The following is a 56471-nucleotide window of genomic DNA, read 5'->3' as shown; positions in this document are numbered from 1 at the left end:
TGATTTAGATATCTTTTTAGGTGCCTGTGCCCCGGAAACTGGTCGATTAACAGACAATTTACGGCCTTTCTTCAAGCCAACTTCGTAATCAGCGGTGAGATTTTTCATCGCCTCTTTAAGTTGTTGTTTGAAGGTTTCGCGGTCGATATTTTTGAACTCTTTATCGATGTAGTTATTGATTTTGTTGTTCGACTCGTCGTCTGGTGTGATCGTCGGTAGTTTTTCAAGCGCACCTTCAACCCAACCTGATACAAAGGAATTCACGCGACGGGTTACTTCTAATGTACCCGTACCAGACCCCGCAAAGCTGTTGCGGAATTGGCCAGTATGTTCATTCAGTTCACGATAGATGATATCGAAAGCAAAGGCTGCAAAGATGGCACGATCGGCTTCACCGATGAACTCTACACGCTTGAGACCTTTATGGTTCAGCAGTACAGCTTCTACGCCAAACTTAGTGTTGATACCACGAATAACACGCAGCAGTGTTGAGCTGATATTTGCAGGTAATAGGTGCGTGGATTGAGTCTTGCCCATCTTGATAAATTCAATATCGTCTTTTTCGAGACCATATTTCAGCATCAAGTTATGCGCCATTTTGATTGCATTGGCTGCTTCATTGACGTTAGCAGAATTACCAAGCTCAAGACACTTAGCTATTTTTTTTAGGGCTTTTTTCTTATCCATCGACTACTTAATCATTACCGCAAATTTTGAAAAGTCCGACATTTTACATGTTTTGGTGGGTAACAGAAAGCAAAACTCACTCAGTGGGCGAGTTGGGTTCGTAACAATTAATTAAGCAAAACGGACTTTGGAGCATAAACAAAAACGCCATCAAGAAGATAGATGGCGTTAGTGACAGGGTTTTTGATAATGACTAGAGCATTCGCAAACTAGATACCCAGTTCATCAAGCAGATCGGCTGCTGAATCATTGCCTGAGCTTTGTGTTGGCTTATTGCCTTCCTGCATCTTTTTCTGAGTTGCTTCAAGAATGCTGTCTGGACACTCGTCTTCTGCAATCTCAAATTCTTCTAGTTGGATGAACTCTGTTTTGTCCATAGCCAGCTCAAGGTAGAAGATATTATTGTTTTCAGTTGAGAAGGTCACACGACGAGCCTGTGGGCGATCAAGGTTAGTATCAACAGAAAGGTTTACTTGCTTGTTCAGTGCCAGCATCTTCGGTTGGTTTTGAGTGATGTTGGTTTGCAGCTCTTTGCGGATCTTATTAGTGAAGTCACCAACTAGCTGGTTCATTAATTCACCTAGTACGTCACCCACTTCATCAGATGTATGCAGCACAGCCAGTTCATTTTCCGGCATGCCCATGTTACGCATGTAATTGGTGTAGATCTCTAATGCGGCTTTCGACGTAAAATTGATAACAACAAGACCAGAAAAGCCTCCGTCAAATAGAACGAAGCAACCAAAATCTGGCTTTAGGCTTGTCTTATTGATCTTTTGAACCATGGCTGAATAGGACACCTGAGAAGCCGTTGCTGATGTAAGTACGCTAGAGACTGATTGGCATAGCTTAAGAAGAATATCTTCAGTGGTGACTGTTTTATTTTTTTTCATTTTGATGTGCTCGTGGAGATGTCTTAAACAAAATGTTATTCAATATTTTGTTACTGAATTAAGACGAAAGTGACTATTTCTCCATTCTTGCACTGAGATTCTGATTTGATCACCTTTTTATATGATCTTAATAGTAGTAAAGTGACGAAATTCAAAGAAAATTATTAAAAATCTCAGATAACCCAATGCTGATAGGATCAGCGAAGTAGGGGCAGGAAGCAAATGTTACCAAGACTTCAACTCAATGCTGATGTCGATCCAGTTGTTGTACGCTTTTTAGATGAACTAAAAACAGCGGGCTTTACTGGCGACATTGAATCTCAATATTCTAGCCGTTTGGCGGTCGCGACTGATAACAGTGTCTATCAGCAATTGCCCCAAGCTGTCATTCTTCCCAAAACAACACACGACGTTGTGCTTATCGGTAAAGTGGGTTCTAAATCTGCTTATGAACGCGTAACTTTTTCTCCTCGTGGTGGCGGTACTGGAACCAATGGACAATCCCTAACTAAAGGGGTTGTGGTTGATTTATCACGCTACATGAATCAGGTTCTTGAGATTAATGAGAAGGAAGGCTGGGTACGAGTTCAGTCGGGTATCGTTAAAGATCAATTGAACGACGCGGTTCGCCCTTACGGTTACTTCTTCTCTCCAGACCTTTCGACCAGTAACCGAGCGACACTGGGTGGCATGATCAACACGGATGCATCAGGCCAAGGGTCATTGAAGTACGGTAAAACGTCTGATCACGTGTTGTCTTTGCAAGCGGTATTCGCCGATGGTTCGTGTCTAGAGTCTGATTTATCACATGGCTTACCGGAAGAGGGCGAGTTTGCGCATCATGCGCTTGCGGTAACCGAAGCGGTATGTCGTGAAAAACGCGCTCAAATCCTCAATAAATTCCCACCATTGAACCGCTTCTTGACGGGCTACGATCTCAAGAATGCTATCAATGATGACGATGACAGCTTTGACCTTACTCGCGTGTTATGTGGCGCAGAGGGATCTTTAGCCTTCATTACTGAAGCAAAGCTAAATCTAACCAAAATCCCGAAAGCGCGAACTCTGGTTAACGTGAAATACAACACGTTTGATTCTGCACTGCGTAATGCACCCTTCATGGTTGAAGCGAAGGCTCTCTCTGTAGAGACGGTCGATTCACGAGTATTGAATCTAGCGAAGCAAGACATTGTTTGGCATACCGTGAGCGACCTGCTGACGGACGTTCCTAACAAAGAGATGCTTGGCATCAACATGGTTGAGTTTGCGGGCCAAGATGAAGCGGAAGTTGAACAACAAGTTCAAGCGCTGACAGCCAAACTTGAAACCATGGTTGAGAGCGAAGAAGCGGGCGTGATTGGCTTCCAAGTGTGCAGTGATTTGGCGAGTATTGGTCGAATCTACAACATGCGTAAGAAAGCGGTAGGTCTATTAGGTGCGGCGAAAGGCCGAGCTAAGCCGGTCGCTTTTGCTGAAGATACCTGTGTACCACCTGAAAACTTGGCGGATTTCATCTCTGAATTCCGAGTCCTGCTTGATTCAAAAGAGTTGAACTACGGCATGTTTGGTCACGTTGATGCGGGCGTTCTACACGTTCGTCCGGCACTCGACCTATGTGACCCTATGCAAGAAGCCTTGATGCACGAAGTTTCTGATGAAGTGGTTAAGCTGGTGGCGAAATACGGCGGCTTAATGTGGGGTGAGCACGGTAAAGGTTTCCGTTCTGAGTACGGTCCTGACTTCTTCGGTGAAGAACTGTTTACCGAGCTTCGACGTGTTAAAGCGGCATTCGACCCACATAACAAGATGAATCCAGGCAAGATCTGTACGCCTTTAGAAAGTGACGCTGAGTTGGTGAAAGTGACCGACACTAAACGTGGCTTTTATGATCGCCAGATAGATGTTCAAGTGCGCGACAGCTTTAAGCAAGCGATGGAGTGTAACGGCAACGGCTTATGCTTTAACTACGACACGAGCTCGCCAATGTGCCCTTCTATGAAAGTCACTGCTGACCGTCGACATTCACCAAAAGGTCGTGCTGGTTTAGTCAGAGAGTGGTTGCGTCAGCTAACTGAGCAAGGCGTGGATATTCTCGATTTAGAGCAAGAAGCGCTAAAAGACGATACTCCGGTCAAAACTATGGTTGAGCGCGTTCGTAACACCATGAACAAACGCCACGAGTACGATTTCTCGCACGAAGTACATGAAGCGATGAATGGTTGTCTTGCATGTAAAGCGTGTGCGAGCCAATGTCCAATCAAAGTTGATGTACCAAGTTTCCGTTCACGATTCTTAAACATCTATTACTCACGCTACCAACGCCCTGCCAAAGATTACTTGGTCGCAAACATTGAAACCATGCTGCCACTAATGGCGAAAGCGCCAAAGGTCGTTAATGCTGCATTAGGTCAAAAGTGGGTTCAATCTGCAACAGCGAAAACAGTCGGTTATGTTGATGCGCCGCTGATGTCGGTGCCTACGCTCAAAAATCGTCTGGCAAGCAAAGAGCTGCAACTTTTTGATATTCAATATCTAGAAGGGCTCTCTTCGGAAGAGAAGAAACAGCATGTTTTGATTGTCCAAGACCCGTTTACCAGTTTCTATGATGCAGAAGTGGTTGAAGACTTTGTCACTCTGGCTCAAAAGCTTGGCAAGACACCTGTGCTACTGCCGTTTAAACCAAATGGTAAGGCGTTGCACATCAAGGGCTTCTTAAGTCGTTTTGCGCGCGAGGCGAAATCTACTTCTGATTTCTTGTCGATGGTCGCAGATATTGGTATTCCACTCGTGGGTGTGGATCCAGCTTTGGTACTTTGCTATCGCGACGAATATGTCGAGATCTTAGCGGATAAGCGTGGTGACTTTGATGTGCTCACTGTTCATGAATGGTTATTACCATCGCTCGGTGACTATGAAGCGCGCTCTGCAAGTGAAGAGATGTGGTATTTATTCTCTCACTGTACCGAGAAAACCAAGATGCCAAATGCTGAAAAAGAGTGGGGCGCTATCTTCCAACACTTTGGAGCAGCCCTTACTAGCGTACCTGTAGGCTGTTGTGGCATGGCGGGGACGTTCGGACATGAAGTCGATAAGTTACAAATGTCGAAAGACATCTACGGTTTAAGTTGGAAGCCAAGGATGCAAGACTTACCAAAAGAGCGCTGTTTAGCAACCGGGTACTCTTGCCGTAGCCAAGTTAAGCGTTTTGAAGGTGAGAAGCTCGCCCACCCATTACAGGCACTCGCACAAATTCTTTAAACCATTTAGCCCAGCAGTTGCTGGGCTTTTTTCTAAACTAACAATGGAATTGTTAATAAGGAAAGCTATGAAATTTCTTGAGTTGAAAGTCCCACCAGTTGCTCTGTTTATATTGGTTTTAGTCGCCTCTTATTTCAGTGCGCAACAGTTGAGTACAGGCGCGATAGGGATGCCGTTTAAGTTCATCATTCTTGGTGTCGGAATCGTTTTTAGCGGCGTTATTGGATTATCTGGCATTTGGGAGTTTCGAAAACAGAAAACTACCGTTAATCCAATTAAAGTCGAAACCGCTTCTACCGTCGTTGATAGCGGGATTTTTGGATACACGCGAAACCCAATGTATCTAGGCCTTTTCATCTTACTGTTCTGCTTTGGCTATTTCTTCCAAAATATTTTCAGCGTCTTGTTGAGTTTTGCCTTTGTCATCTACATGAATCAGTTCCAAATCAAACCAGAAGAGCGAGCACTAGAGCAATTATTCGGTGCTGAATATGTTGATTACAAACAAAAGGTTAGACGTTGGGTTTAACAAACCTCGTTAAAACAAACCTACAGGATAAGAATTGTTATCATTTAATCGATACCTATCACACTTCATTATGATTTTGGTTTTATATCTATCTTTTATAAAATAGCCTGTCCGCATTATTAATATAAATAAAAGGCTAGGTAATGAAAATTGTTCAGACTAAATGGTTGTCATTAGGCTTCTGTGTAGTGGGTCTGTCCTCAACATCGGCGTTGGCAGATGTTTCAGCTCGAATTATAAACGGTAAAGAAGCAACACAAGGGAATTGGCCATTTATGGCTGCACTAGTCTCAAGAAACGTGAACGCTTATGACGGTCAGTTTTGTGGTGCGAGCTTCATTGGCGAGAGATATGTCCTCACGGCTGCTCACTGTGTAGACGGTAATGGTCGTGAAGATCTCGATGTGGTAATTGGCGTATCCAACCTCTCTGCCTCTCAAGCTACACAACATAGATACGCGGTTGAGAATATTTATGTACATCAGTATTACATTCCTAATCCTATTAGTAACGATATAGCCATTATCGAGCTCGTCGATAAGCCATCAGAGTCTGTGGTTAATCTCGTTGATGGTTATGTTCGAGGTAACCTGAATGATGGTCAGATGCTAACGGTGATGGGATGGGGGGATCAGGACGCATCAGATGGATATGCATCTAAGAGTGAACTGTACCAAGTCAACGTTCCTTTAGTTAACCAGTACCAATGTAATAGTGTTCCTCACAGTGGCTATGCCTTTATTGGCAGTGATGCATTCTGTGCTGGGTACAGTGATGGTGGTTATGACTCTTGTCAGGGTGATAGTGGTGGCCCAATCGTTGTTTCGACAAATGGATCATATGAGCAACTGGGCATTGTAAGCTGGGGCAAAGGCTGTGCACAGGCCAACGCCTACGGAGTCTATACCAATATTAGCTATTTTGATGATTGGATTAATGAGCAGAAAGCAGGGTTTAGTTATCGTCAAATAGAAATGCTAGGTGCAAGATTATTGGCGCCTATCTCACATACCTTTGAATTCATAAATAAGTCCGATCAAAACATCGAAGTAAACCATGTTTATCCAATTTCTAGTAATGATACCGTTATAACGGACAACGGATGTAGCACTTTAACAGCAGGACAAAGCTGTGAAGTAGTGGTGAGTTATAACCTAAACTCAATTGGTAAACATGAATTTGGTATTAATGTTGACACTGATTCCTTATTGGGCACGGTTACATCAAAGGCTTCTGTGATAGGAGCGAGATCTGTAACGAATACTGTGGACTCTCATGTGAGTGTTCCAAACAGTGGTGTTTACAGCACACAAGCGTGGGGTACCGAAGGATCAACAATCGTCTCTCCGTCAATAGGTAGCAGCGAATCGACCATGTTGGTTGTAGAGGGGATACCTACCGGTACAGTCTCTTTCGATGTGACGGTATCTTCTCAATTGGATCATGATTACCTTGAGCTCTATATTAACGGTCAAGAGTTCGACAAAGAATCAGGTCAGCTTTCTGGCTCAGTGAACTTGCCGATGGTGAGGGATTCCAACAACAGCCTTATGATTAAATATGTGAAAGATGGCTCTATTTCTTACGGGGATGACAGAGTTACGATTAAAAACTTTGCTTATACCGATGAAATAAAGATATCTAAATCAGAAGGCACGCAGAATGCGAAAAGCTCTGGTAGCAGTGGCGGTTCTCTGGCTTGGCATTGGTTATTTGTGCTTTTAGGCGGTGCGATCGTACGTAAGTCATTTTCACCACTGAAGATGAAAGGTGATCAGTAAACTATACTACTGACGTTAACTTAAGACTGATAGCCAACCTATCACCTTTAGTTAAACGCGAAAGCCCAGCATGATGAAATCAGCTGGGCTTTATTGAACTGAATTCACGGTTATAGCTACCATCAATTTCCGTTTCTAACGTGGTATCTATCAGTTCCAAATCAAACCAGAAGAGCGAGCACTAGAGCAATTATTCGGTGCAGAATATGTTGATTACAAACAAAAAGTTAGGCGTTGGGTTTGATTTACTCTGTGGGATAATGAGTTAACCAACCACTAATATCAGTTCCGTTTTCAAGGTAAGCCATATTTTGGCGCTCTCACCATTTATATTTATTTTTTATCAAATAACCTGCCCGCCATTATTAAAACAAATGAAAGGTTAGGTAATGAAAGTTATCCAGACAAAATGGCTGCCATTAAGTATTTATGCGGTTGGCCTCTCTTCAATGCCGGTATTGGCAGATATCTCCCCTCAAATTATCAACGGTAACGAAGCGACAAAAGGTAGTTGGCCATTCATGGTCGCACTTGTTTCAAAAAACATGGACGCCTACGAAGGGCAGTTCTGCGGTGCAAGTTTTATTGGTGAGCGATATGTACTCACAGCAGCGCACTGTATCGAAGCAAGCAGTAGCCAAGATTTTGAGGTTGTCATTGGTCTCTCTGATCTTTCTTCGCCTGACGTAGAGAAGCACCGCTATTCCGTCGAGCAAGTTTATGCTCATGAAAGCTATACTCAAGAGCCTGCGAGTCATGATATTGCCATTATTGAGCTTAGTGATAAGCCCATGGAATCTGCGGTTGACCTAGTCGATGGTTATGTCCGTGATAACTTGAGTGCAGGTCAGATGTTAACCGTCATAGGTTGGGGCGACCAGAATTCGTCGCAAGAGCAATACTCATCCACGAGCCAGTTGCAGCAAGTGAATGTTCCGTTAGTTAGTCAGCGAGATTGTAACCTTGGTCAAGGAGATGGATATTCAGATATCGGTGCTGATGCTTTTTGTGCTGGTTACAAAGAAGGCGGCCGCGATTCATGTAGTGGGGATAGCGGTGGCCCAATCATGTTGTCCACCAACAATGGTCACTACGAACAGCTAGGTCTTGTGAGTTGGGGAGAAGGTTGCGCACAGCCAGAGGCATACGGTGTCTACACCAACATAAGCCACTTTGCTGACTGGATAGGTAAGAAGACGGCAGGCTTTAGCTACCAAACTAAGGTGATGTTAGGCGCTCGACCTTTGGGGCCGATTGAACACAAGTTTGAATTTACGAACAAATCTGATCAAGAGGTTAACGTAACCAACGTATCTTTGGCTACCGGTACAAACGATCCTATAACCTACAATGGTAGTGCGATTATAAAGAGCAATAGTTGTGCGACGTTATCGCCGAATGAAGGGTGTGATGTGGTTGTAAGCTACAACATAGACTCAGTGGGTAACCATGATTTTGGTATCAAGGTGTCAACCGACTCACTAGCGGGTGTAGTGACGTCAAAGGCATATGTTATTGGCGCGAATGAGGTTTCTAATACGGTGAATTCACTCGTCACGATACCTAAGAATGCAGTCTACAGCACAGAAGCTTGGGATGTTGAAGGGGATACGATAGCGTCACCGGATATTGGTAATAGCCAGTCCACCGCATTCATTGTCGACGGGATCCCAGCTGGTACCGTATCTTTGGATCTCACCGTCTTTTCTGAAGAAGATCGTGACTACATGGAGATCTACATTAACGGCTTTGAAGTTGGCGCGTTTGCAGGCCTATTATCTGGCACTGTTGAACTGCCAATGGCGAGAGCTAAAGACAATAGTTTCATGATTGCGTACAGCAAAGATGAGGTGGGTTCTGCAGGGCATGACAGAGTGACCATTAAGAACTTTGCTTATAGTAATGAGATTAAAGAGCTAAGCTTGGTGGAAGATCCAACTACCAAAGAGACAGGTGGTTCAATGGGTTGGTATTGGCTAGCGATGCTGTTGGGTGGCACGATGATGCGTAAGTCACTTTCGTTATCGAAGAGGAAAGGTACTCAGTAAATAGCTGTGACTTAAACCAATATCTATTGTTTAGAATGAAAAAAGCCCAGCTTGAGGATATCAAGCTGGGCTTTTTAATTCTGTGTTGGCTTACTTAAGCGGCAGCCGCGAACTGAGCTAGAAACATCTCTTTGCGCTCGTTGAAGCGGTTTACTAGGTCGTCTACAGAAGCTTGGTCGTATGGCTTAAGGCCACTTGCTACCATGCGCTTCACGCCTTTACCGACTACTTCGCCATCTTCTTTGAAATCGAAGTTCAGGGTCACGATGCCGCGCTTGCCTTCAACGTCAAAAGTCGCACCAGAGAATTCAACTTCTGGGTGAGAAAGGTCTAGGCGAGTAAACTCAACTTCCATGCTCTCGTAAATAACAAGAGGACGTTGGCAGTTGATCATCATTTGTTGCTCTTCCATAAGAGGAACCATGATGTGAGGGAAGTTCATACCTGAGAACTTAACGTAGTTCGTTACTACGTGCTCGATGAATGCTTGATCGTGGCTCTTCTCACCTTCACAAGACATGTGTAGGTACTCTTTACCATTTGCATCGATAAGTGAGCTCTCTTTTTCACACTTGTTATCAACGCTTAACGCAATACCGTTACCAACCATACCTGAAAAATCAAAACGCATTTTTTGGCTGATGCCTTCTTTTTGCAGAAGAACCGCAAATAAAAGATCGCCAGGAACACAGAAGCGCTTGTTGTCTTCATCGTGAATTGGGTTGAAATCGCCAGCTACTTTTTTAGCAAAGTGGCTTGCTTGTTCACGAGTGAATTGAAATTGATTGTCTTCAGTAGAAAAGTAAGGTGTCAGAAACATAGTATCGCTATTAGTCATCAAATCTGGGGTGGATTATAGCTAACTAACTTCGATCTAATGGTCTATCCAGTTAACTTTGCTTATATATCAGTCAATTAGATAGATACGTTGGATGGTATGTGGCAGTTTTACAGGGGATATGGTGACTGGCTCAATGCAACAAGGGCTAATCGATAGCCCTTGTTTATATGACGTGTTATTTCACGACTTAAAAGCTACACAAAATACCTTCAGGCATTAAGTGGTTGTGCACAGACAATTTGAGCAATAAGTTAGCTTGCTCGATGTCCGGTGCGAAGTAGCGGTCTTTGTCGTAGAAGCTGACTTTTTCACGCAGGATCTGTTTCGCTTCTTCTACTCGAGGTGAAGAGAGGTTTGGTGCTCTAAAATCCAAGCCTTGCGCTGCCGCTAAATACTCAACTGCCAAGATTCCACGAGTGTTCTCTGCCATGTCACGGAGACGACGACCAGCAAAGGTTGCCATAGACACATGATCTTCTTGGTTAGCGGACGTTGGCAAGCTGTCTACAGAAGCTGGATGAGCCAGTGTTTTGTTCTCACTAGCTAGTGCTGCTGAGGTAACCTGAGCAATCATAAAGCCAGAGTTAACGCCGCCATTGTCGACTAAGAACGGTGGAAGTTTACTTAGCGCGCTATCAATCAGTAGTGCCATTCGACGTTCTGACAAACTACCGATTTCAGCAATGGCTAAGGCTAAGTTATCTGCGGCCATAGCAACGGGTTCTGCGTGGAAGTTACCACCCGAAATGATGTCACCATCGTCCGCAAAGACCAGTGGGTTGTCCGATACGGAATTCGCTTCAACCATCAGTGTTTCTGCTGAGTTGCGGATCTGCTGTAGACACGCGCCCATCACTTGAGGCTGACAACGCAGTGAGTAAGGGTCTTGAACCTTTTCACAACACGTGTGTGACTCACCAATTTCACTCTTTTGGTCAAGCAGATGACGGTAAGCAAGCGCAGCGTCCATTTGTCCACGGTGACCACGAACGCGGTGAATACGAGGATCAAATGGGCGGCGGCTACCTAGCGCAGCTTCAACTGACATAGCGCCACATACTGTCGCAGACGCGAACAAGTCTTCTGCTGCGAATAGGCCTTCTAAGGCGAATGCGGTGGATGCTTGCGTACCGTTGAGTAGCGCTAAACCTTCTTTAGGAGCGAGTGTGATTGGCTCTAGCCCCGCGATCTTCATTGCTTCCAAACCAGTAATGATTTTACCGTTGTGACGAGCTTGGCCTTCACCAAGTAGAACGGTACTCATGTGGGCTAGGGGAGCGAGGTCGCCAGATGCACCTACTGAGCCTTTTTGTGGCACACAAGGGTAAACCTGCGCGTTCACTAGATCGATCAGGGCATTGATCACCTTGAGTCGGATACCTGAGTAGCCACGAGACAAGCTGTTAATCTTGAGCACCATCATCAAGCGCACGGTTTCGTCAGACATGAATTTGCCGATGCCTGCTGCGTGAGACAGCACGATACTTTTCTGCAGAACTTCGAGATCTTCTGGGGCGATCTTGGTGTTCGCCAGTAAGCCAAAGCCCGTGTTGATACCATAAACAGTGCGGTCTTCAGCAATCACTTGTTCGACAACCTGCATGCTCGCTTCAATATCTGGGATTGCAGCAGGGTCGAGTGACAGATTCACAGGGCTACGACTAATCTTGCGAAGTTCAGATAGGCCTAGAAGTCCTGGTTTCAGTAATAAATTCAACATGTTTTCTCCAGACATTAAAGGCGACGAAGTTCTTCGTTTAGCATAGGTAAATCAAGTTTCTGTTCTTTCGCACACTGCTTAGCAATGTCGTAACCCGCATCAGCATGACGCATAACGCCTGTCGCTGGATCATTGTGAAGTACGCGAGCAATACGTTGCGATGCATCTTCAGAACCGTCACAACAAATCACCATACCTGAGTGTTGCGAGAAGCCCATACCAACGCCGCCACCATGGTGTAAAGAAACCCAAGTTGCGCCGCCTGCAGTGTTTAGCAGTGCATTCAATAGAGGCCAATCTGATACCGCATCTGAACCATCCATCATACCTTCTGTTTCACGGTTCGGGCTGGCAACCGAACCTGAATCTAGATGGTCACGACCGATAACTACTGGTGCTTTCAGCTCGCCATTTTTCACCATTTCATTGAATGCTTGGCCTAAACGTTCACGATCTTTCAAGCCGACCCAACAAATACGAGCTGGTAAGCCTTGGAACTGAATGCGTTCACGCGCCATGTCTAGCCAGTTATGCAGGTGAGGGTTGTCTGGAATCAGTTCTTTTACTTTTTGGTCTGTTTTGTAGATGTCTTCTGGGTCGCCAGAAAGGGCTGCCCAACGGAATGGACCGATGCCTTCGCAGAACAGTGGACGAATATAAGCAGGAACGAAACCCGGGAAATCAAACGCGTTTTCTACGCCTTCTTCCAGTGCCATTTGGCGAATGTTGTTACCGTAATCTACGGTCGCAGCGCCGCGATATTGTAGGTCTAGCATAGCTTGAACTTGAATCGCCATAGACTGCTTAGCTGCCTTAACGACCTTAGCTTCATCAATAGTGCGCTCTTGTGCGGCTTTCTCCATCGTCCAACCTTGTGGCAAATAGCCGTTCAGAGGGTCATGGGCAGAGGTTTGGTCAGTAACGACATCTGGTGTGATGTTTCGCTCTACTAACTCAGGGAAAACATCCGCAGCGTTACCTAGCAGGCCAACAGAAATAGGTGTGTCAGACTCTTTAATAATAGCCATCGCTTCATCTAGGCTGGTGGCTTTCTTGTCTACATAACCAGTACGCAGGCGGTAATCAATTCGTGATTCATCGCATTCAACCGCAATCATTGAGAAGCCAGCCATGGTAGCTGCAAGAGGTTGAGCGCCACCCATGCCGCCAAGGCCACCTGTGAGTACCCATTTGCCTTTTGCTTCGCCTTGGAAGTGTTTCTTCGCGATAGCGACAAAGGTTTCGTAAGTACCTTGAACGATGCCTTGTGATCCGATGTAGATCCAGCTACCTGCGGTCATTTGGCCGTACATCATCAAGCCTTCTTTATCGAGCTCGTTGAAATGTTCCCAGTTTGCCCAGTGTGGAACAAGGTTCGAGTTAGCGATTAACACGCGAGGTGCGTTTTTATGAGTCGGGAACACGCCTACAGGTTTACCAGACTGAACAAGTAATGTTTGGTCGTCTTCTAAACGCTCTAATACTTCAACAATCTTGTCGTAACATTTCCAATCACGTGCTGCACGACCAATACCACCATACACAACCAGTGCATGCGGGTGTTCTGCCACATCAGGATCTAGGTTGTTCATGAGCATACGTAGTGGTGCTTCTGTTAACCAAGATTTTGCGCGCAAAGTGGTGCCATGAGGTGCGCGAATTTCGCGAGTCGTGTCGAGACGAGGGTCACTGTTGTGGTGTTCCGTCATTTTGAAATTCCTTCTGTTTCACGTTATATCGTTGTAGTTGTATTTATCTATATAGCTGGCTTATTCACTGGTCATTGCACGGGCAATATCCCAACACAAACGTGCCGCCAATCGAGCCGTTTGACCGTCGACGTCGTAGTCTGGGTTATATTCCGCAATGTCCGCGATAATGAGTTTCTCACTGTGTTTAAAAATCTGTTCTAGGAAAGGCGCAAGCGCTTCATAGCTAACGCCTCTTGCCGCAGGGGCGCTGACACCCGGTGCAGTTGCCGCTGGGAAGACATCGAGATCAATAGTGAGATAGAGGTAATCACACTCAGCCATGAATTTTTGCAACTTAACCAGTTGGGCAACTTGGTTTACTTGGGTGATATCGCGATCATGTTCGTACCACACACCAAGTTGGTCGGCTTTGTTGAAAAGCGCTTTGGTATTGCTGGCGGCACTTACACCGAGACACGCGTAATGAAATGGCCACTGATGTGTGTGGCAGTATTCGCTAATCTGATTAAAGGGTGTGCCTGAGCTTGGTTTGACGTCAGCGATGTCGCTTTCAAATTCACGAAGGTCAAAGTGAGCATCAAAGTTAACGATGCCTATCTTAGGTTTGTGATCTGATTGAGTTCTGTGAAGATGCTCAGCTAGGCCTTGGAAAGAAGCCCAAGCGACTTCGTGACCGCCGCCAAGGGTAATCACTTTGCTGGTGGATAGCGCATTGGCAATCACAGTAGCGCACTGCTTCTGGCTCACTTCTAATTGATCATCGTTACATTCGATATCGCCAAGATCAGCAATGCGTGTATCACAGTGCCAAGCCATATTAGCTAACGCTTGGCGAATCAAATTAGGTGCTTGTTTTGCGCCAACACGTCCTTTATTTCTTGCCACTCCGGCATCGCTAGCAAAGCCAACCAAGGCAACAGCGTTGTCAGTAAGCCCTTCATTTAAAACATTACTTTGTACTTGCGTGGTAATGTGATGAACACGAGTACCGAGCTCACCATCTTCAAGGTCATTACGCCCCGTCCACACAAAGTTGTGAGTGGTGGATACTGTATTAGTGCAGCTGGATTTAGATTGAGTCATGACAGACCTCGCCATTAACAATGCGCTTATGCAGGTGAGGAACACCAACTTGATAGCTTAAGTCGGCAGGGTGCTCGATATTCCAGATAGCCAAATCAGCAGAGTAACCCACTTCAATTTTGCCTCTGTTTTGCGACTCGCCAATGGCAGCGGCGGCATGGCAAGTTACCCCACGTAATGCTTCTTCTGGGGTTGTACCAAATAGGGTGCAGCTCATGTTCATCATCAGCGTTAAGTCCGCAAAGGGGGAAGTGCCGGGGTTTAAGTCGGTCGCGATTGCCATTGGGATGTTGTGCTCGCGAAGTAGGGCAATAGGTGGCTGTTGAGTCTCTTTCAAAAAGTAGAAAGCGCCCGGTAATAAGGTAGCGACAGTACCTGATTCCGCCAGTGCTTTTACTCCGGTTTCATCTAGGTACTCAACATGATCAACAGACAGAGCACCGTATTTCGCGGCAAGCGCACTGCCGCCCATGTTAGAAAGCTGCTCTGTGTGGCCTTTGATCGCTAGCCCATGTTCTTTAGCAGCCGCAAATACACGCTCAGTTTGTTCTAGGTTGAAGCCGATCGATTCACAGAATACGTCGACTGCGTCGGCTAGCCCTTGCTCTGCGGCTTTAGGGATGATCTCTTGGCATACCAGATCAACGTAACGATCGGGCTGTTCTTTATATTCTGGTGGTACAGCATGTGCTGCAAGGAGTGTGGTGGTGATTTTAATACGACGGTGGTTTTCTAAGGCTTTAGCAGCACGTAACATCTTGAGTTCATCATCAAGCGTTAAACCATAGCCAGACTTTACTTCAACGCTGGTGACACCACTTCTTAGCAGGCCGTCTAATCTAGGCAGCGCCTTCTCAACCAGTTCGGCTTCTTGTGCGGCTCGTGTCGCCGTTACCGTCGCTAAAATACCACCGCCTTGTTTTGCGATGTCGGTGTAGGAGACACCATTTAACCGTTGTTCAAATTCATTGGCACGATTACCAGCAAACACCAGATGAGTGTGGCAATCAATCAGCCCAGGGGTAACGAGCTTGTTTTTGCAGTCGTAGATGATGTGATCAACAGAGCGGCTAGCACTCGCCGTTTCACAATGAAGTGACTCATCGCTTGAGTGTGACAGGGATACGATCTTACCGTTCTCGATAACGATATCTTGCGGGGAAGAAGGTTGATAACCGTCAGCTCCCGAGCTCATCGAGACCACTCGTGCATTTTTGAGGATCAAATTCATAATCACCTAGATCTTTGCTAAACAATAAATGTATATACAAATAAATAGGCTAAATACTGACCCGAATCAAGTTGATGTTGCAAAAATGTGATCGGCGATCAGGATGATATTCTTTAATCTAAAACGATCTTAGAGCTTAATTTGTACTTAGAGCCAGGGTGGTAGAGTAATGCAAAGCTGATAAGGCGTTCCTTGCTCCATGTTCTTCTATTAAGAAGCAAGCAAGGTTCTGATTCCGTTAGCTTTAGTGCTTGGCGGATGTTGGAGTCTGGAATGATGGCTTCGACCGTGTGTTCAATCGCACTCAACGGGCAACTTTTGGAAAGGTATTCATTCGGTGTTGAGGTTGAAAAATCTTGTTTTAAGTATTGGGGAGCCGCTTGTGAGTTTACCCAGCGAGCTTCTAGCTGTATCGGTGTGTTGTCGGCGAAGTGGATGATTTCACTATAGAAGGCTTCTGCATTGATCATCACACCTAACCGTGTAGCGGTGCTTTCATCAGCCTTGATACTATCGTGTTTGATCACTTGGCTTGTGTAAGTTTGGCCACGGTCTTTGATCTCTTGTGCGATGTTGTTGATATCAAGTAGGGGAGATTGCGCTTTTTCCTCTGGCTCACACACAAAAGTGCCCAGTCTTGGTTTCCGAATTAGCTTGCCTTCAGACACAAGATCTCGAATGGCTTTATTCACCGTCATTCTACTAACGTTGAACTGCTCTGTGAGTTCGAGTTCGGTGGTGATTTGATAGCCAACCGGCCAATGACCATTGCTGATCTTATCGTCTATGAACTGTTTTATTTGCAGGTAGAGCGGCGCTTTCGACATAATGAAACCTTATTTGACTATACAAATAGAGTAACGGATTTTTTCACGATTTCAACATTTCCTCAGAGGATGTGAGCTTGTTCAACATAGATAGCGCAAATGTCTTGATTCTGTGGGGCAAGTGTCGCAAATTGTCAGCACGCCCTAGTTAATCAAATAATTACAAAGAGAAAGGAAATGTTTAAGAAATTAAAGGCCTCGCTAGGCATTGGTGCGGCAAAGGTCGATACCGTCTTAGATAATATTGACGTTTTCCAAGGTGGCGAGTTGTCTGGCAACGTTCACATCATTGGTGGCGACGTAGAGCAACAAATCGACATGATTAACTTGGTACTCAACACAGAAGTGAAAGTCGAAACAGAAGACAGCACCAGTTACGAAACCTTTTCACTCGGTCGTATTCAAGCCGTAGAGCCGTTTGTGATTCAACCCGGCGAAACTAAGTTGGTGCCATTCCGTCTTAAGCTTAATGATGAAACGCCAGTGACTGCGTTGAACGCAAAAATGAACCAGTGCCACGTGTGGGTAGAAACTAACTTAGATATCGGCTTCGCGATTGACCCTAAAGACCGTGATTTTATCTCTGTTCACCCATTACCAACAGTCGCGAAAATCATTCAAGGTGTTGAAGCATCGGGCATGGCAATGGTGAAAGCAGACGTAGAGAAGGGCTACTTGAAAGGGAACACCTTCGCTTCACGTTCGGGTTGTTACCAAGAGATTGAATTTCGTAGCGGTGGCTTCATGAATAACAAAGAAATCGAGCTGTCATTCATCGTAGATGGTTCTATGGTTCACTGCTTAGCTGAAATTGACCGTTCACTGAGCTTCCGCGGTGACCAATACATCTCATTCACTCTACCCGCTAACGCGGCTGACTCTGACATTCGCAATGCCGTTTCAAGAATCATGAGTGCGTAGTTGCCTCTCCGTTAGTCGTCGCTCTCTCTATTAATAGTGACAGTACAACTTTAAAGCCGAACTTAACTGTTCGGCTTTTTTGATTCCATCACCTTCAATTGAATAAGATTCACCACTGATGCCGATAAGCCAATTGAAAGGCCACATCGGTCGAGTTGTCCATATTGAAGATGTTCTCGATGATGGAGACCTCGAGTGCCGAGCGTTGCATCACATAGCGGTAGCCAAACATCATTTCATTGGCAGCTTCTGATAACTCGGTTTCCCCATAATCAGCGCCTTCATACCACCGGTATTCTATGTGCAATTCGTGGTTTTCAATGAGCGTCAGCTGATAGCCTCCCAGCCAAGACCATGTAACCTTTTTATGTACAAAGCTGTTCTCTGATTCTCGATTAGACTGATTCGCAAAGCCCAAGCTCGAATAGAAGGTATTGATATCGAGTTGGTATGCATAGTTGAGTTGAGCGCTTTGTTCTGTGCTGCTTCCTTTAAATGCTCCGTGACTGACGTTGTTGTGATAAAGCGAGACACCAACAGATAATCCATGGTTCTCTTTCTCTATGATTTGGTATTGGGTGTAGAGCGTCAAAGCGCTGGTCAGTGTATCGCCAGAAAAGTCTCGGATGCTGATATCGTGCTCTGGAGCATAGATGTCGAACTGATGTCTGGCTTTTCGATCTCGTCCGGCTTGGTCGATGCTAAAAAGTTCATGGAAGTTAATGGTGATTTTGTCGAGGTGGTTGTTGGCGGCGAAAAGCCAGCGGTAATTCAGTTCTACTTGCCATTCAGGTGTTAATTGCCATCGTAGTCCTGTTTGAAGTTGGTTTTGATAATAGTCTAAATGATAGTCGCGGGAGTTAGCCCAGATACTGGCGGCTGTTAAAGAGGTAAACAGCTCGAGCTTATCCTCTTCTAATGGGAAACCAGAGCGAAGCATCGGTGTAAGGCGAACGGATTGCAGTGGCGCTTGGGTATAACTGATTAAGGGCCCGTAATCCTTATTGGCCCAAGCGCTCGGTGCGTAAGCCACTGTGAGCATTATGAAGGGCAGGGGCGATGTGAGCGATAGAAAAGCCCTTCGTTTCCCCATACACACCTCATCCTTATTTCGGCACACCTATATAGCTTAGTTCGAAATGAACAAACCGAAATAGCTAAGCTGATTAGGCTCATTGTGAAAGGCCCTTTAAAAAGGCGCTTCAAATTGTGGAGGCATAAAAGAAGTGATTCGAGTCTGCATAAGCTGGGCGGCAAAGGGCGACAGAAGTGTCGGGAGAGCCCCTCCGTCATTGTTATTTCATATTTTTTCGTTACAATGCTCTGATACCCACGAGCGAGGCATCTGTATTTGCTTCTCCGTGGGTATATTTATTATGCATATATCCCCAATCAGCGTACTAGTTGATTGAAAGACATATATTAAACATTTTCATGTGTTGCTTGGTGTGCCTCAAGACGTGAATTTCCCTTCTTATTGCAATTCCTATTTATCATTCATAATCTTTAATATAACCCTTTAAATACAACAGCTTAATAAAAATAACGTCATTCAAATTCTTTGCTGGATGCTAGCTCATAATGATTAGAAGACACTTGCATTCATATGAGATTTGTACCAAATTTGTACCAAATATTTTTGGTACAAACGAATGGCAATCACAGATGCTTGGCTAAGAGCCACACAAGGTAAGCCTTACAAAGGGCACCCCGAAGTCACCCATAGAGATGGCTTAGGCGTGCGTGTGAGTCCTAAAGGTAAAGTGACCTGGGTTTACCGCGTTACCTACCTAGGTAAAGCCATAAAAATGAAACTTGGCGAATACCCAGCTATGAAGATGCGAGATGCATTGCGCGAGCGTGAAAAGAAAGCTGAGTTAGTTATCTTAGGCATCGACCCAAGAACAGGCATCAACCCTTCAGACAAAGCCTTACCAAGCACTGTAGATGACTTAATCGACTATTGGGTTGAACACCACGGCAAAGACAACGTAAAGCAGTGGCAAGCACTTGAGAAGATGTTTAGAACAGACATCAGCCCATATTTAGGTCAGCGCCAAGCCAAACACCTAGAACTGACCGACTACATGCCAGTATTTCAAAAGGCTAAGAATCGTGTGAGTGCAAAACATTCAGCAAACCTTATGTCACGCTTTAAACAAGTGCTGTCTTATGCCGTTCGTCACGGTTTACTCAAATACAACATGCTTGCAGAAGTAAAGAAAGCCGATGTAGGTGCACCAACAGACACCAAAAAGAGTAAGCAGACAGAAGCTGGCGTTAAAGCACTATGGAAAGCCATTGACGACATAGGTGTGCATGAGAGCAACAAAAACTTCTTACGCCTTATGATGATATTCGCGAACCGCAGTAATGAGCTGCGTTTAGCGAGGAAGCAAGATTTCGATTTAGAAGCACTAGTGTGGACAGTACCAGCAGAGAACAACAAGATCAGGAAAAAGCAGGGCGGGGCAATTCGACGCGCGATTCCGCCATTGGCAGAAGAAGTGATTCGAAACCAGTTTGCCATTTATCCCGATCTTGAAATCATGTTCCCACCAGTTAAAGTGGAAGCCGATAGGCCAATGGCCGAGAACGTGCCTGTAGAGTTTGGCCGTAAACTGGCTGATGCGATCGAGGCGGCGGGTTTCCCTAGAACGACCAATCATGACATGCGAAGAACGGCTCGTAATATGTGGGAAGCGATGGGTGTTCCATTTCATGTGGCAGAAACTATGCTAGGTCACAAAGTGCACCGTGGCGTACAGAGCCACTATTTGGATTACGATTATTTAGATGAGCAGAGAGAATCTTATAGTTTATGGGCTGCTTTTATTAAGTGTGAAAATGAATAGTTTTAGTTGTAGTAACTCACAACTGGACAATTCCGTGTTAGTAACTTTATTAAATTAGCATATCAGAAATAACTACAGGTATGGGAAAGTCGTTTAGCTTGGCACCTTGTATTGATGGTGCAGGTCACTGAATAACTGGTGCTACAACTTTTATGTAAATGCATGAGTTTAGGACTACATCCACTTCACCTACTAACAAGCATTGTTAAATATAAAGGGTTGGAGTAACATTAAAGAGCTCTTTAGCTTAAGACGAATTACGTCTAGTCGGGTGATTAGCCAGACTCTAACTTATTGAACGGGATTGGTTGCGAAATGTACTTACTTCTTCGCGGTCCAAACTCGTTCCTCCTTTAGGCCGCGAAGAAGTAAGTACATTTCGCTGTCTCTAGTAAAGAGCTAAGCCCAAGAGTATTAGTACTTTTGGGCTTTTTTTGTTGAGAGGTTTATGAACTTAGTAAAGCAACTAGCAAGGCACCTAAGAAAAAGTGAGTCTGAAGTCATACGTTTTTTGGTGGATGCCCCAAGTAAATATCGTGTATACAAGATCCCAAAAAGGTCACACGGACATAGAGTTATAGCCCAGCCATCTAAAGAACTCAAAGAGTACCAGAGGGCCTTTCTGGCTATATATACATTCCCTGTGCACCCTGCAGCTATGGCATACTGTAAAGGAAAGAGCATCAGAGAAAACGCTCTTGCTCATGTTCAGAACAATTATCTACTGAAAATGGACTTTGAAAATTTTTTCAACTCTATAACCCCTGCCATCTTTTGGCAAAGTGTAGATAGTTGCACAGTTGACACACCAATGTTTACCACTCAGGAAAAGAGGCTTGTTGAAAAGCTTATCTTTTGGTGTCCAAGTAAAACAGAATACGGTAAGCTTGTGTTGAGTGTCGGCGCTCCTACCTCACCAAGCATATCTAACTTCTGTCTCTATGAATTTGACCGTTTTATGACTAATGTCTGCAACGATCAAAAAATCACTTATACAAGATATGCTGATGATTTGACATTCTCAACCAACGAAAAGAATACTCTCCACACTATAGTTCCTTCTATCCAACAACTATTAGTTGAGTTCTTCTCGTACAACCTTAAGCTCAACCACAGTAAAACAGCTTTTTCATCGCGTGCGCACAACCGACATGTTACAGGCATTACACTTAGCAATGAAAGTAAACTCTCTTTAGGAAGGGAACGTAAGCGATACATCAAACATCTAATAAATCAATTTAAGTACAATCTATTAGATGGCTCGGATATCCGACACTTACAAGGACTATTAGCCTTCGCTCAACATATTGAGCCAGCTTTCATAAGCCGATTAAAAACTAAATATACTAGTGAGTTAATTCAACGTATCTACGAGGCAAGTCATGACTAGCAAAACAAAAAATATCAAAGAGCTAGAGCGAAGAGCTAGGAAAAATGAGCTACTCCCAGCCTTTCAGCTTTATCAGAATTATGCTCATGGTCTAGATGGTCTTGCTATAGATGAGGAGCTAGCTAATCATTACCTATTACAATGTGCTAGGTACATTGAGAGCAATAGTTCAGATCTTCCTGACACCTTTGTACCCAAAAACAAGCTACATTTAGCAAACCTTGAACTATTCGATTTTCGTCGATTTAAAAACTTACGTATGTCCTTCGAACCGGATCTAACTGTGATAATCGGGAATAATGGCCAAGGTAAAACCACAATCCTTAACGCCATATCCAAAACGTTAAGTTGGATTAATGCCAATATTCTTAAAGAAGAAGGTGCTGGTCAGCGATTGAGTGAACTATATGATATTAGAAGAGGCTCCGATAACTCTTACAGTGATGTATTAACAGAATTTGAATATGGCTCTGGGTTAAAGCGACTACCTGCACGCCTATCAAGAGCAAGTCTTGGAGCTTCCGAAAGGCGAGATAGCGATGTAAAGAACCTTCGAGAGCTTTCTAATGTATTCCGCGTTGCAAATAAAAATAATGCAGTAAACCTCCCTTTGTGCGCCTTTTATTCCGTAGAACGCTCTCACCCATTATCTCGCTTAAGTAAGGATAATGTGTCACTTAGAGAGGAACGTTTTGACGCGTACAATTCTGCTCTTACTGGTTCAGGCAAGTTCGAGCATTTTGTAGAATGGTTTGTAGCTCTACATAAAAAGTCAGTAAATGATAAATCTAACGAAATTGAAGCACTAAAGCAGCAAGTCAAGGATCTAGAGTCCTCTGTCGACAGTGGAATCATGTCGTTAGAACCTATTCTTAAACAAACAAGGGGTCAACTGAATGATGCCTTAGCTACACTGAAGTCCGCTAGAACTAATCAGGTACTAACAGATGCACAAACAAAAAAAATCGTCGTCCAAGCTATCTGTAGTGTCATTCCAAGCGTTAGTGATATGTGGGTTGAGACAAGTACTGGCTCTGATGTCGTTTTAGTAAAAAATGACTCTATCGACATCACTATTGAACAACTTTCAGATGGTCAGCGCACTTTCTTAGGGCTGGTATCCGACCTAGTTCGTCGCTTAGTAATGTTAAACCCTAAACTCAATAACCCTCTTGAAGGGCAAGGGATTGTCTTAATCGATGAAGTCGAGCTGCATTTGCACCCTAAATGGCAACAGGACGTTTTATTAGACCTTCAAACCTGTTTTCCTAACGTTCAATTCATTGTTACAACACATAGTCCATTAGTGCTATCTACCGTAGATAAAGATAACATCAGAGTTTTTGAAGGCACAGACGCAAAGGGTAGAACTCTCATAGATGCTCCCGATTTCCAAACTAAGGGAATCCTCAACTCCGACGTTTTGGAGCAGCTAATGGATACTTTTGCTGCTCCTCAACGTATAGAAGAAACTCATTGGCTAGCTAAATTTGAAGCTCTCTTAATCGGTGAACATTACGATGATAATTCCGAAGCGCAAGCCTTGTATGAATGCATACGGAAACACTTCGGTGAGAAGAGCTCTGAGATAAAAAAATGCGATAGCTTAGTCAGAATTCAGAAAATGAAACTCAAGGCTAAAAACGCCATTGAGAAGAAGAGAGTTGGTGAATGAAAAAATTGAATCGCCATCCTTCAAATTGTTTAGTTGGTCTAGTCGCAGGACAAAACGACTGGATGAAAGAAGCCCCTAAAGATGAAATCTGGATTGAGTTAGACAAAATGCAAAGTGGGTATTGCGCATATTGTGAGTGCCACTTAAAACGAAAACACATTGAGCATTTTAAAACCAGAGCAGCCCACCCTAGAGAGACATTTAGTTGGGGCAATGTATTTGGCTCTTGCGGCGATAGTGCAAAGGCTGGGGGATGGGGGCGCTGTGGGATCTATAAAGATGCAGATGCAGGTAAATACAATATTGCAGAACTAGTCAAACCAGACGTAGATGATCCTAATGATTATTTTCTCTTTCTAATTTCGGGCATAGTGATTGCTCGCCCTAGTCTAACAGGGCCTGCGTTGCGCAAAGCCGAGGAAACAATTAGGGTTCTCAATCTAAATGAAGATAGTGTTCTTTTCAACAGCAGACGAAAAGCGATACTAGCCATACAACAAGAAATAGATGAGTTATATCAGATGCAGGAAGAGTTAGGTGATCTCTGGCAATCTTTTCTGGACGAAGCATTAACAGATGTTTGTGGACAGGAGTTTCAAACGGCTTTGGAACACTCTTGGCGTTACAACCTCTCATACTAAGAAACTGAATCCATATTTATTAATCCATCAACTGATTTGGCATATGTTAGTTATGCCCTGACCTTTGATAGGTAATGACGTGAAACCCATCTCAAAAAACAGTCGCGTCTACCTTTCTCGCTAAATAGTCGTTGATTTATTGAGTTAACAAACAATGGGCCAAAAATTTGTTAGCTGAGATTATGCTAGCAACAACCTGTCAGATCTAGTCAGCTCGAGGTGACGAAACTGACAGATTGCATTCAGATTAATTCATTTTAGTCATGCGGGCTACAGATTGGATTTTGAACTAAGATTAACCATCACTTTTTCAATTTCTTACACAAAACTAGAGAGCAAAGCTAATTTATCATCGTTGAGAATATTTATATCTCAGCTCTTCTCAAAGGTTCTATTGGTATTGATACATCCTATGGAAAGAATGTATTACCAGAGCAATGCATCAGTTTGCTCTAGTCAAAAAAGGGAAGCGCTTGCTTCCCTTTCTAAATGCTCAAACCATCCCGCGCTCTTTCGCCCATTCAATGAACTCTTTGTAAGGACGTTTTCCTCTCATACCTTTCACCGCTTTTGGGAAGCCAAGCTCTTGAGTCCAACGCCACAAAGTAGGCTGGCTAATCCCAAGAGTTTCACGAACCTCTTTATCACTGATGAAAAAGCGTTGTGTTGCTAGGTTTATCGTTGAATTAACCATTTTGATTTCCTCTATTAGCTGAACTTTTCATATAACAAACATAAAACACCGCACAAATAACGGCATAGACGGCGAAACTGATCATTGGGCAACTCCTTTTGCTGGTGGCATAATTCGTACTCGGTTCGTGGTGTGCCAACACATAGCATCACCATTAAACAAGCCGCCTTCGCGTAACTTAGCGCAGCCTTGTGGTAGCTGTTCACCACATTTACCGCAACAACCCAAATCGCTTTTTATCTTGGGTATCTCGGTATGAACACGATGAATAATTGACTGCAGAGCTTCAACTTGGGTGTAAGGTTCCCTTGGGTAAGCGAAGAACTGGCATATATCATTAAGCTTTGTGATTTCATTGGGTGATAACGTCACTCGGATATCGTTATTGCCACTGGTTTTACGCTTATCCCTTAGGCGCTTGGCGCGAACTGCTGCTTGTTTGCGTTTACGTTCCTTAGTCATTTTGCAGCTTTTCGCTTTCGAGCGGTGGCCTTCTTTTTTACTGGGGCAAGCAACTGGCGAGCTTTTGCTAAACAAAAGTCGAAACACTTGCCGCCACGGCCTCCGAACGAAGCGGTTGTTCGGTAGATTTTAATCGCGAAGTTACAAGCCCGAGTTGCTTCGTCACGCTTGTAACCTTCACCAAGTAAGATTTGATGAATCTTTTTATGGATAAACTCTTCCTGAGAGTTTCGAAGTAGGGGAGTCGTCATTACACAAAGTTCCTTTGGTTTCTGGGTGAAACCTGGCAATCAGTCTACGTACTTGAAATTGGTGGTCAGCCAGTTATATACTGATTGCGAGGTTTAGGTTTGGTTATCTAAGTCTCATTGCACAAAGTAAGCCCTTATTGGTTTGGTCACCGATAGGGGTTTTCTCTTTTTCAGCCTTTCAAAATCTCATTTCATTCAATTTAGTGCTCAATTGGTCAGAAAGAGCGTTGAACTGATGGATAGTTTGGGTGTCTTCTTTTCCTACGCTTACTTCTAAATTTTCACACTTATCGCTTAGCTTAATGAGCTGCTCTAGCTCGTCATAAAACGGATCGCTTTTTGGTATCTTCGCTAGGTAATGCTTAAAACTCACTTTATGAAGTTGGATAGCTTTAGCGCCTTCTAGAGTTTTGTTGATGTCTGTAAGAGATAAATACGTCATAGGTTTTCCTTTTTACTTTAGGTACATTGTTATTTGCTATAATGTACCTACAAGGTACTAACAATATTTGACCTTGTAAAGTACATTTTTTGGGATTTATTTGAATTTCACGAATTTAAGGTACAAAAAAAGCCGCTATTGTGAGCGGCTTTCCTTGAGTGATTTTTTGCTACAAGTTCATAATGACTTGTTTTACATAGCCTACTATTCGGCAATTCCCACTGATTGGGATAGGGTCATATTTGGGGTTCAGCGGGACCAAAAACTTATGTGGACCGTCAATCTCTAGCTTTTTAATCGTTGCCTCTGGAGCATCATTAAGTGTAGCTACGACAATCTTTCCATTATCAGGGCAGTTGCATGGTTCAACTACTACAATGGAACCTGCTGGTATAGACGGGGAACCGTGTGGATTGGTCATAGAGTTGCCCGTAACACGCATGGCAAAGGCTTCCTCACTGATATTGCTTGAGGTGGTTTGCCAGTCTAGCTCCTCGTAAATAATATCTTTAGAGTCGATTTTACCCCAAGAACCTGCTTGCACATGACTAAGAATAGGTACTCGTCTAGTTTGTGTCGAAGTGAATAGCGTCGAAGCTTCTTTTAGATCCTCTTCAGTATGATCTGTATCTAACCAACCTTCTGGCATGTTGAAAGATTTCTCTATGTGTCGAGCAATTTTTGGCCCAATAGCGCGTGTGGCGCCTTTTCCCATAAATCGACTGGCTTGAGTTGTAGAACGGTCAATTTTGTCTGCAAATGCCGTAGTACCACCAACTTTTTGAGCGAGAGATCGTGCATTGTCTCTTCTAATATCTTCTGCAGTTTTCATTACATCTACCTGAGCATTTTTAACTACTTAGAACATATTGTTACTTTAAGATTTTGTTCCTAAAAGGTACATGCCCTTGAAGGTACGTTTTGTTTGTGTATTATGTACCTAAGAGGTGCTTAATATGTATAAAAAATACTGGTGTCAGCTATCTGATACGCAAAGAAAATCTATGGCTAAGAAGCTAAAAACAACTACAGGGTACTTACGTTTGGTGATTACTGGACACAAAATCCCAGGGGCTGCACTAGCAAAAAACTTACATGACATAACTAATGGAGAGGTCGATAAACATCAACTGAGGCCAGATATTTTCTAACATCATATTAAATTTTTTAGGTCAAGGCTGACGATCAATATTCTGGATAAACAACCAGTAAGGAAGAACCATGCAACCCAGTTTAAAAAGCGTTATGCATAACGCGGTAGTCGCTTGGCGAAGTGACGCGACGAAAGAACAAATTGCGGAATACATTTCTCGTTTCTATCACAAGATGAAAATCTACGAGGAGGAAGACTGCCAAAGGGAACATCTTCTCAAAGTGCCGTCGGCTTTCAACAATCCAAACAACACTCAAAATTTATTTCGTTATGTCAGTAGAACAAGCACAGAGGCCAAAGCTAACGTGATGGATTTGTTGCCTGCAATTATTGCAGCTATGCCTAAAGCTAGGGCAACGGCTGCACTGAATCAGTTCTTAAACCCGCTTGGGTATTCAGTTGCGGCTATTGGCTCCAGTCAAACCATGGTGAACCGTGACCAACTACTCGCCGATTTTAGCAAAGAGTCATCTGAAGCACTCCGCTCGATACTCTTACTTGGTGAACATGCCACGTCTGACCAACTTCGTGATGCTTACCGAGAGCTACAAGAGAGCGCCGGCTCTCACGATCCGTTACTTAAATACTTAGAAACATTGATGGCGCAAAAAGGCTGACCACCTGAATGCATTTAATAACCACGCGAATTAACAAAACAAGAGAACTTTGTGCAATGAGTCTTTCTTATCAAAATTACCATGGCCAAATGCTGTGGATAGCAAACAACGGCAATTGTCGTTATGTGGTGTCGCGCAATAAAGCGAAGCAAATCCTACAAACCATGAAGGCGAGGGCGGTTAAATGATCGAATTTCTAGATAGGCCCATCGCTTTTCATCGGCCATTCGTCAAGTTGGGTATCGGCATTACGGGCGCATTAATGCTAAGCCAAGCGATTTATTGGAGCCGAAGAACCAATGCCTCCGGTTACTTCTATAAAACTCAGGCCGAGTGGGAAGATGAAACTGGAATGACACGGCGCGAGCTAGACACTGCACGAAAAAAACTGCGTGATTTAGGCATTCTTGAAGAGAAAAAACAGGGTGTTCCGTGCCGTATTTTTTACAAAATCAATGAGCCAAACTTGATTGCACAATTGCGCCATTCTAGTTTGGCGGAATGCGCCAAGCAGTGTAGTACAAATGCGCCAACCTGTGTTGCACAAAAGCGCCAAACTAAAACAGAGACTACACAGAGACTACCAGATACTACTAACAATAAAGATCATGTGTCGGTGGTTGAATCTTGCTTTGATCGGCTTTGGGCCGCATACCCAACCAAGAAATCGAAGAAGAATTCGTTAGCAAAATTCAAAAGTATCGTGACAGCGCAAAGTGAACCTCCGGAAGTGTTCACCGAGATGCTCTGTCGAGATGTAGAAACTCGTGTGGCCAATCGACAGTTTGGTTTCGATAAGCTGCACCTAACGACTTACTTGAATCAAGAACGATGGAACGACGACCATGAAAAGACTCGAACAAGCCAGGCTGCACCAAAAAATCGAGTCGAGCAATACAACGCAGAGTTGCTCGAACGATACGGACACACTGCCACATCGATTGGGCGACAAGGTAATTCTTTTGAACCTGGAAGATTGGATCCAAGTCAAATTTGTGGAGGCTTACGGGACGAAATGGCCGTATCAGGCACTACCATCGACTTGGACTCAAGCGATTACAACGATGTCGGTCAGTGAGATTCGTCGTGCAGTCAATCAGGCTTTGTTGGAAGGGGGGGTATGGCCACCAAGCTTGCCAGAGTTTGTGTCTATGGGACGTGAAGAGTTGGTTGATATTGACGAGGCATTTACTCGAATGCTGCGTTGTGAACCCAAGGGGGATATCGAGTACTGGACATCGCAAGAGGTGGGTTTTGTTTGTCGAGGCCTGCTAAGCGAACGTGAGGCTAGAGTGAAGTTCCGAAAAACGTTGAAGAAGTACGCAGATAAAGCCAAGGATGGCTCGCTCCCCTCAAGAAACGCGATGCGTTTGACCGATAAATCTAAGGTCAAACCACTTAATGAGATTGAGCGCCCTAATCCTAAGAAGTTTCGAAAGAACTCGGTATTTGCAAGGGTCGCAGCTCTAGGAGCGAGGGCATAATGCAAATTGAAAAGCTCTTGGCAAAGTTCAATGTAAAAGGGATCACCTACGACCTCTGTTCTGGCGGTAAGGGGGGACTTTCTCAGGATGAGCAGCTGGCAATCGTTGGTCTAGCCTGGAAGGAAGCACCAGTAGGTTTTTTGGTGTTATTCGTTGAATATTTGCAAGATAGACCTGCACTTAAAAAGCTTTACCAAACCACCTTACAGGAAGCCAACACGCTGATGGATGAATGGCGCGGTCCATATCCCGATAGAGCATTGGAAGCGTTAGTCAGGACAGCTATTGCAGAAGCGACCCAGCAGTTTGGCCAAGTCTGCCCTGAATGTAATGGTAGCGGTAAGTACATTGCGAAGAATCGAGCAAGAAGAACTTGCCCATGCTGTGATGGTGGCCGCATAGGCTGGACGCAAGAAACCCGCTTCGCTTACTTCTGCCAAACTTTACCAGTTACCTTCTCACGATTTAAGAAGTACGAGTCGATTCTAGGAAAATTGGTTAAATGCCTGGTAGATAAGCGCAGTGCAGCCGTTTTAGCATTGCAGGGGAGGTATGAGCAAGAGGAATGTGTGGCGAGAGTCGGGGGGATGGAGTGATGTAGGTTTGACCTACATCTACATCTTTAACTGGGAAAAAGGTTTGTTCTTACGGTAACTTTAAGGATTTCCCAGTGAAATAGTTAATTACATCGATCTTAAATTTTTGGGCGTATACACGACATGCTTTGTCATTTAAATCAACATAGACTGCGTTTTTTGCTTTTTTTAGCTCCCTCTCGATTTCGTTACCAAAACCTTTAAAAAAACGCTTATTAGAGTCTATAGCAACAACCCAGTTTCGTAAAAGCATACTTTGGTTATAGGCCGATAGAATCTCAAAAGTCACAAAGTTATAGTCTATATTGTTGTTCTGTTTAACTAACTCAATGTTAAAGTTATCTTTTCGATAAACAGTTCCATTAAATACAGGGGTTATTTTGAAAACTTCTTGATTTCCAACCCCATTAATATAAGGGTGAGCATGTTGAAACATTAATTTGTCAGATTTAAAACTACTGTTGCAAGCGTGCCCACTAGGGATCAAGTTTGATAAAGTAACAGCAAGGAACGGGAATTTTGATTGAGGATGAAAGTGGTCTAGTTGAGCTCTATGTCTACCATTTCTCCCTATGATAGTGTTGATCTCCTCTTTGTTGCAATAAAGGCAAATATCAATATTTAAATCTATTACAAGTTCATACCCGATATTATTTCTTAAGTTTTTGTAAGAAAAAATCTTTTCAAAGTTTTTTATCCAATCGGGAATGTTCACTTTCTCATCTTCTTGTAGGCGACTGGTTTCACTTTGTATATTGATTATTTTTTTTAATGTGTTTTTTATATGAGATACCTTCTCTGCATACCAAAGGTCAGAAGATAATTTTCTTGCCACTTCTGAGTTTGGTAATGTAGATGTTAGCTTGTATGCCCATTTTAATCTTAGTTTCTCATAGTGTTTTGAGTTTGCATGTGTCGCATCCGGCTCGACGTCCTCTTTAGATAAATTAATTTTATTAAAATGAAAGTAAGGGTAGTAATAATCTGCAATTTCGGGGAGTTTGAGATAAAAGTCATTTATTACATTTATTAGTTCATTAGCCGGGCAGTCTAAGAGGTAGTTAACATAGCTAGGGGTCAGAATTTTTAATAATTTCGACTTAACAGCAATAGGCATGCAGGCAAGTTCGGATGATAAAGTGCTATGAACTTTTTTCCTAACTATATGATCATATCTAGCCTGCATTACTTCACTAATTTTGAAGGGATATTTTATCATGATGAAAGATACTTCTTTATGTGTTCATTACCAATCTGAGATATCAGATATTTATCAAAGTCGTTTAAATTTCCTAACTCGTACTTTTTGAAAATTTTCTCAAGTGCTTCCTTAGAGTGTTGACCAAAAGTTGAATTTATGTGCATGCCATCAATAAAAAGCTCTGCTATATTGGTTCCAAAGCCTAAGGATCTTTTTATGACGGTTTTATATCTTTCTTCACCTAATTCATCAACTGATCTATCTAGATGTAAAGTGGTGATGTCATCGGGTAAAAAATCACTTATTATTATTGGTGAGTGAGAACTTAATATGATTTGAATGTTAGTGCTTAATTTGTGTTTATTAATGACTTCTATTAGCTCATATAAAAATTTTCGCTGCCATTCTGGATGTAAGTAAAGGTCAGCTTCATCTATTACAAGTATGGTGTTAGTTTCATTGTTTTCATTGTTTTCATTGTTTTCATTGTTTTCATTTTTGTTATTGCTATTTTTTATATAGTCATGCAGCTCAGCAAAGATGTTTGTTTTAGCTAGCTCTCCTGAGCTTATGCCATCTAATCCGATTTTAATAAATGAAGAAACCTGTTCTGGAATTTTTTTAACAGCAGAATTGAGTTCTTTGAAAGAAGAATAGTTAGATATTGATATTGAATTTTTTTTATCTGAATCATTAATTTTTATATAATTCGTTTTTTCTACTAGCTTCGCAAGTTCGTTACATATCTCACTTATAGATACATCTACTTTTTTTAAATCTATCGGTTCAGGTAAGGATATTCTCCTATCTATTTTTTGAAAGCTATTAAACAAGACCTTATGAAAAACAATTTTATCATAGTTTAATTCTTGATTGGTTTCACGTAAGTATTCTTCAATTACGATACAAAAATAACTTATGTGTGAACTGATTTTTAGATTGGTATTCTTGATTACATAATGGGTGATGGGTATTAAGAGATAGTTAAATAGAAAGTTGCAGTTTTTTAATACGTTAGGGCTTGATAGTGTTGTGTTCGCTTTCCATTGCTCTATTATTTTCATATCATAGGCGTTGCGTGGAAAATCGACTTTATTAGTCATGGGTTCAAAAGATACTTCAGAACCGTGTTCTATGAATTGAATTTCTTCAGTAGGTTTCTTTAAAATACCAAAAATTGGCGGAAAGTTGGCAGTCATCGTGTAGCCAGCATTGCTGTTTATCATGTTGCTTTCTTTACTGAAACTAATAATTTTGTCAAAGTGTTCTGATTTTTTATTACCAGTATTGAATCGAGATATGGAGTGATTGTGAATATGGGGAGATCTTGTCTTCTCCTTCACTTTAAGTAAGTTATCAATCCCTGATAAATTGTTTATTTTCAATAGGCTAACGTTATGATCTTTTACTAATTTTTTTGCTGTTACTTCTGTATCAACGCCTTCTGACTGGCATTTTTCTATGATTTTATAAGGATCTGAAACCTTAAATTTTTTCTCATTTTCATCATAAAAAACAACAAAGCCTAGAGGCTCTTTTAAGGCCACAAACGATTCAAGGAAGTCTAGTATTGTCGTTTTTCCCACTCCATTTGCTCCGATAATCGCGGAGCAGAATATGTCGCGATAGTATTTAGATGTGTCTTCACGTTTGGAAAGAGTAAGGATTTTATCTTCGTTAAACTGACAATTAAAGCTTCCGTTCAAAGGTACTAAAAGGTCTGACAGGTCTTTAAAATAAGATATATATATACAAGCTAGTTTCATATTGATACGTTATTAATGCTAGATACGTAAATGATATCATATGAAAGCTTCAATGTTATAAGGTGGATTATGATTATTTTTTATTGCAATTCACATAATGAAGTGGCAATATTTCCATATTAGAAAACCTCGCCCACTCGGCGGGGTTTTTTCGTTTCTACCGTTTATAACTGACAAAGCACCCCTTTCCATTGTGAAAGCCGGGTGCTTTTTTGTGAGCGCAATATGCAAGAGAAAATCAGTTCTTTCGTTTCATACGTGAGTGCTCTGGCCTATGCAGGCTTTGGTGCATTGACTTTGCAAGATTGGGTCAGCGTAATTGGTTTGGTTTTTGTGATAGTGACTTATTTTACTAACCGGTATTACAAAAAAAAGATCGTAGAGATAATCAAAGCGAATCCAGAAAAAGCGGTGAAAGTTTATGCGAAGCGCGATCTCTAAGGGGGTGTGTTCAGTCGCTGTCGTGCTCGCGCTTGCTTTTAACTTAATTTCGGACTTGCGAACTAGCCAACAAGGCTTAAGCCATATTGCCAATTTCGAAGGGTGTCGAACTCAAGCTTACCGATGCAGCGCTAAAGTTTGGACTCATGGCCTCGGCCATACCCAAGGTGTCAAGCAAGGCGATACTGTGACCCAAGAGCAAATTGCCCGTAATTTCATCGCTGATGTGAAAATTGCCGAAAATTCAGTAAACAAGTATCTAACAGGCGACGTGACACAAGCTCAATTTGATGTCCTGGTGAGCTTTGTGTTCAACCTTGGCGTTGGCAACTTTAAACGTTCCACCGTGCTTAAGTTATTTAACCAAAACCAACCCTTAAAAGCGTGCCTCGAGTTTTCACGTTGGGTCTATGTTAACGGCAAAAACTGCAGGGACCCTGATAGTCAATGTTCAGGGATCGTGAAACGTCGCGAATTAGAACAACAAGCTTGTTTGAACGGCTGGTAATAAGGGAGGCTTTATGAACTTCTCTATCAAAAATGCTTTGTTGATAGGTTTGGTTATTTTGTTGCTTGGTAGCTTCGTTTTCTCTGCGTACCTACTTGATTTAACCAAAGTGCAGGCAAAGCGCTACGGTGAGCTTCAGGGGCAGTTTCAAGACTCATTGAACAAAAATAAATCACTTTCTATCACCGTTGAAACCTTAAGCGATGAAGTTCGGCAAGCGCAACGGGCCGCTGATGTTTTGCTGCTAGCTAAGGCCGAACGGAATGCTGAAACGATTCGCACAGTGACCCAAATAAAAGAGGTACTTGTTCATGAAAAATGTGCAGATGTGCCTATTCCTGATGCTTCTGAGTGGTTGTACTACGACTGAGGTCATCACTGAATACCAAGACCGGTTGGTTCTTCCTCCGGCGGTGTATCTGACTTCTTGCACACAGCCTTTTACTTCTCCGCCTAAAACCTACGGTGAAGCGGTAGAGCGCGACCCGGTGTGGTTAGAAGCTTGGCGCAATTGCGCTGACCAAATCGAGCATTTACGTGGTTTTTATGGCTACGAGAGTGCGATAACAAATATGGGCGAATAACACTGACTACTTGGGTGGTCGTCATCCGTTATTGTCCGTAATTCATTTCTTACGAGAGCGTGACACACGGAGAGGCGAGACTCATTCAGAGGGCTTTCAATGAACAATGAAAAACGACTTTGGAATTTGACCGAGTTGGAAGCGTTCGATTATCACCGCTCTACGATCCGAAAAAAGCTTAAGTCTGCAGGCATTGAGCCAATCGCCTACAAAGGCAATATCCCTCTTTACGATGTGGTTCAAGTGGCCCCGTATTTATGTAAAGCAATGATTAAAGAAAGTGATGCTCCGGATTTAATGGGTTTTAAAACGGCCGCAGAGCTCAGGGCTTATATCCAGTCGGAACGTGAAAAATTGGCGCTTTTGAACGAGACCGGTGAATGTGTGGATAAAGCTGACTATGAGCTTGAAATCGGCACTTGCCTTGCCAGTGTGAAGAGTTTTAAAGAGAAAGTGATCACTCGTGTTGAGTCTGCGATAACCAGTGCCACCCCGCAAGAGCTTGAATATTTGGACAAATTATTGAATTTCGATTTGAAGGCAATTGCAGATGAGCTTGAAAACGTTTGATCCCCGTTTAGGTGTTCAGTTTGCGGATGCCGCAGAAATAAGAAGAAAGTTGGCTTATTTGTGTCGACCTGTCGATAAAAGTCCTGTTCTTGCCGCTGATGAGGGTTTGTGGATTTCCGATGGGACGGATGTGACGAAGTTCTTATCGAGTCAAGTTCCTTACATTCGAGAACCGATGGAGTGTTTATCGCGCCGTATTTACGAAGCGGTGATTTTAATGGGACCAGCACGGTCAGGTAAAACTAAAGGGTTGGTTGAAGGGTGGATTAATTACACAGTAACGCAAGCCCCTGGCGATATGTTGTTGATCTACTCAACAAAAAAGAAAGCAGAGAGTATGTCTAAAAAGGATCTTGCTCGTTGTTTTGCTGCGACGGAAGAGATTAACAAGCTACGAACAGGGCGGAAATCCGACGATACGCTAACGTTTAAGCACTTTCTTAATGGGATGAATTTGAGTTTGGACTCTGCGACCGAAAGCAGTTTATCTGCCGAAACGTTTCGTTACGCCGGTTGTTCGGATTACGATCGGGCCGATGATGGAGTAGGGCAAGAAGGGAGCAAATTTCAGCTGATGCTTAAGCGGATTCAGAATGCGAAGTCTTCTGGGATGGCGATGGCAGAAAGTTCACCAGGGCGTCTCGTTCGCCAACCTAAGTCACCGGCAGAGCTCGGCCCTCATGAAGCCCAGCCGTGTGGGGGAATCGCTCAGCTCTACAATCAAGGTGATCGTCGGCGTTTCTATTGGCAGTGTGATGATTGTGGTTTTTGGTTCCTTCCTGATTTTGAAACTTTGCATTGGGAAGAAAAGTATTCAGATCCTCAAGATGTGGCCAAGTCTACTTATTGTCAATGTCCACGTTGTTTGCACCGTATTGATGAACACCAAAAACAAGAAAAAAGTTTAGCGGCCCGTTGGTTTCGTGAAGGGGCGATTGACTCGTTTGGTGAAGAGGTCACGGATGAAGACAAAATACGCCAGTCTAAATGGGCGTCGTTTGGGTTTGAAGGTGTCGTAGCGGCCTACCAGAGTTGGGAGAACTTAGTTTATCGTTATCTCACGGCTCAAACCCTGTATGAAGATTGCGGTGATGAAGATTCTTTGATGTCTTTTTATAACATTGATGTTGGCCGTCCTTATATCTTACAAACCGAAGGAAAAGACATTGGTGCTCATGAGCTGATGGAAAAAGCCAAAGGTAATCCTTATTTGCGTGGTGTGGTGCCTGTTGGTGGTCGCTTCTTGATCATGAGTATTGATGTTCAAGGTGGTAAATCCAATGCTCGGTTTGTGGTTCAAGCTCAAGTGTTTGGCGAAGGTCTGCAGCGTTGGGTGATCGACCGCTTTGAAATTTTAACGACACCACATCGAAATGGTGATCGTATTAACCCTGCCATTTACGCGGAAGATTGGGATCTACTCATCGATCAGGTGATCAAGAAAACATACCCCGTTGCCGATGGCAGTGGACGAGTCATGAAACCGATATTAACACTGTGTGATTCTGGTGGTTCGGCTTCTGAAAAAGACGGTAAGAAAACCTCAGTGACCGATTTTGCTTACCAGTTTTATAACCGCCTTAAAACGAAAGGGTTGTCCCACTTGTTTCGACTTGTGAAAGGGGGCAGCAACAAAGACATGGATTCACTGATTAAAGAATCTTACCCAGATAAGCGCAGCAAACTGGCGCATGGTGAGATCCCTTTATTACTGCTGCACACCAATCGACTAAAAAACCGTGTGGTGGCCAGCTATTCCCGTGAAGAATTTGGCTCTCGGTATTTCCATTTGCCCGCATGGGCGGAAAGAGAGTGGTTTGATGAACTGACGGCGGAATTCATCGATGAAAAAGGCCAATGGATTTGCCCTGATAAGACGCGTAACGAAAGTTTTGATTTATGTGCATATGCCGAAGCGGGGATGCACTTTCTTGGTGGTGATGACATCCATTGGGAAAGCGCACCACCTTGGGCGTCTGAATGGCAGATTAACCCGAATGTGATTGATGCTGACTTACAGCCTGTTTTCGAGCGCAAGCCTAAGAAACGTTATAACCACTCAAGAGGTATTTTCGGATGAGTTCAGTGATACCAATCAATCAAGAGCGTTTGCAGTGGTACCTCGAAGCCGAACAGAAAATATTACAGCAACAGTCTGTTAAGACGGCAGAAGATGAAGAGTTAACCTTGGCGAGTTTAGCGACGGTGCGTAAAGAGATAGAGCGTTTGCAGCGCATTATCGCTCTGCAAGCTCAAGGGGGACGACGCTCTATGATACGGAGAAATTATCTTGAGTAGCCAAAACTTGCTCGACAAACTCGTGGCCGTATTCAGTCCTCGGAAAGGCTTGGAACGTGCTTACGACAGACGGCTTTTGAATAAATACAACGCAGCGCTCCCTCGAAATCCGCACACCAAAAAGACAAATAAACAATCGAAAGGTGATTCAAATTCGTTGAACAAAGGCGCGAAAGCGGTGTATCAACGTGCAAGGCACATGGATGAAAACAACCCGTTTGTCACGGCCATTTTGGATGAGCTTTGCGCCAATGTGATTGGTCCGAACGGCATCATGGTCGAGCCTCAGCCACTGAACCATAACGGTGAGGTTCATATTGAATGTGCTCAGGCGATCATGATCTGGTGGGAGAACTTTTCTTTAAATCAAAACATCGATGCTGAACATTCTCGCGCGGAAACTGAGTGGCTTGCGGGTCGAACATGGTTTCGTGATGGCGAAGTGTTTTGCCGAATGTTCATGGGTAAGCACAGTGATTTGAGCTACCCAACAGAGACGCCCTTTGCGGTGCAGCCCTTTGAGCCTGATTTTATTCCTTCGCATATAACGGAAGCTGAAGGGGGACTGTTTGAAGGGATCAAGCGAAATAAGCTCGGCCAAGCGATCAGCTATTTGATTCAGAGAGACTCAAGAGGGTTTGAGTTTGTTGATGTCGATGCGCAGTTTGTCTGTCATTTAAAGTTCACACGGCGCTTTCATCAAAACCGTGGTATTTCCCTTTTGCATTCCATTTTGGATTTAGTCGATGACATCGAAGATTACGACCAATCTGAGCGTATTAGCGCCCAGATAGCGAGTCGTTTTGCCTATTACATAAAACGAGATCCGACATTGAATTCAAATACATCGGACGCGTTCGATCGCGGTGGTGATTTGTTTTTAGGTATGGGGAATTCGTTTGAACTGGCACCCGGTGAAGATGCAGGGGTGGTGGAGAACAATCGAAAAGAAACCATGAGCAGTCCTTTTCGAAATGCTCAGCTGCGACTGGCTAGTGGGGGCGCAGGAGTGAATAACTCTAGTGTTACCCGAGACTACAGTAACGGCAGTTATTCCGCTCAGCGCCAAGAGTTAATTGATTCGTTCAGTCGCTATCGAGTGCTGCAGCGAAAGTTTGTTTTAGGTTGGACTCGTCCACAGTATCGACATGCTTTGCAAATGGCGATGCTTGCCGGTGAAGTCAAAATCCCTGCCGACGTTGACCGAAAGTCCATTTTGAATGCCATTTATCAAGCGCCAGTGATGCCATGGATTGATCCTAGCAAAGAAATGGTAGGCGTAGAGAAAGGGACGCGTTTGGGGCTGTATTCGTTAAGTCATGCACAGCGTGAACGTAACATTAACCCTTTATCTACTCGCCGTGAAATTCAGTCGGAGCGACAACAAATGAATGATATGCACATCGTGAGTACGTCGGACCCTGCTCATGCGGTGAAGCTCAACAATCAAAAAGAAGAGGCACAGAATGCCAAAGTCAAAGAATAGCTGGTACACGCTTAAGAACGAAGCCGATGTGATTAAGATTTGGGTGCATGGAGACATCAGTGCTTGGGATATTGATGCAATGGAAATCATTGCGGCGTTGCAAGTGGCCAACAATAAAGAGGTTGAATTGCGAATGCTCAGTGGTGGGGGCAGCGTTTACCAAGGCCTAGCAATGTATAACGCGATTAAGGCTCATAAAGGGAAGGTGGTCGGTATTGTTGATGGGATGGCCGCGAGTATTGCCACTTATGTCCTACTCGCGTGTGACACCATTCGGATGCCTGAAAACGCCATGTTAATGATTCATGACCCGGCGATTGGGGCGTGGGGCGGTGAGAAGGAAATCAACTCAGCACTTCAACAGTTGCAAGCGGCGACCAAGACCATTTCCGAAGCGTACGCTGAAAAAGCGGGTCAACCTCTTGAAGAGGTACTGACCGCCATGGAGAAAGAAACGTGGTTCACAGCGCAAGCCGCTAAAGATTGGGGGCTTGTCGATGAGGTGGTTGAAGCGGTCGACCTCAGTAACGCATTACAGAGCTTCGATGAATCTGATTTTAAGAATTTCAAACAAGCGCCAAGTGAGCTGATGAATTCGCTAACGCGACAACCCAATGAACCGACACCTTTGGCAGCGTCTGCTCAGCCAAATGAACCTCAAATAAACAAACCCAAGCAGGTAAGCGACATGCCGACACCAAATGAAGAATTACAAAACGCTGTAAAAGCAGAGAACCAACGCCAAGCAGATATTCGTGCGTTGTGCGCTCAACATAAAGTCAGCGAGGCATTAACCAATGAAATGCTGACTGACTTATCGTGCTCAGTGGGACAGGCATCCACTAAGATTTTAGACCGTATTGGTAGCCACTCAGCGGCAGGTCAACAAGAGCCTGAAGCGAATTTGACGGCTACGCACATGAGACTTGGCAACGGTAACCATGTCAAAGACGAACTGCAAAATGCGTTGAATGCACGTTGTGGTGTTGCGGATTTAGAAAAAGACAACGCGTTCGGTCATGAGTCATTACTGAATATGGCACGTGCTTGCCTCGATGTGAATGCTCGAAGCGCCATTACCAAGAATGAATTGGTGAACCGAGCGTTTAACTCCGGTGATTTTGGCGACATCATCACCGAAGGTATTCGAACTGTGATGCGCGATGAAGCGCAAGCAAGAGCCCCGATGTGGCGTGAACTGGCTAACGTGGAGAACCTGACGGATTTTCGTGAAACTGAGCTAGTGATGGTTAATGACGCGCCGGACTTGATGAAAATATCGGAAGATGGCGAGTACAAAGCGGCGGTCTTAAAAGGCAGCGGTGAGCGCATTCAGCTTGCGACCTTTGGTCGTGAAATCCAGTTCACTCGTCATGCCATCATTAATGACGAAATTGGTTTAGTGGCGAAGGTGCCTCGTAAATTCATGCAGTCCGGTTATCGTTTGTCAGACAAGCTGATGTTTAACGCTATCCTCGCAGGCAAGATGGCCGATGGTGGCAATGTCTTTAAAGCGGGCAAAGACAAAGGCTGGGGTAACTTCATCAATGACATTCCAGCAGGCGATTACGCGGCGATGATTATGGCTCTGCATAAGGTCTTTGCGACGGCAACCACCATCCCACTAGATGGTGAAGCGGGTCAAGGCGATGCGTTAGATCTTCGTGGTGAGCTCCTGATTGCGAGTCCAGATCATGCTTCAATGTTTGAAGCGGTTTTGAACACCGCGAGCAAACCGGATGCCTTTAACCCAGCCTATAAAAAATTCGGCAAGGTGATTGAAACTGCGCGTTTAAGCGAGGTGAATGGCGCTCTGGCGCTGACAGGTAAAGATTTTGATACCGTAGTGATGGGTTTCTTAGATGGCCAGCAAGACCCATGGTTAGAAACGGGCGACGGTTGGAGCAGCGATGGTGCTAAGTTCCGTATTACTTACGACTTGATGTCGAAGGTATTAGACCGCCGTGGTATTGCCCAAGCGACCTTTAAGTAAAGCTTGGAAGAACAGTTTGATTTGATTTACAGGGTGAGCATGGCTTGCCCTTTTTTAATGGTGACAATATGCGTTTAAGCGATGGGAAAAAGATTGTGGCGACCGTGCCTACGGGTGGTTTTAAGAAAGATGTACCTTGTCTACTTGGAGCTTTATTAGTCGTTCCCAACTTTACGGCAGCAGCTGGTGATACGGCGGTGTGCTATACACAAGGTCATTTTGATGGTCCGATTAAAGTCGGTGATAGCGTGAGCTTTGCATCCGAAGCTGCTTACTTTAAAAACGGTGAGTTTACCAAGACAAAGCCCACTACATCGGGGGACGTGTCTCAACCGGTTGGGGTGTTCATTGATGGTGGGGTGCTTCTGACTGGCGGCGTACTCACTGAGTTTGTGACTTAACGACTCGTGATGAGTGAGTTTGAATCGGCTCGGCGTCTTATTCTTCAATCTATCCAAAGCTGTTTTGGTCGTTCTCTTTTTGTGATGACACCACAAGGGAAGCAGATTGAAGTGATCGGATACATCCGAAGTCACGAGAAGGGCGTGAATCAAGTGCATTTACTGGCTACGGATTCTGAGCTCCCTGAAAGCTGTACTTTGCTTTATCGTGATAAACGGTACCGGTTAGTTTTTGATACAGCGGCTAAAAGCCCCAACGGCACTAGTCAGATTATGAGGGAATATGTCCTGGTATTAGATACCCAAGGTGCGCAGCATGAGTGGTCTGAATTTTAGTCGTTCCCAATTGCTTTTAGATACTGAGTTTATTCGTCGTTATGAAGCGTTTGAAGAAGAAATTCCGAAAGCAGTACTTCGAGCGGCTTCGCTCACCTCTCGATGGTTACGAGGAGTATCGATGGCAGAGCTTGGCTATGAGCTCAGTATTGATAACAAAGCGCTGCGTTCGCGATTTCGAGTGTACAAAAACGGTCGTGTGTCGAAGCTGTGGATTGGTGTGCGTGACATTGGTGTTCACCGATTGGGTAAGCCCGTTCAAAACCGCTTAGGTGTCCGAGTGGGTGAGCATTTTTTTGCTGGCGCGTTTATTTCTCCGATGGATAGCGATGAACTCTTGGTATGGCGAAGGCGCGGTAAGTCGAGATCTCCCATAGAAAGAGTCGAAATCGATATTGCGGATGATGTTGATTCGATTGTTGAGAACTACTTACCCGATATTAATCGTAAATTTGAGGCGTTTTTTCATCGTGAATTCAAACACGTTCTTTCGCTCGCCGCGTGAGTGGGTCTTATTGGTGCTCAATCACTTAGAGCAGCGGCTTACGCTTAAGGTCGATACTGTTTATCGACGCCAAGCGGTTGAGTTGGCCAACACCACCATCAGTTATCACATTGGCGAGGCCGAGCCGGTTAATGAATATGCCAACGACGGGCGTCATCTTCATGACATTGAATTAAGGTTCTTGGTTGAAGTACCTATATCCATGGATGGGTTTGATTTGGAAGCGTTGGACGCTTCAACGCGTGTAGAGCGAGAATTGCTGAATCAACAATTTGGTGCGTCGAGCGATTTAGACGGTGCGGTAGTGGTGTCTAATCTTCCTAGCAAATTTGATCCAAAAAATGGGGTGTTTGCACGAACCGTGACGATGAAGCAGCGTATTCGATTAGGCCCAGTAGAAGAGAGCTGGCATTACATTGATGGGGGCTCCCACCATGCTAACCAAGCTGATGAAACATGTGAGCGCATTAGAGAAGAAGGTTCTTGAATTACATGAAGAGTTAGAAGAGAACAATCGCGCTTCAGCCAATCTACTGCGCCTAGGTGTTGTTGTGAAAGCAGAGGCTAACACCGTCGATATTCAGACAGGGGATAATCTTGTAAAGAGGATCCCTTTTTTTGTGCTTGCGGCAGGAAGGGTCAGCCATTATCGGCGCCCTTCAGTTAACGAGCAGTGTTTGCTGATGAATTTGGGAAGCGGTGACAACTTAAACAATGCCGTGGCGTTAATGGGATTACCTTCTACTCACTTTCAAAGCCCAACAGTCAAAGAGAACGAGGTGATGACCGATTACGGTAACGGCATGTCAGAGCTTTATAACCTCGATAACGGCTCTCTTATTTGCCGGTATCCAGGCGGCATGAAGATCTATGGTGATACTTGGCAGGATGGGAATTATCAAGCTACGGGAGAGGTCGCCGATCATACTCGTTCGATGCAAGCTGACCGAGAGATTTATAACGAACACGATCATCCAGGCATACTTCCTGGTCCTGCGAAAACCAAGCCAACGGAGCAACAACAATGATTGGTATTGATCCCAAAACAGGACAAACCGTAACTGGTGCCAGTGCCTTGAGCTGTCGCTTTGCAAAGGTACTAACGACAGAAGTCAGTTCACGAGTAAAACGCCGAGGCGTTGGTAATCGAGCGGTTTCGCGTTTGGGAAAGCAGCAGACACCCACCGAAGCCATGATAGTTCAAAATCTAACGTTAGAGGCTTTATCCAATCCATTGAATGGGTTAACGGATTATCAAGGCATTCAGTGCCAAGCCATCCCACACTTGAATGGATTCAGAGTGAAAGTCTCGGGAACATGGCGCGGTGAACCTCTGCAATTGAGTGGGGCATTATGAGCAATAAACCTCAAGCTTTCAGGGAGCCTAACTTTGAATCTCTGCTGCATGAATACATCAATTTTGCGGTGGAATATTGCGCTCAGCGAGATGAAGATAAAGCGAAACAATTACGCGAGGCCTTTAATAATCAAGGTGAGCTGCTCGCTCAGGTGACACAAGCGTTTGTCTTAAAACGAACCGCTGAAATACGAGAGCAGAATCATCAAGCTTTGCAGATGTTTCGTAAGTACGTGACCGATACCGAAATGGTGGATCTGTTGGCGTTGCAATACAGTTTAAAGCGTCAGGTCATAGAAGCCGGTGATGATACTGTTTTTCCCGCAAAGCCTGCGGTCATGGAGTCTAATGAAAGTTTGCTTCAGCGTTTTGATTTGGCGCCTTTCCAGTTTCATACCACTGGCACTCGGCTTGGTTATCGTTTTCATGCCATGACTTTAGAAGAGCGGCCAACCATTACGGTGAACTCTGAAAAAGATGCTCTGGTGATGCGTTATGAGTTTCCTGAAACATCCTTACCTAACCCTATCAAAGATGCGCAAGCCAGGATGCTTGAACCTAATTCAGGCAAAGTTTGTGTGGCGTTATTAAGCCGCACATCACTCAATGGTGTTCCAAGTTCGGCCTTGCTTGAAAGAGCAAGACAATACTTAAACCGCGATGACATCGCGCAAGAGTCGGATGAGATCACGGTAAAAGCGGCAACGCCTAAACCTTATCAAATTGAAGTGACGCTTTTTACAGGAGCGGATCCCAACAATGAGGTCGACAAAGCGTCGGCGGTCGTTGTGGCTTGGCAGTTTGCCGAAAAAGCACAAAGGCTTGGCGGCATTATTGACCGGGAAGAAGTGGCCCATATTTTTTATGAGCTGGGTGCGAAACGGGCCAAGGTTCAAGCACCGGCGGTTGATGTGGTGTGCGCTTGGGATGAAGCGCCACATTGTACGGAGGTGATGGTGAATGTCCGATCTGAATAAGGCGTTTCTATCGGTCCAGCCCAATAATGCTTCTCTTATTGAAGAGGCTTTGGAGTTTGCTTGGACAGAACTTATTCAATCCACTTTTTGTCCGTATCCCAACCTTAAACAACCCTTATTGACGGATAAAACCTTTGTGGCTTTGCTTGCGGGTGAGCGAGGTGTAACGGATTGGCAGCCAAAAGACACGCTAGAAAGTCAACGTAAAACGGTGGATAAGGCGTTTGATATTCATCGAAAAGCAGGAACGCGATTTGGTTTGTCTATTGCATTGGATGCGATTGATTGTGATGTGGAAGTGACACCTTGGCATCAAATGCAACCAATACACGCGCCGTATCATATTGAATGTATCGCATGGCAACGAAACCAGCCGCTTGATAAGTCGGCGATAACCCGAGTCTTAAGTCGCATTGAGAGTACTAAGTCTGAGCGAGACACGGTTGATTTCATTATGGCGCTTGGTATTGATTCTGGGTTTGAATTTTCAGCCGTGAAGCAAAATAGCGTCATTGCGAAAGACGATCACTGCAGCGGTAACATTAAAGCCTCATCAGGCTTTGCTCCTCTGTATTGGTGCGCAGCCACACGCCTAATTTTTACAACTGATTTTGAATTTGGAGCAGTAGCATGAGTTATGTTGTGCAATACACCGATGCGGGGCTCGCTGAGCTTATTAGCGCTCGTCACCAAGGGCTAAAAGGAGCAATTAAATACATTGCCGTGGGTGATCGTAGTTATACACCGACGACAGATCAAAATGCGTTGAAAAACGAACTTCAACGCGAAGTCATTTTGGACTGGGAGGAGCTCAGCCCAACACAGTTGAGAATGGGCGCCGTCTTCAAAGGCAGTCAAGAATATGAAGTTCGTGAAGTGGGGTTCTTTTTAGAATCCGGTACTTTGTTGGCGGTGTATTCCGCCCCGAGGACATTACTGACATACAAATCGGCGAATTCGAGTTGGTTACAGAGGTTCACACTGGATGTGTCTCCACTGCCGAGCAGCAGCGTGACAATCGAGGTCGGGACCGAGAATGTCAATTTACTGATGTCTGAAGAGGTGTTGACTGCTGCTATCGCAACGATCTCTTTAGGAACAACACAAATTAAAATAGCTCATCAGCATTTGTTGCTTAGTGAGCGGCTAAGAACGGAGCTGGGTTAATGGGTATTGAACAAAAGATTACAGATTTACAGCGAATTTCTGCAGAGCAGACAGCAGCTTCACAAGCGTTGTCGCAAGAAGTTGCAGGGATAATGGGGGAGATTGATCAAAAAGTTATTGAAGCCAAAGATAGCTTTGATCGTTGGCGTGGTGAAGTTCAAGCAAAAGACATCAATGGCCAAAGTGACTATAAGTCGGTGATTGATTTAACGGGGTTGAGTACCGACTATTTTTATCCAGTCTGGTGGAGAATGCCAGGTAATGAAGAGGGAGGATCACGAATCACTATTTCAAGAGGGCATTCGGAAGACCGAGATCTGGCTCCTTTCGGGCAAAGGATTTTTATTGCAGGGTTAAATCTGCAAATAGAAGGCGTGGGATGTCAATTTCATGGGGATGCAAATTACCTGGCAATCAAACGACTTTCTCAAACTTACCGAAAAACTGTCCGAGCCGTTCAGTTTGGCATGAAATGTATTGCTCGCCCCGTTAGTAATACTAGGCCTTTATATGCAGGGTTTACCCCCGGGGATGTCGTATCCCATGGTCAACGAAGTGGGTGCTACCTAAGAGGCGGGCTGACTTATCACGTAAGAAAAAGTTTCAATAATCAGCTGTGGTATAGCCGAGAAGCTGAGGAGGTGTCAGCAGGAATATATGCGCCTGCAAATTTTGAAATTGAATGGAAAGTTAAGGCGTATCATATCGATGACCCATTTCTTGGCCCTGACTATGGAGAGCGTCGTCTAGCTTATGCGTTAGATTACGATAAACGTTATGCAAGAAAAGACTGAGGGCGACATGAGTTACTATATCAAAGAGTTGGCTTATTCTAATGGAGAGACACTTTACAATGTGCCGGCAGAACTTGGAATTTTGATTGACATGGGTTTTAGTGAAGCTCGAGCTTCTGAGATTTGCCTAGAGGCTGAACATGAGGCTCTATGGGAGCTGATTCGAGCAGAGCGTCATTCAAAGCTCACGGAGACGGATTTTACTCAAGTGGGTGATGCTCCAATTACAGAAGAAAAGAAGCTTGCGTTTGCAGCGTACCGTCAAGCGCTTCGCGATTTACCCCAAAACTTTTCCAATCCAAATGACGTCATTTGGCCAGAAAAGCCAACCCAATAAACCGCTTCTAATAAGGCGGTTTTTTTGTATCTAGACAAAGCCCTTTGCAGCAATGTGAAGGGCTTTTTTATTGGAGCGTTTCTTTGTGCAGAAATCAAAAGTAAAAACACTGGAATACCCGATCATCAAAGAGTTTCGATTGAATGGTCGTTGGGTGTCTCCAAATGAAAAAACTATTCATCTTTTGCCTCAACAAACGGCCTTCCTTATCCAAAATGGGAAATTAGGGCCAGCGATTGAAGTCAAGGTGTCGTCTAAATCCACGGAAAAAGAGGGCAAGTAATGCTCACGCCAATCCAAGATTTTGAACTCAATGGGGTAGAAGTTAACACCATTGAGCCTCAACCAAGCATGGGACCACTTGCATTGCAGGTGGTTCATTTAATTGGTACTGCGCCAAATAAGAATACGGGCTTGAGTTATAACGAGCCAACGCGTTTATGGAATTACAGTCATGCGATGTTATCGCTTGATAGCGTTGGGACCAGGCAAGGCACATTGCCTAATGTGGTTCGCTACTTACTTGAATACGTTAAGTGCATTGTGTACGTAACGATTGTAGAAGCCAATACGGACGCATCCGTGACTGAAGCAAATATCATCGGCGGGGTAAACAGTTCTACAGGAGCGATCACCGGCCTTGAAACCGTTAAGGCGTGCGCTGAAACGCCAACCATCATTGCGGCGCCAGGGTTTAACTCGAAAGCCGTGGGTCAAAAGCTTGCGCTTATTGGTCGCGATGTTCGCTGTCGTCCGGTTCTTGATGGTCCGAATACGAATGATATGGAAGCTGCAGAGTTTGCCGCTGAATTTGGCTCGGAAGGGACAGGACAAGATAAGCTGTCGATTATCGACCCATGGTTTTTGAAAACCTATGACGGTGTGCAATCTCTTATGCCTGCTTCTATTGCTTTGGTGGCAGCGATGGCCTCGGTTGAAGGTTGGGAGAGTCCGCAAAATCGAGGGGTACTTTGTGATGAAACTGCTCGTAATGTGTCCTACAAAATCAACGATAAAACCACTCAAGCCAATTTCCTGAATAAGCATGGTGTGGTGACGATTGCTCGCACACGAATGGGGGGAATGTCTATCATTGGTAACCGCTCTAATACCGGGCGCTTTCTCTCTCATGTCGGTTTGGAAGATTTGATGGCGCGTAAGCTGGAAGAAACCAGCCAACCGCTGATGGGTAAGCAGCTTACCGAAGAGTTCATGGATCAAGCAGTTGACCGTCTAATGAACTGGGGCCAAAACTTGGTGGCTCAGGGCGTTCTCCCAGTATTCGAAGCATTCCTGCACCCAAGCAAAAACAACTTAGAGAATTATACCTCTGGACGTTGGTACTTGTGTGTTAACTATGGTCGCTATGCTCCGAATGAGCACATGGTCTATGAAATGAGTGTAGACAACGGGCTTATCGAAGCGTGGCTAGAGGAGGTCGTCAATGGCTGATCGTATTCGCATGCGACTCTCGGCGCAGATTGAATCTGTGCCGCTGATGAACGAAATCGTGGAGTTCACTCCGGTTGATATTAAAACCAAGACGGTGTCCAACGAGGGCTCGTTTGTCGAGTCTGAAGATGTCGTGGGCTTTGAGCCGCTTAAGTGGACGCTTAAAGTACGTGGTGATCACCAAAAAATCCAAAACGCACTTGGCCGCTTCTTTATGGATAACGCTCAAATTAACGTGACGGAAAAAGGCAAAGGCACCGATCAGGCTAAGTACCAAGAGGTTTACTCGATGTACGGGCCAATCACCAACATCAAAAAAGATGCAGTGAAGATGGGCGAAAAGCCAACCGTAACCATTGAAGGTACCTGTAAAGCATACAAACTCACCGATACGGGTACTGTCATTCACGACATTAATGTCGATACGGGCAAGACCGTCGTTGGCGGTGTGGATTTGATGGGGACAGCGGGTATTAGTTAGGAGAGGTGTTGATACACCTCGACCAGTGGCAGGGGGAATGGTTAAGGACTCAGCAAGCGAAAGAGATCGTTGGAGAAGTGAGCGATATGCAGATCTGCACATCGCCTTCTCACTAACCTTACCCAATAAAAACCTAAGCCACCCAAATTGGGTGGCTTTTTTTATGGAAAAAATTCATGAAAAATCAAAGCAAACTGACTTTTTTCTCGCGTGAAAGCGTGACCCTTAAAACGATCCCTGTTGCGCAGTTCCGTAAGCTGCCACACATCGAAGCCGAACAAGAACTCACGGCTAAACAGCTCTTCGAACAACGTAAAGCCGTGATTATGGCGTGCAGTGATGTGACCAAAGAAGAGTTCGAAACCTTAGCGGTGCCCGACTTCAATCAGCTCTATGACGACATCTGTGATTTGATTCTAAAACCATCAGATGAACTGCGGGGTGAACAGCTTAATGGTAAGTCGGTAGAGTTTGCCTTGCTGCATCCTTTCGAAAATGAAGTAGGTGACAAGATTAATAAGGTGAAGTTTGCCATTCCTAAAGTCGCGCACTCTGAAGCGTTGGCGGATATCACCGAAGAGCGAGCGCGTGAAGATTTCATGTTTGAGGTGATCACGGGCTTGCAAAGGTCCGATCTTGATTTTCTCTCAATCAATGATTATCTGGCGCTAAAACCGCAGGTGGGCGCTTTTTTTCAACAATCGGCGGCGTACTTTCGCCCGATGACGTTGAGAGCCTAATCGACCTCGTTCCAATGCACCGAAATACATCTGAATCTGAACTAAGGCGATGGCCACAAGATGTCGCGGTGCGTCGTTATGAGCTTATTCTCGCCAAGCTTGGGGTGAAATAATGTCCGAGAAAATTAACCTCGTTCTTAATACCACCGTCAATGGTCTCGAGGACATTGTTTCAACGACCACAGCCACAGAGCGGTTAACCGCGGCACTTGAAAGCCAGCGTGGAGAGGTGATCTCACTTAATGGCAAGCTCAAGCAATTAAATGGTTTTGAGTCTGCCAGCAAGCGAGCAGCTAAGTTAGCCGGTCAGCTTGATGATGCTAAAGCAAAGGTGACTCGCCTTAGTCAAGAACTGGAAGACAACAAACAGCGAACTTCGGGTCTTCGGGTTGAATACAGTAAGACACAAGCGGAGATAAAAGACCTCAACTCTCAACTGAAAAAGGCCTCGGGCGAAGGGGCCATTGATTTAAAGAATCGGTTATACGAAGCGCAAAAACGGCTAGATTCGTTTAACGATGAGATTCACCAGGGCAAGGTGAAAACCAATGAGTTGAATGCGGCCTATAAAGCGGCAGGTAAACGGGTTACCCAGCTAACCGATAGCCAAAACAAGCAGCGCGATAAACTCAGAGGGCTGGGCGCCGCGTTAAAAGAGTCTGGGATCAATACTGGCCGTATGAGTGATGAGCAAAGAAAGCTCGAAGCTCAGGCAGAAAAGGCCACAGCGGCTATCGCCAAACAAAACCGTCACTTGAAAGAGATGAAATCAATTCAATCACGAATTGATACTCGCGATGCAAAATTGAGTGAGATTGGCGGTCAAGCGACGTCGCTTGCCATGGCTGCTGCACCAATAGCGGCGACGGTGTGGTCGGCAGTAAAGAACGAAAGTTCGTTTGCTGATGTGAAAAAGGTGGTCGATATGACCCCTGAAGAAGCAGATGCCATGCGTAATTGGTCGCTAAGAACCTCCACTGAAACACCGATGAGTGCCAATGACATCAACGCTATGTTGGCAGCTGGTGGGCAAAGCGGCATCAAAGACAAAGCCGAGTTAAAACAGTTCGTGCTCGATTCTGCACAAATGGGTGTCGCTTTCGATATGGAAGCTGGCCAAGCGGGTGAAACCCTCGCGGTATTTAAAGCAGCATTAGGGTTAGATCAAAATGGTGCGATGGGCCTTGCTGGCCTTGCCAACCATTTATCGAACAACTCGAATGCGAAAGCTAACGACATTGCAGGCGTAATGGCTAGGCAAGGCGCGTCTGCCAAAATGGCGGGGTTCTCCGCTAATGAAGCCGCGGCGCTTTCGGCGTCGATGTTGTCTGCAGGTATGGGGGAAGAACGCTCTGCAACCGCACTTAAGAATATTTCAGGTCGCCTCACTCTTGGCGGCGTAGCAACCAAAGCGCAGCAAACCGCGTTATCAACCATAGGTTTCGATTCAGTAGAACTCGCCACATCAATGCAAAACGATGCTTCGGGGACGTTATTGCAAGTGCTTGAAGCCATAAGAGATGCGCCATTAGAAGAGCAAAGTGCATTAATCACTCAAATCTTTGGTGAGGAAGCGAAAGGGGCTGTGGCTTCACTGGCGGGTAACACGGATCTATTTCGTAAAACGCTCAGGTTAGCTAAGCAAGGGCAAGACGTTCATATTCAGTCATTACAAGACGAATATGAGGCACGAATAAACACCAGTGAAAACGGCATTTCTCAGTTCATCAACAAGGTGAACCGTTTAAGCGTGATCGTTGGTACCGCTCTTTTACCTGCGCTCAATTGGGTACTTGAGCCATTAGGTGATGGCATCAATCTATTGGCGGATTTTGCCGAAGCTAACCAGGGCGTTACGGCTGCGGTTGGAATTGGTGTTGCTGGCTTATTGGCGTTCAAAGGCGCGATGTTAGCAGGTAAAGCCGCCTCCCTTATCTTTGGTAATACCCTCGATAAAGGGCGCTTGTTTCGAAAGGGTTTAAACCGTGAAACCCAACAAAGTGGCCGAGCAGCGGCTTTTGCAACGAAACAACTTAGCCGGCTAAACCGAGCCATGATGAGTATGGGCTCTGGTCGTGGCGGTAGAGGAAGTGGCGGTGGTTTGGGTGCCAGTGGTAGTCGGTCAAAAAGCCGAATGCCTCCACGTAAGTTACGTTCACGAAACCCGCTTGCTCGAGCTTACAACATGGCGAGCACAATGATGACGGCCAACCGTGGCGCTTTGCCATTATCGTTAGGCGGTGGCGCATTAGCGATGATGCCAAGCGTTGCGATGGCGCAAGATGGCATCGCGCTCGCCGGTGATGTGGCTCAAGGTGCGGGTAAAGCAGGCTTAGGCAAATTACTTAGGCCGCTTGATATGGCGATTAGTGCCGGCAACATTGCAACGGCGGTGACCGAAGGCGATACCAAAACTGCATTGGCCGAAGGTGGTGGGTTACTTGGCAGCATGGGCGGTGCCAGTCTTGGAGCGACTATCGGAACCATGATTTTTCCAGGTGTCGGTACCGTGATAGGTGGTTTAGCCGGTTCGCTATTAGGCGATCTTGGTGGTGAGTTTTTAGGGGGATGGTTTGGCGATAAGCTGGATTCGCCCGACGACAAGCTCATGGCCTCGGAAGCCGTGTCTGAAAAGTTAGTTGAGAAAGAAAAAACCGAATCTCTCATTCGACAAACACCCAATGTCACCTTTAAAACCGACGTCGCTATTCAAACCGTACCAGGCATGGATGAACAGAAAATTGCGGCTCAGGTTACCGCTCAAATTGACCAACAAATGAAGTCTCAATATGAATCTTTAACGGGGCTTACCATCGACGATTCCATTAGCGTATCTGCTATTGATAGAGGTTAACCATGCATCATTTAGTGATCGGAGAGTTCGTGTTTTCGGTTGGAGATAAAACACCCATAACGAAGTTTGATAGAACCACGGCGGGCGCTTACTCAGAAGTCGGCCTCATTGATAATGCGCGTTCAGAGCGAACGGGCAGACCTCTTGAAACGATAGACATCACAGCAAAATGGCTTCAATACAGCGCTGCTAAATCAGTGGATGCGATTCGTGCCTTGATTGATGAGCCTCAACAAGTGAGTGATGGTCAAGGTTTTAACCTTGGCCGTTGGACGATTAAGCAGATTAAAGAGGGGCGCAGTGAGCTTATCCACGATGGTCGAGCCATGGTGACTGATATGTCTTTGCAGCTACTGGAGTCTCGTGGATGAAAATATTTGCTCGTAAAGGGGAATTAATCACCGATTTACTTTTTAAACAAACAGGCCAAGACAGTGATCAGTTAGAGATCGAGTTTTATCGCCTCAATCCGCATGTCCGTGGTGATGTCTTTACTGCGGATACCCATGTCTATATTCCTGAAATATCCACTGTGAAACCCACTCAATCTGTTACGAGGTCTTGGGATTAATGTTCAAACTAGTAGGTAAAAATAGCGAACTGTTATTGGCTCGTCTTAAATCCTGGCGCCTATCTGATGGTAACGGGATTGAGGGGGATAGCCTTTCTTTAACGATCAATTCTGATGATATTGACGGCATTCCCCCGAAAGGAGAGAAGTACTCTGTGTATTTGGGGGAAGTGCTACGTGATGAATTTCAAATATCGAAACGTTCAATCAGTTTACATCCGCGTGAAGTCGTCTTAGTGCTATCGGTCGCCCCATTCAGTATTAAAGATGAAACCGGTTATCGAGAGCGTAAGTCGATGAGCTGGGACAACACAACACTTGCTCAAATCGTGGCGGATAATGTTGCCCCTCATGGCTTTCAAGCTTTTGTTCATCCGAGATTACAAAAAATTGAAATCGAGCATATTGATCGTACTGATGAAAGTACACCGTCATTCCTTTATCGACTGGCCAAACAATATGATGCCGTCGCCAAGCCTATCGATGGCCGTTTCATATTTGCTCCCAAGGGAGAAGCAAGAAGCGCAAGTGGCAAAGATATTGAAACCGTTACCTTGTCACAACCTAGTGGTAATAACCCGCAGTTGCCTAATTTCACTAATGTGAGTATCGACCTCGATGGCCGAACGGATGTCACAGGCGTGAAAGCATTTTATCTTTCGACTGAGAATGGCACTCGGCAAGAAATTAGAAAAGGGAAGGCACCGTTTAGATCGATTGGTAAAGACAGAAACAGTCAGCAAGAAGCGGAGCAGGCATGCGCTAGTGAACTAAGAAAAATGCAGCGAGAGGGACGAAAGCTCAGTATCGAAGCACCGCCAAATCCTACTGTATTTGCTGAAGGGCTATTGGTTCTGGATAGCTCCTTCCCTGGTGTATTCCAAGGAACGTGCTCAATAGATAGCGTCTCGATTTCGGGTCAAGGCCTGCAGCCAAGACGAATGAGCATTAAAGCCACCTTAACGGGAGAATAGGATGATTACGTTGAATTCTGGTGTTCATCATGTTGCGACCGTTCGCTGTAAGATTTCTGATGCGCAGATTAAGAGGCATGCAAAACTGCCCCATGTGAAGCAGCTGAAAGACGAACGGTACTCAGTGTACCTGCGCTACAAGAAAAACAGACAACAAGGATCTTGGGTGTTTTATGAATACAAAGGTGGCAATCAGACCGCTCATGTTTTTGGGAAATACCCTAACTTGAGCGCAAAACACATCCCAGACGTTATCGAGCATATAGTAAAAGAGCTCTCCACTGGCACCAGATCTCGCTCTAATGAATTTATGACCGTCGATGAGTTGCTGGTTTGGTATTTAGATATGGAGACGCGAAACGGACATTTATCCAAAGACCGGCTGAGTTCGCTTAAAGCCATGATTGACTCACACCTGGTTTCCCGTCTTCACGGTGTTGAGATTGCTGGGCTTTCACATCGTGAAATTGAAAAACAGTTGATGAAGCCTCTACGCGAAGGGCTGTACTCAATTAGTTATATTCGCTCTATATTTCAGGCGTTAAAAGTCGCATTCAACCAGGCGAAAAAGATGAACAAAATCGGCCATAACCCGCTCAATGACATGATGTTTACTGACTTTGTGAAGGCCAAAATCAAACCAAAGGGATGTAATTTGCTCGTTGGGCATATACCGGGCTTACTTGAGCAGTTTGGTCAAGCCGTGCCGTTGACTCGGATGTTGTGTTTGATGATGGTTAGCCACGGTACCCGCATTGGTGAAACGCGCAAAGCGAAGTGGTGCAACATTTGTTTTGTCACCAAGCGTTGGAAGATCCCGATACGTGATACGAAGACAAGAAAAGAGATCTTATATCCACTCACCGATGAATGGGTCAGTCTGCTGCAGGCCTATAAAGCCTGGCAATTGGCGAATCATTACAAAGGGAACAATCTATTTCCTTCTTCCAAGCGAGATCAACGCCCAGTATCAAGCGCTGATGCCAGTCAGATGATTAGAGCTATAGCGAATGGCAAATGGACCGCTCATGACTTAAGAAAGTTAGCGCGTACTGTGTGGGCTGATATCGGGATTGATTACCTGGTTGCAGAAACGCTATTGAATCATGCAAAGGGAAAACTGGAGCAAGCGTACATTCACACTCACATCGAGCTGCAGAAGTCAGAAGCCCTTAAAACGTATCATTCTTGGCTAAAAAATTGCTGGCGAGACTGTTTTATTGCTGATTTTTAAAAAACGTTCACATTGAAAATGATCTGTTAGATCAACAAGTAAAAACCATCTAGATCATAATTGCAGAGGACAGTATTAGTATGGGTAATTTTGAGCAAAAAGGTGATTTGAGTCACGTTTTAGTGGCGACTGCGCGACTTGCTCCGCACCAGGTGAAATGGGTGAGGTTGAGTAAGACACAATTGAGAGTATTGGATTCGATAAAACAGCATGAAGAAGTGACAGCGCAACTTATTGCTAAGCGATGTGATTTGTCACCAAGTTGGGCAAGTTCTCTTTTGAGAAGTTTATATCTGAGATGCTACCTAACAAGAGTAAATGTTGGGTTAGATTTTGGTGGAGTTGAGTTTCGGTATCGTAGTTTGGTTTCTCGCTGAACCGTATCAAACGAGCGTTTGATTGTGCTGTCGCTGTTATGAGAGCTCACGGGTGATTTTAAATTATTTATATAAATTAATTAGATAGGTTCTTCTGGAGCCTATAAATGTTCAAACGAGTCCACACCCCGCGAAATAAAAATTTTTCGGGCCTTATGGTCACCACCACCATTGAAAAAAATTCCGATGTCCTTATAGTGTCTTGTATAAACGTGATGCGTAACGCTATGGAGAACGTGATAATGAAAGATATGTTTCGAAGCTTTAAAAAGCCAACAGAAGAAGAGCTTAAAGAGCTGTGGGAAAATGCAGTATTTGTGTTTGATACTAACGTGTTGCATAGCGTTTACCGCTATCAGTCCGAAACATGCGAAGAAGTGTTGAGGTTGATGGAACAACTTCAAGACCGAATTTGGATTCCATACCATGTTGCTTTAGAATTTCATCGAAATCGGCTTAGCGTTATTGCTAGCCAGCATAAGAAGTTTGCTGAGACGAGAAAAGCAATAAAAAAATCGGTTGAAACTTTGGGCAACGACTTAGATGCTCTTCAATTAAAAAAACGCCATAGTCATATTGATCCAGCTCCGCTGCTGGAAGGAATTAGTAAATTAACAGATGACTATCTTTTAAAGCTTATATCGCAAGAGACTTCATGCTTGAAGGTTGAATCAGAAGACCACCTTCTTGGTCGTATTGAAAGTATCCTTAATGGTCGCGTTGGTGGTAAGCCTGAAGATAGCGTAATCAAAAATATAATGAATTTAGGCAAAGAACGCTACAAAACGCTCACTCCTCCTGGCTATAAAGATGTAGGAAAGGAAAAGGAACCGGATAATAAATATATTTACGATGGGATAAATTATGAACGCCAATTTGGTGATCTTATTGTTTGGCAACAAATCATACAATATGCAAAAGAAGAAGGTAAGAAATACCTTATTTTTGTAACTGATGATAGCAAAGAAGATTGGTGGCAAAAAACGCAAGGCAAGACCACCGGGTTTCGTAACGAGTTGATCGATGAAATTTATAGTGAAACAGGACTACATTTATTTAATGCTTATTCTTTAGGGGGATTTTTAGCTAGCGCTCAGAAATATCTGAAAGAAGATGTATCTGAGAAAACGATTGGCGAGGTTAATGAATCATCTAAAACTATGAATATTGATGATGCTGTGGCGAAATTGGGGCACCATCCATATTCATCAGCTCTAGAGGATGCTGTGGCGAAATTGGGGCACCATCCATATTCATCAGCTCTAGAGGATGCTGT

At 44.4% G+C, this 56471-nt stretch carries 61 protein-coding genes (1 of these 61 running past the window's edge); 45 read left to right on the top strand and 16 right to left on the bottom strand.

Annotated features, from left to right (window positions below):
* Both F0228_RS18045 and F0228_RS18040 read right to left on the bottom strand, forming a co-directional pair.
* Positions 1–687 carry the 5' portion of a DUF2786 domain-containing protein gene (locus F0228_RS18045; RefSeq protein WP_171762581.1) on the bottom strand. It extends 3 nt beyond the left edge of the window, so 687 of the gene's 690 nt are visible here — the first part of the coding sequence; the start codon lies at positions 685–687; its stop codon lies beyond the left edge, outside the window.
* Between the two features lie 209 nt (positions 688–896).
* Positions 897–1580 carry a DUF3334 family protein gene (locus F0228_RS18040; RefSeq protein WP_008223007.1) on the bottom strand — a complete coding sequence of 228 codons (684 nt, stop codon included), beginning with the start codon at positions 1578–1580 and terminating at the stop codon, positions 897–899.
* 222 nt (positions 1581–1802) lie between these two features.
* On the opposite strand from F0228_RS18040, the gene F0228_RS18035 reads away from it, so the two are divergent.
* From F0228_RS18035 to F0228_RS18020, 4 genes are all read left to right on the top strand, one after another.
* Positions 1803–4838 carry an FAD-binding and (Fe-S)-binding domain-containing protein gene (locus tag F0228_RS18035; protein WP_061032745.1) on the top strand — a complete coding sequence of 1012 codons (3036 nt, stop codon included), beginning with the start codon at positions 1803–1805 and terminating at the stop codon, positions 4836–4838.
* 67 nt (positions 4839–4905) lie between these two features.
* Positions 4906–5367 (top strand): isoprenylcysteine carboxylmethyltransferase family protein, encoded by a 462-nt coding sequence (locus F0228_RS18030; protein WP_171762580.1) that lies wholly within the window; start codon positions 4906–4908, stop codon positions 5365–5367.
* Between the two features lie 149 nt (positions 5368–5516).
* Positions 5517–7148, top strand: a complete 1632-nt coding sequence (locus F0228_RS18025) for a trypsin-like serine protease (RefSeq protein ID WP_171762594.1) — start codon at positions 5517–5519, stop codon at positions 7146–7148.
* 389 nt (positions 7149–7537) lie between these two features.
* The gene (locus F0228_RS18020; protein WP_171762579.1) at positions 7538–9196 is read left to right on the top strand and encodes a serine protease; all 1659 of its coding nucleotides are present in this window, start codon (positions 7538–7540) and stop codon (positions 9194–9196) included.
* A gap of 94 nt (positions 9197–9290) precedes the next feature.
* Here F0228_RS18020 and F0228_RS18015 read toward each other — a convergent pair whose 3' ends face one another.
* The 6 genes from F0228_RS18015 to hutC all read right to left on the bottom strand — a co-directional run bounded on the left by F0228_RS18015 (position 9291) and on the right by hutC (position 16610).
* Entirely contained in the window at positions 9291–10016 is a 726-nt protein-coding gene (locus F0228_RS18015; RefSeq protein ID WP_061032742.1) for a DUF3581 domain-containing protein, read from the bottom strand.
* 208 nt (positions 10017–10224) lie between these two features.
* The gene (gene hutH / locus F0228_RS18010) at positions 10225–11757 is read right to left on the bottom strand and encodes a histidine ammonia-lyase (protein WP_171762578.1); all 1533 of its coding nucleotides are present in this window, start codon (positions 11755–11757) and stop codon (positions 10225–10227) included.
* A gap of 14 nt (positions 11758–11771) precedes the next feature.
* Positions 11772–13466 carry a urocanate hydratase gene (hutU, locus tag F0228_RS18005; protein WP_105024766.1) on the bottom strand — a complete coding sequence of 565 codons (1695 nt, stop codon included), beginning with the start codon at positions 13464–13466 and terminating at the stop codon, positions 11772–11774.
* A gap of 60 nt (positions 13467–13526) precedes the next feature.
* Positions 13527–14552 carry a formimidoylglutamase gene (gene hutG, locus F0228_RS18000; protein ID WP_171762577.1) on the bottom strand — a complete coding sequence of 342 codons (1026 nt, stop codon included), beginning with the start codon at positions 14550–14552 and terminating at the stop codon, positions 13527–13529.
* A complete protein-coding gene (hutI, locus tag F0228_RS17995; RefSeq protein ID WP_171762576.1) occupies positions 14539–15783 on the bottom strand; it encodes an imidazolonepropionase in 1245 nt (414 codons plus the stop codon). The genes hutG and hutI overlap by 14 nt, the downstream gene beginning before the upstream one ends.
* Before the next feature lie 113 nt (positions 15784–15896).
* A complete protein-coding gene (gene hutC / locus F0228_RS17990) occupies positions 15897–16610 on the bottom strand; it encodes a histidine utilization repressor (protein WP_171762575.1) in 714 nt (237 codons plus the stop codon).
* Between the two features lie 177 nt (positions 16611–16787).
* On the opposite strand from hutC, the gene F0228_RS17985 reads away from it, so the two are divergent.
* On the top strand, positions 16788–17531 hold the full coding sequence (locus F0228_RS17985; RefSeq protein ID WP_061032736.1) for a sporulation protein: 744 nt from the start codon (positions 16788–16790) through the stop codon (positions 17529–17531).
* A gap of 109 nt (positions 17532–17640) precedes the next feature.
* Here F0228_RS17985 and F0228_RS17980 read toward each other — a convergent pair whose 3' ends face one another.
* Entirely contained in the window at positions 17641–18624 is a 984-nt protein-coding gene (locus F0228_RS17980) for a DUF3187 family protein (protein ID WP_171762574.1), read from the bottom strand.
* Between the two features lie 559 nt (positions 18625–19183).
* On the opposite strand from F0228_RS17980, the gene F0228_RS17975 reads away from it, so the two are divergent.
* From F0228_RS17975 to ptuB, 4 genes are all read left to right on the top strand, one after another.
* Positions 19184–20386 (top strand): site-specific integrase, encoded by a 1203-nt coding sequence (locus tag F0228_RS17975; protein ID WP_171762573.1) that lies wholly within the window; start codon positions 19184–19186, stop codon positions 20384–20386.
* A gap of 448 nt (positions 20387–20834) precedes the next feature.
* Positions 20835–21776 carry a retron St85 family RNA-directed DNA polymerase gene (locus tag F0228_RS17970; protein WP_171762572.1) on the top strand — a complete coding sequence of 314 codons (942 nt, stop codon included), beginning with the start codon at positions 20835–20837 and terminating at the stop codon, positions 21774–21776.
* Complete coding sequence (gene ptuA, locus F0228_RS17965; protein ID WP_171762571.1) at positions 21769–23451, top strand: retron Ec78 anti-phage system effector ATPase PtuA; 1683 nt, start codon at positions 21769–21771, stop codon at positions 23449–23451. Before F0228_RS17970 ends, ptuA begins: the two co-directional genes overlap by 8 nt.
* Positions 23448–24092, top strand: a complete 645-nt coding sequence (gene ptuB / locus F0228_RS17960) for a retron Ec78 anti-phage system effector HNH endonuclease PtuB (RefSeq protein WP_171762570.1) — start codon at positions 23448–23450, stop codon at positions 24090–24092. The genes ptuA and ptuB overlap by 4 nt, the downstream gene beginning before the upstream one ends.
* A 493-nt stretch (positions 24093–24585) precedes the next feature.
* Here ptuB and F0228_RS17955 read toward each other — a convergent pair whose 3' ends face one another.
* From F0228_RS17955 to F0228_RS17935, 5 genes are all read right to left on the bottom strand, one after another.
* The gene (locus F0228_RS17955; RefSeq protein ID WP_108167919.1) at positions 24586–24786 is read right to left on the bottom strand and encodes an AlpA family phage regulatory protein; all 201 of its coding nucleotides are present in this window, start codon (positions 24784–24786) and stop codon (positions 24586–24588) included.
* An 81-nt stretch (positions 24787–24867) separates the two neighbouring features.
* Positions 24868–25248: a hypothetical protein gene (locus tag F0228_RS17950; RefSeq protein WP_171762569.1), complete on the bottom strand. Its 381-nt coding sequence runs from the start codon at positions 25246–25248 to the stop codon at positions 24868–24870.
* Positions 25245–25499, bottom strand: a complete 255-nt coding sequence (locus F0228_RS17945; protein ID WP_048663584.1) for a hypothetical protein — start codon at positions 25497–25499, stop codon at positions 25245–25247. Before F0228_RS17945 ends, F0228_RS17950 begins: the two co-directional genes overlap by 4 nt.
* 178 nt (positions 25500–25677) lie before the next feature.
* Positions 25678–25941, bottom strand: coding sequence for a hypothetical protein (locus F0228_RS17940; protein ID WP_171762568.1), 264 nt, complete (start codon positions 25939–25941; stop codon positions 25678–25680).
* Between the two features lie 169 nt (positions 25942–26110).
* Positions 26111–26773, bottom strand: a complete 663-nt coding sequence (locus tag F0228_RS17935) for a S24 family peptidase (protein ID WP_171762567.1) — start codon at positions 26771–26773, stop codon at positions 26111–26113.
* 172 nt (positions 26774–26945) lie between these two features.
* On the opposite strand from F0228_RS17935, the gene F0228_RS17930 reads away from it, so the two are divergent.
* The 5 genes from F0228_RS17930 (at position 26946) to F0228_RS17910 (ending at position 29791) form a co-directional block, all read left to right on the top strand.
* Complete coding sequence (locus F0228_RS17930) at positions 26946–27092, top strand: helix-turn-helix domain-containing protein (protein WP_253820310.1); 147 nt, start codon at positions 26946–26948, stop codon at positions 27090–27092.
* 70 nt (positions 27093–27162) lie between these two features.
* Positions 27163–27711, top strand: coding sequence for a toxin YdaT family protein (locus F0228_RS17925; RefSeq protein WP_171762565.1), 549 nt, complete (start codon positions 27163–27165; stop codon positions 27709–27711).
* A 262-nt stretch (positions 27712–27973) separates the two neighbouring features.
* Positions 27974–28789, top strand: a complete 816-nt coding sequence (locus F0228_RS17920) for a hypothetical protein (RefSeq protein WP_171762593.1) — start codon at positions 27974–27976, stop codon at positions 28787–28789.
* Positions 28776–29195 carry a hypothetical protein gene (locus tag F0228_RS17915; RefSeq protein ID WP_132974578.1) on the top strand — a complete coding sequence of 140 codons (420 nt, stop codon included), beginning with the start codon at positions 28776–28778 and terminating at the stop codon, positions 29193–29195. Before F0228_RS17920 ends, F0228_RS17915 begins: the two co-directional genes overlap by 14 nt.
* Positions 29195–29791, top strand: coding sequence for a hypothetical protein (locus tag F0228_RS17910; RefSeq protein WP_171762564.1), 597 nt, complete (start codon positions 29195–29197; stop codon positions 29789–29791). Before F0228_RS17915 ends, F0228_RS17910 begins: the two co-directional genes overlap by 1 nt.
* A 49-nt stretch (positions 29792–29840) precedes the next feature.
* Here F0228_RS17910 and F0228_RS17905 read toward each other — a convergent pair whose 3' ends face one another.
* On the bottom strand, positions 29841–31010 hold the full coding sequence (locus F0228_RS17905) for a hypothetical protein (RefSeq protein ID WP_171762563.1): 1170 nt from the start codon (positions 31008–31010) through the stop codon (positions 29841–29843).
* On the bottom strand, positions 31007–32758 hold the full coding sequence (locus tag F0228_RS17900) for an AAA family ATPase (RefSeq protein ID WP_171762562.1): 1752 nt from the start codon (positions 32756–32758) through the stop codon (positions 31007–31009). Before F0228_RS17900 ends, F0228_RS17905 begins: the two co-directional genes overlap by 4 nt.
* Before the next feature lie 225 nt (positions 32759–32983).
* Between F0228_RS17900 and F0228_RS17895 the strand changes: the two genes are divergently transcribed.
* The 31 genes from F0228_RS17895 to F0228_RS17750 form a co-directional block, all read left to right on the top strand.
* Positions 32984–33199 (top strand): HP1 family phage holin, encoded by a 216-nt coding sequence (locus F0228_RS17895; protein WP_171762561.1) that lies wholly within the window; start codon positions 32984–32986, stop codon positions 33197–33199.
* Positions 33180–33707, top strand: a complete 528-nt coding sequence (locus F0228_RS17890; protein WP_171762560.1) for a lysozyme — start codon at positions 33180–33182, stop codon at positions 33705–33707. The genes F0228_RS17895 and F0228_RS17890 overlap by 20 nt, the downstream gene beginning before the upstream one ends.
* A 13-nt stretch (positions 33708–33720) precedes the next feature.
* On the top strand, positions 33721–34077 hold the full coding sequence (locus tag F0228_RS17885; RefSeq protein WP_171762559.1) for a hypothetical protein: 357 nt from the start codon (positions 33721–33723) through the stop codon (positions 34075–34077).
* Positions 34049–34291, top strand: coding sequence for a hypothetical protein (locus tag F0228_RS17880; protein ID WP_253820309.1), 243 nt, complete (start codon positions 34049–34051; stop codon positions 34289–34291). Before F0228_RS17885 ends, F0228_RS17880 begins: the two co-directional genes overlap by 29 nt.
* Before the next feature lie 99 nt (positions 34292–34390).
* Positions 34391–34861, top strand: a complete 471-nt coding sequence (locus F0228_RS17875) for a hypothetical protein (protein ID WP_048669324.1) — start codon at positions 34391–34393, stop codon at positions 34859–34861.
* Positions 34842–36941 (top strand): terminase gpA endonuclease subunit, encoded by a 2100-nt coding sequence (locus F0228_RS17870; protein ID WP_171762558.1) that lies wholly within the window; start codon positions 34842–34844, stop codon positions 36939–36941. The genes F0228_RS17875 and F0228_RS17870 overlap by 20 nt, the downstream gene beginning before the upstream one ends.
* On the top strand, positions 36938–37159 hold the full coding sequence (locus F0228_RS17865) for a hypothetical protein (RefSeq protein WP_171762557.1): 222 nt from the start codon (positions 36938–36940) through the stop codon (positions 37157–37159). Before F0228_RS17870 ends, F0228_RS17865 begins: the two co-directional genes overlap by 4 nt.
* Positions 37152–38645, top strand: coding sequence for a phage portal protein (locus F0228_RS17860; protein WP_253820308.1), 1494 nt, complete (start codon positions 37152–37154; stop codon positions 38643–38645). Before F0228_RS17865 ends, F0228_RS17860 begins: the two co-directional genes overlap by 8 nt.
* Complete coding sequence (locus tag F0228_RS17855; protein ID WP_171762556.1) at positions 38626–40638, top strand: ClpP-like prohead protease/major capsid protein fusion protein; 2013 nt, start codon at positions 38626–38628, stop codon at positions 40636–40638. The genes F0228_RS17860 and F0228_RS17855 overlap by 20 nt, the downstream gene beginning before the upstream one ends.
* Positions 40639–40706: 68 nt before the next feature.
* On the top strand, positions 40707–41039 hold the full coding sequence (locus F0228_RS17850; RefSeq protein ID WP_171762555.1) for a capsid cement protein: 333 nt from the start codon (positions 40707–40709) through the stop codon (positions 41037–41039).
* Positions 41040–41048: 9 nt separating this feature from the next.
* Complete coding sequence (locus tag F0228_RS17845) at positions 41049–41375, top strand: hypothetical protein (protein ID WP_171762554.1); 327 nt, start codon at positions 41049–41051, stop codon at positions 41373–41375.
* Positions 41356–41880 (top strand): phage tail protein, encoded by a 525-nt coding sequence (locus F0228_RS17840; protein WP_136984875.1) that lies wholly within the window; start codon positions 41356–41358, stop codon positions 41878–41880. The genes F0228_RS17845 and F0228_RS17840 overlap by 20 nt, the downstream gene beginning before the upstream one ends.
* Before the next feature lie 10 nt (positions 41881–41890).
* Positions 41891–42367 (top strand): hypothetical protein, encoded by a 477-nt coding sequence (locus F0228_RS17835; protein ID WP_171762590.1) that lies wholly within the window; start codon positions 41891–41893, stop codon positions 42365–42367.
* A complete protein-coding gene (locus F0228_RS17830) occupies positions 42315–42908 on the top strand; it encodes a phage baseplate assembly protein V (RefSeq protein ID WP_171762589.1) in 594 nt (197 codons plus the stop codon). Before F0228_RS17835 ends, F0228_RS17830 begins: the two co-directional genes overlap by 53 nt.
* Positions 42905–43237 carry a phage baseplate protein gene (locus F0228_RS17825; protein ID WP_048669334.1) on the top strand — a complete coding sequence of 111 codons (333 nt, stop codon included), beginning with the start codon at positions 42905–42907 and terminating at the stop codon, positions 43235–43237. Before F0228_RS17830 ends, F0228_RS17825 begins: the two co-directional genes overlap by 4 nt.
* On the top strand, positions 43234–44214 hold the full coding sequence (locus F0228_RS17820) for a baseplate J/gp47 family protein (RefSeq protein WP_171762553.1): 981 nt from the start codon (positions 43234–43236) through the stop codon (positions 44212–44214). Before F0228_RS17825 ends, F0228_RS17820 begins: the two co-directional genes overlap by 4 nt.
* On the top strand, positions 44198–44848 hold the full coding sequence (locus tag F0228_RS17815; protein WP_171762552.1) for a phage tail protein I: 651 nt from the start codon (positions 44198–44200) through the stop codon (positions 44846–44848). The genes F0228_RS17820 and F0228_RS17815 overlap by 17 nt, the downstream gene beginning before the upstream one ends.
* Entirely contained in the window at positions 44845–45381 is a 537-nt protein-coding gene (locus tag F0228_RS17810; RefSeq protein ID WP_171762551.1) for a phage tail protein, read from the top strand. The genes F0228_RS17815 and F0228_RS17810 overlap by 4 nt, the downstream gene beginning before the upstream one ends.
* On the top strand, positions 45381–46175 hold the full coding sequence (locus tag F0228_RS17805; RefSeq protein ID WP_171762550.1) for a hypothetical protein: 795 nt from the start codon (positions 45381–45383) through the stop codon (positions 46173–46175). Before F0228_RS17810 ends, F0228_RS17805 begins: the two co-directional genes overlap by 1 nt.
* A gap of 7 nt (positions 46176–46182) precedes the next feature.
* Positions 46183–46512 carry a tail fiber assembly protein gene (locus tag F0228_RS17800; protein WP_171762588.1) on the top strand — a complete coding sequence of 110 codons (330 nt, stop codon included), beginning with the start codon at positions 46183–46185 and terminating at the stop codon, positions 46510–46512.
* Positions 46513–46597: 85 nt separating this feature from the next.
* Positions 46598–46795, top strand: coding sequence for a hypothetical protein (locus F0228_RS17795; RefSeq protein WP_171762549.1), 198 nt, complete (start codon positions 46598–46600; stop codon positions 46793–46795).
* Positions 46795–47964: a phage tail protein gene (locus tag F0228_RS17790; protein ID WP_171762548.1), complete on the top strand. Its 1170-nt coding sequence runs from the start codon at positions 46795–46797 to the stop codon at positions 47962–47964. Before F0228_RS17795 ends, F0228_RS17790 begins: the two co-directional genes overlap by 1 nt.
* Complete coding sequence (locus F0228_RS17785; RefSeq protein ID WP_171762547.1) at positions 47957–48445, top strand: phage major tail tube protein; 489 nt, start codon at positions 47957–47959, stop codon at positions 48443–48445. The genes F0228_RS17790 and F0228_RS17785 overlap by 8 nt, the downstream gene beginning before the upstream one ends.
* Positions 48446–48621: 176 nt before the next feature.
* Positions 48622–49185 carry a phage tail assembly protein gene (locus F0228_RS17780; protein ID WP_171762546.1) on the top strand — a complete coding sequence of 188 codons (564 nt, stop codon included), beginning with the start codon at positions 48622–48624 and terminating at the stop codon, positions 49183–49185.
* Positions 49186–49297: 112 nt separating this feature from the next.
* A complete protein-coding gene (locus F0228_RS17775; protein ID WP_171762545.1) occupies positions 49298–52039 on the top strand; it encodes a phage tail tape measure protein in 2742 nt (913 codons plus the stop codon).
* Positions 52040–52041: 2 nt separating this feature from the next.
* Positions 52042–52410: a phage tail protein gene (locus F0228_RS17770; RefSeq protein WP_004733483.1), complete on the top strand. Its 369-nt coding sequence runs from the start codon at positions 52042–52044 to the stop codon at positions 52408–52410.
* Positions 52407–52610: a hypothetical protein gene (locus F0228_RS17765; RefSeq protein WP_171762544.1), complete on the top strand. Its 204-nt coding sequence runs from the start codon at positions 52407–52409 to the stop codon at positions 52608–52610. Before F0228_RS17770 ends, F0228_RS17765 begins: the two co-directional genes overlap by 4 nt.
* Complete coding sequence (locus F0228_RS17760; RefSeq protein WP_171762543.1) at positions 52610–53584, top strand: contractile injection system protein, VgrG/Pvc8 family; 975 nt, start codon at positions 52610–52612, stop codon at positions 53582–53584. Before F0228_RS17765 ends, F0228_RS17760 begins: the two co-directional genes overlap by 1 nt.
* A gap of 1 nt (position 53585) precedes the next feature.
* Positions 53586–54818 (top strand): site-specific integrase, encoded by a 1233-nt coding sequence (locus F0228_RS17755; RefSeq protein ID WP_171762542.1) that lies wholly within the window; start codon positions 53586–53588, stop codon positions 54816–54818.
* A gap of 80 nt (positions 54819–54898) precedes the next feature.
* The gene (locus tag F0228_RS25845) at positions 54899–55195 is read left to right on the top strand and encodes a MarR family transcriptional regulator (RefSeq protein WP_253820307.1); all 297 of its coding nucleotides are present in this window, start codon (positions 54899–54901) and stop codon (positions 55193–55195) included.
* A 242-nt stretch (positions 55196–55437) separates the two neighbouring features.
* Positions 55438–56471 (top strand): PIN-like domain-containing protein (locus F0228_RS17750; protein WP_171762541.1); only part of this gene is annotated, 1034 nt, incomplete at its 3' end.

It is taken from the genome of Vibrio sp. 99K-1 (genome assembly GCF_013114585.1).
Classification (GTDB): Bacteria; Pseudomonadota; Gammaproteobacteria; order Enterobacterales; family Vibrionaceae; genus Vibrio; species Vibrio chagasii_B.
Note: the sequence above shows the minus strand (reverse complement) of the source record. Positions and strands in the feature narration are given on the sequence as shown.

What these genes read in the sequence shown, in the direction of transcription:
- F0228_RS17935 (WP_171762567.1), bottom strand. Translation starts at nt 26,773, where the DNA reads ATGAAAACTGCAGAAGATATTAGAAGAGACAATGCACGATCTCTCGCT.
- F0228_RS17850 (WP_171762555.1), top strand. Translation starts at nt 40,707, where the DNA reads ATGCGTTTAAGCGATGGGAAAAAGATTGTGGCGACCGTGCCTACGGGT.
- F0228_RS17845 (WP_171762554.1), top strand. Translation starts at nt 41,049, where the DNA reads ATGAGTGAGTTTGAATCGGCTCGGCGTCTTATTCTTCAATCTATCCAA.
- F0228_RS17975 (WP_171762573.1), top strand. Translation starts at nt 19,184, where the DNA reads ATGGCAATCACAGATGCTTGGCTAAGAGCCACACAAGGTAAGCCTTAC.
- hutU (WP_105024766.1), bottom strand. Translation starts at nt 13,466, where the DNA reads ATGACGGAACACCACAACAGTGACCCTCGTCTCGACACGACTCGCGAA.
- F0228_RS17865 (WP_171762557.1), top strand. Translation starts at nt 36,938, where the DNA reads ATGAGTTCAGTGATACCAATCAATCAAGAGCGTTTGCAGTGGTACCTC.
- F0228_RS17980 (WP_171762574.1), bottom strand. Translation starts at nt 18,624, where the DNA reads ATGGGGAAACGAAGGGCTTTTCTATCGCTCACATCGCCCCTGCCCTTC.
- F0228_RS17855 (WP_171762556.1), top strand. Translation starts at nt 38,626, where the DNA reads ATGCCAAAGTCAAAGAATAGCTGGTACACGCTTAAGAACGAAGCCGAT.
- F0228_RS18020 (WP_171762579.1), top strand. Translation starts at nt 7,538, where the DNA reads ATGAAAGTTATCCAGACAAAATGGCTGCCATTAAGTATTTATGCGGTT.
- F0228_RS17765 (WP_171762544.1), top strand. Translation starts at nt 52,407, where the DNA reads ATGAAAATATTTGCTCGTAAAGGGGAATTAATCACCGATTTACTTTTT.
- F0228_RS17905 (WP_171762563.1), bottom strand. Translation starts at nt 31,010, where the DNA reads ATGATAAAATATCCCTTCAAAATTAGTGAAGTAATGCAGGCTAGATAT.
- F0228_RS17880 (WP_253820309.1), top strand. Translation starts at nt 34,049, where the DNA reads ATGCTTCTGAGTGGTTGTACTACGACTGAGGTCATCACTGAATACCAA.
- F0228_RS17900 (WP_171762562.1), bottom strand. Translation starts at nt 32,758, where the DNA reads ATGAAACTAGCTTGTATATATATATCTTATTTTAAAGACCTGTCAGAC.
- F0228_RS18040 (WP_008223007.1), bottom strand. Translation starts at nt 1,580, where the DNA reads ATGAAAAAAAATAAAACAGTCACCACTGAAGATATTCTTCTTAAGCTA.
- F0228_RS17925 (WP_171762565.1), top strand. Translation starts at nt 27,163, where the DNA reads ATGCAACCCAGTTTAAAAAGCGTTATGCATAACGCGGTAGTCGCTTGG.
- F0228_RS17985 (WP_061032736.1), top strand. Translation starts at nt 16,788, where the DNA reads ATGTTTAAGAAATTAAAGGCCTCGCTAGGCATTGGTGCGGCAAAGGTC.
- hutC (WP_171762575.1), bottom strand. Translation starts at nt 16,610, where the DNA reads ATGTCGAAAGCGCCGCTCTACCTGCAAATAAAACAGTTCATAGACGAT.
- F0228_RS17760 (WP_171762543.1), top strand. Translation starts at nt 52,610, where the DNA reads ATGTTCAAACTAGTAGGTAAAAATAGCGAACTGTTATTGGCTCGTCTT.
- F0228_RS17770 (WP_004733483.1), top strand. Translation starts at nt 52,042, where the DNA reads ATGCATCATTTAGTGATCGGAGAGTTCGTGTTTTCGGTTGGAGATAAA.
- F0228_RS18030 (WP_171762580.1), top strand. Translation starts at nt 4,906, where the DNA reads ATGAAATTTCTTGAGTTGAAAGTCCCACCAGTTGCTCTGTTTATATTG.
- F0228_RS17785 (WP_171762547.1), top strand. Translation starts at nt 47,957, where the DNA reads ATGGCTGATCGTATTCGCATGCGACTCTCGGCGCAGATTGAATCTGTG.
- F0228_RS17780 (WP_171762546.1), top strand. Translation starts at nt 48,622, where the DNA reads ATGAAAAATCAAAGCAAACTGACTTTTTTCTCGCGTGAAAGCGTGACC.
- ptuA (WP_171762571.1), top strand. Translation starts at nt 21,769, where the DNA reads ATGACTAGCAAAACAAAAAATATCAAAGAGCTAGAGCGAAGAGCTAGG.
- F0228_RS17945 (WP_048663584.1), bottom strand. Translation starts at nt 25,499, where the DNA reads ATGACGACTCCCCTACTTCGAAACTCTCAGGAAGAGTTTATCCATAAA.
- F0228_RS17825 (WP_048669334.1), top strand. Translation starts at nt 42,905, where the DNA reads ATGATTGGTATTGATCCCAAAACAGGACAAACCGTAACTGGTGCCAGT.
- F0228_RS17940 (WP_171762568.1), bottom strand. Translation starts at nt 25,941, where the DNA reads ATGACGTATTTATCTCTTACAGACATCAACAAAACTCTAGAAGGCGCT.
- hutI (WP_171762576.1), bottom strand. Translation starts at nt 15,783, where the DNA reads ATGAATTTGATCCTCAAAAATGCACGAGTGGTCTCGATGAGCTCGGGA.
- F0228_RS17790 (WP_171762548.1), top strand. Translation starts at nt 46,795, where the DNA reads ATGCTCACGCCAATCCAAGATTTTGAACTCAATGGGGTAGAAGTTAAC.
- F0228_RS17920 (WP_171762593.1), top strand. Translation starts at nt 27,974, where the DNA reads ATGCTAAGCCAAGCGATTTATTGGAGCCGAAGAACCAATGCCTCCGGT.
- F0228_RS17955 (WP_108167919.1), bottom strand. Translation starts at nt 24,786, where the DNA reads ATGGTTAATTCAACGATAAACCTAGCAACACAACGCTTTTTCATCAGT.
- F0228_RS17775 (WP_171762545.1), top strand. Translation starts at nt 49,298, where the DNA reads ATGTCCGAGAAAATTAACCTCGTTCTTAATACCACCGTCAATGGTCTC.
- F0228_RS17930 (WP_253820310.1), top strand. Translation starts at nt 26,946, where the DNA reads ATGGCTAAGAAGCTAAAAACAACTACAGGGTACTTACGTTTGGTGATT.
- hutH (WP_171762578.1), bottom strand. Translation starts at nt 11,757, where the DNA reads ATGTTGAATTTATTACTGAAACCAGGACTTCTAGGCCTATCTGAACTT.
- F0228_RS18015 (WP_061032742.1), bottom strand. Translation starts at nt 10,016, where the DNA reads ATGTTTCTGACACCTTACTTTTCTACTGAAGACAATCAATTTCAATTC.
- F0228_RS17970 (WP_171762572.1), top strand. Translation starts at nt 20,835, where the DNA reads ATGAACTTAGTAAAGCAACTAGCAAGGCACCTAAGAAAAAGTGAGTCT.
- F0228_RS17915 (WP_132974578.1), top strand. Translation starts at nt 28,776, where the DNA reads ATGTCGGTCAGTGAGATTCGTCGTGCAGTCAATCAGGCTTTGTTGGAA.
- F0228_RS18035 (WP_061032745.1), top strand. Translation starts at nt 1,803, where the DNA reads ATGTTACCAAGACTTCAACTCAATGCTGATGTCGATCCAGTTGTTGTA.
- F0228_RS17875 (WP_048669324.1), top strand. Translation starts at nt 34,391, where the DNA reads ATGAACAATGAAAAACGACTTTGGAATTTGACCGAGTTGGAAGCGTTC.
- F0228_RS17950 (WP_171762569.1), bottom strand. Translation starts at nt 25,248, where the DNA reads ATGACTAAGGAACGTAAACGCAAACAAGCAGCAGTTCGCGCCAAGCGC.
- F0228_RS17870 (WP_171762558.1), top strand. Translation starts at nt 34,842, where the DNA reads ATGAGCTTGAAAACGTTTGATCCCCGTTTAGGTGTTCAGTTTGCGGAT.
- F0228_RS17885 (WP_171762559.1), top strand. Translation starts at nt 33,721, where the DNA reads ATGAACTTCTCTATCAAAAATGCTTTGTTGATAGGTTTGGTTATTTTG.
- F0228_RS25845 (WP_253820307.1), top strand. Translation starts at nt 54,899, where the DNA reads ATGGGTAATTTTGAGCAAAAAGGTGATTTGAGTCACGTTTTAGTGGCG.
- F0228_RS17755 (WP_171762542.1), top strand. Translation starts at nt 53,586, where the DNA reads ATGATTACGTTGAATTCTGGTGTTCATCATGTTGCGACCGTTCGCTGT.
- F0228_RS17890 (WP_171762560.1), top strand. Translation starts at nt 33,180, where the DNA reads ATGCGAAGCGCGATCTCTAAGGGGGTGTGTTCAGTCGCTGTCGTGCTC.
- F0228_RS17815 (WP_171762552.1), top strand. Translation starts at nt 44,198, where the DNA reads ATGTCCGATCTGAATAAGGCGTTTCTATCGGTCCAGCCCAATAATGCT.
- F0228_RS17820 (WP_171762553.1), top strand. Translation starts at nt 43,234, where the DNA reads ATGAGCAATAAACCTCAAGCTTTCAGGGAGCCTAACTTTGAATCTCTG.
- F0228_RS17805 (WP_171762550.1), top strand. Translation starts at nt 45,381, where the DNA reads ATGGGTATTGAACAAAAGATTACAGATTTACAGCGAATTTCTGCAGAG.
- hutG (WP_171762577.1), bottom strand. Translation starts at nt 14,552, where the DNA reads ATGACTCAATCTAAATCCAGCTGCACTAATACAGTATCCACCACTCAC.
- F0228_RS17895 (WP_171762561.1), top strand. Translation starts at nt 32,984, where the DNA reads ATGCAAGAGAAAATCAGTTCTTTCGTTTCATACGTGAGTGCTCTGGCC.
- F0228_RS17800 (WP_171762588.1), top strand. Translation starts at nt 46,183, where the DNA reads ATGAGTTACTATATCAAAGAGTTGGCTTATTCTAATGGAGAGACACTT.
- ptuB (WP_171762570.1), top strand. Translation starts at nt 23,448, where the DNA reads ATGAAAAAATTGAATCGCCATCCTTCAAATTGTTTAGTTGGTCTAGTC.
- F0228_RS17830 (WP_171762589.1), top strand. Translation starts at nt 42,315, where the DNA reads ATGCTAACCAAGCTGATGAAACATGTGAGCGCATTAGAGAAGAAGGTT.
- F0228_RS17840 (WP_136984875.1), top strand. Translation starts at nt 41,356, where the DNA reads ATGAGTGGTCTGAATTTTAGTCGTTCCCAATTGCTTTTAGATACTGAG.
- F0228_RS17910 (WP_171762564.1), top strand. Translation starts at nt 29,195, where the DNA reads ATGCAAATTGAAAAGCTCTTGGCAAAGTTCAATGTAAAAGGGATCACC.
- F0228_RS17810 (WP_171762551.1), top strand. Translation starts at nt 44,845, where the DNA reads ATGAGTTATGTTGTGCAATACACCGATGCGGGGCTCGCTGAGCTTATT.